Origin of the sequence: Glycomyces xiaoerkulensis (genome assembly GCF_002798405.1) — a bacterium.
GTDB classification, from domain to species: Bacteria; Actinomycetota; Actinomycetes; order Mycobacteriales; family Micromonosporaceae; genus Glycomyces; species Glycomyces xiaoerkulensis.
Window position 1 is genome coordinate 56,662 of sequence record NZ_PGGV01000027.1, and the last position, 56,574, is coordinate 113,235.

A 56,574-nucleotide genomic window follows, 5' to 3' on the forward strand; every position below is an offset into this window, starting at 1 on the left:
GAATCGATCCGGGATACTTGCCGTAAAGGAGGGACTACAAAATTGAGCAACGCATCCTTCATCGTCGTAGCCAACCGCCTCCCCGTCGACGCCGTCGTCGACGACGAGGGAAACACAACCTGGCGCCGATCCCCAGGCGGCCTCGTCACCGCCCTCGAACCAGTCCTCCAGGCGAACCAGGGCACGTGGATCGGCTGGGCCGGCAGGCCCGGCGAGGCCCCCGATTCGTTCGAGGCCGACGGCATCAAGCTGCTGCCGGTCGAGCTAAGCGCCGACGAGATCAAGCGGTACTACGAGGGGTTCTCCAACGCCTCGCTGTGGCCGCTCTACCACGACGCGGTCGAACCGCGGGTATTCCGCCGCTCGTGGTGGAAGTCGTATTACGAGGTCAACGCCCGGTTCGCCGAGGTGTGCGCGGCCGAGGCCGCGCCCGGCGCGGTGGTGTGGATCCAGGACTACCAGCTCCAGCTCGTCCCGGCCATGCTCCGCGAGCGGCGCCCCGACCTGCGCATCGGCTTCTTCCTGCACATTCCGTTCCCGCCGGTCGAGCTGTTCATGCAGCTTCCCCAGCGCATGGAGATCCTCAAGGGGCTGCTCGGGGCCGACCTGGTCGGATTCCAGCGCCCGCTGGCGGCGCAGAACTTTCTCTCGCTCACCCGCCACCTGCTCGGCCACCGGCCCCGCGGCCACTACGTCACCGTCGACGACCGCCTGGTCAGGGCCGACGCCTTCGCCATCTCGATCGACACCTCCTTCAACGAGGAGGTCGCGGGCACCGACCGCGCCCGCCAGCGCGCCAAGGAGCTCCGCGCCGAGCTGGGCGATCCGGACACGGTGATCCTGGGCGTGGACCGGCTCGACTACACCAAGGGCATCGAGCAGCGGCTCAAGGCGTTCCGCGAGCTGCTCGAGGACGGCCGCTTCGAGGTGCCGAAGACGGTCATGGTGCAGGTGGCGACCCCGAGCCGGGAGCGGGTCGAGCAGTACAAGGTCCTGCGTGAGCGAGTCGAACGTGAGGTCGGTCGCATCAACGGCGAGTTCGGCCAGGTCGGCCTTCCGGCCGTCCACTACCTCCACCAATCGTTCGACAAGCACGAGCTTGCGGCGCTGTACCAGGCGGCCGACGTCATGGCGGTCACGCCGATGCGGGACGGCATGAACCTGGTCGCCAAGGAGTACGTCGCGAGCCAGATCGAGAACAACGGTGCGTTGGTTCTGAGCGAGTTCGCCGGTGCCGCAGGCGATCTGCGGCAGGCATACCTCGTGAACCCGCACGATTTGACCGATTTGAAAGACGGATTTGTGACAGCGGCGGAGTCGTCGCCGGAGGATAAGATGAAGAGGATGCGCGCGATGAGGCGCTATCTGCGCAAGCACGACGTCAATCGCTGGGCCCGCAGCTTCCTCACGGCGCTAGGAGTTCCGGAGCGCAGCGCGGCGTACAATCCGGGCAGCTCGACCGCCGTCGATGCGGCGGAAGGCTAGAGAGGCATCAGCCCGCATTCCGAAACTGACCGGTGTTGGAGATACGCCAGATGACCGCACCACGCCCAGAGGGACTCGGTCCCGATAGACTGAGCTCCTCGGACGAGCTTCGCTCGGCCCTCACCCGACTTGCCCGCGTTCCGCAGTTGCTCGTCGCCTGCGACTACGACGGTACGCTCGCCCCCATCGTGACCGACCCCTCACAGGCCAAGCCGATCCCGGAATCGGTGACGGCGCTGCGCACGCTCGCGAATCTGCCGCAGACGAAGGTCGCGGTCATCTCCGGTCGCGCGCTGCGCGACCTGGCGGCCCTCTCCCGGCTGCCGTCCGAGATACATCTGGTCGGCTCGCACGGTTCGGAATTCGACGTCGGTTTCACCCGGGCGCTCTCGAGCGAGGATCAGCGGCGGCGCGACAAGCTCGTGGCCGAGCTGACCGCGATCGCCGAACGCTACGAGGGCACCCGGGTGGAGCCCAAGCCCGCCGGCGCGGCCCTGCACACGCGGGAGGCCGTGGAGGCCGACGGCAGAGCCGCCATCGACGCGGTCCTCGACGGGCCCTCCACCTGGGAGGGCATTCAGACCACCGAGGGCAAGGCGGTCGTCGACCTGTCGGTGGTGGCCACCCACAAGGGCGACGCCCTCGACAAGCTCCGGCACCAACTGGGGGTGTCGGCGGTGCTGTTCATCGGCGACGACGTCACCGACGAGAACGCGTTCGCGCACCTCCACGGGCCCGACATCGGCGTGCGGGTCGGCTCCGGCCCCACCCAGGCCAACGAGCGCATCGGCGACCCCGAGGAGGTCGCCAAGCTCCTGGCGCGCCTGGTCGACACGCGCCGAAGCTGGCTCCAGGGCGAATCGACGCAACTGATCGAGCGGCACACGATGCTCGGCGACGGCGCCAACCACGCCCTGCTGACTCCCGACGCCCGGCTGACCTGGATGTGCCACCCCAGGCCCGACTCCGGCTCGATCTTCGCCCACCTGCTGGGCGGCGAGCACGCCGGGCACTTCACCGTGCAGCCGGTCAACGCCGGCATTCCCTTGGGACAGCGCTATGTGGCCGGCACCCTGACCGTCGAGACCCGCTGGCCGGGCCTGACGGTCACCGACTGGATGGACTCGACCCCGCGGCGGCGCGGCGATCTCAACTCCACCGTGCTGGTCCGCCAGATCACCGGCGAGGTCCCGGTCGAGATCACCTTCGCGCCCCGCCCGGAGTTCGGGCAGCTCCCGGTGCAACTGCAGCCGATCGAGGACGACGGCCTGAAGGTCCTGGGCGCGAACGAGCCGATCAGCCTGCGCTCGCCCGGTGTGGAGTGGCGCATCGACCAGGACGGACACCACTCGCTGGCGCACGCCGAAGTGAACCTGAACCAGGTCGGCGGCTCCCTGACGCTGGAGCTGCGGGCCGGCGTGGAGGACCTCAGCGAGTGGAAGCCGCCGGTCAAGGTCCGCCGCCGCACCACCGAGGCCGGATGGCGCAACTGGTCCGAGTCCCTAAAGGTCCCCTCCATCGAACCCGAGTCGGTCTCGCGGTCGGCGCTGACGCTGCGGGCGCTGTGCTACCAGCCGACCGGCGCGATCCTGGCGGCCGGCACCACCTCGCTGCCCGAGGAGCTCGGCGGGGTCCGGAACTGGGACTACCGGTTCTGCTGGATCCGCGACGCGGCCATGACCGCCCAAGCGCTTGTCGACCTCGGCTCGCTCCAGGAGGCCGAGTCGTACTTCGAATACGTCGCCGGGATCATCGAGCGGACCGTGGGCCATCCCGAGCGGCTGGCCCCCCTGTACGACATCGAGGGGCAGCCGCCCTCGACGGAGGCGATCATCGACACCCTGCCCGGCTACGCGGGCTCGCGGCCGGTGCGCATCAACAACGCCGCCTCCAGCCAGGTGCAGCTCGACGTGTTCGGTCCGGTCGCGATGCTCATCGAAGCGGTCGCCCAGCGGCGAGGCCACCTGACCGACTTCGAGCAGAAGGTCATGACCAGCATGGTCGAGGCGGTCGAGAAGCGCTGGCACGAACCCGACCACGGCATCTGGGAGGCACGCCAGGCGCCCAGGCACCACGTGTACTCCAAGGTCATGTGCTGGACGACGGTCGACCGGGCGCTCAAGGTCGCCGAGCAGTTCGGCATGGAGTACGGGCCGACCTGGCCCGAGCTGCGCGACTCGATCGCGAAGAACGTGCTGGAGCTGGGCTGGAACGAGGAGGTCGGCGCCTACACCGCGGCCTACGGGCACGACGACCTCGACGCGGCGTCGCTGTGGGTGGGCCTGTCGGGGCTGCTGGCCCCGGACGACCCGCGCTACCTCAAGACGGTGCTGAAGATCGAGGCCGGGCTGCGCAGCGGCCCGACCGTCTACCGCTACCACCGCGACGACGGCCTGCCGGGCACCGAGGGCGGGTTCATCCTGTGCGCGGCCTGGATGGCCGAGGCGTACATGCAGGTGGGCCGCCGCACCGACGCCGAGGAGCTGTTCGATCAGATCCTCGCCTGCGCCGGGCCGACCGGGCTGCTGCCCGAGCAGTGGGACCCGATCGCCGAGCGCGGTCTCGGCAACCACCCGCAGGCGTATTCGCACCTGGGTCTGATCCGGGTGGCGAACCTGCTCAACGGCCAGAACGGACACGCGTAACTCAGCGGCTAATCTGTTGGGGACGTCCACAGCCGTCCCCGACAGAAAGCCACCCGCCTTGAACTCCCCCACCCCGGCCATTCCCGGCTACCGCGACTTCGAGATGGTCGCGCACGGGTCGACCGCGTTCGTCTACCGCGCCGTGCAGGAGCGCCTGGACCGGACCGTGGCCGTGAAGGTCCTGCTGGTCGACGACGACATGACCACCGCCGACTCGATCGGCAAGGAGCTCGAGGCGACGGTGGCGGTGTCGAACCACCCGCACATCGTCTCCATCATCGACACCGGGTCCACCGAGGACGGACGGCCGTACATCGTGATGGAGTACTGCGACGGCGGTTCCTACTCGGCGATCCTCAAATCGGAGGGCCCGCTGGGCGTCGAGGACGTCCTCGACGTCGGCATCAAGATCGGCCAGGCCCTCCAGGCTGCGCACAACGCGAACATCCTCCACCGGGACGTGAAGCCGCAGAACATCCTGCGGGCCCAGTACGGCCCGTCGCTGGCCGACTTCGGCATCGCGCGGGCGCCGGCGTCGCTGGCGGCGACCGAGGCCATCGACAAGCTCACCCCGCTGCACGCCTCGCCGGAGGCGCTGCTGCGGCAGGCGCAGACGGCGTCCTCGGACCTGTTCAGCCTGGCCTCGTCGATGTGGCAGATGCTGGCGGGGTTCGCGCCGTTCGCCAATCGGGAGGGCGGCACCGATCCGGACGAGCACCGGGCGCGGGTGACATCGGACGAGCCGCCGCCGAAGATCCCGCGCGAGGACGTCCCCGAGTGGCTGGAGGACCTGCTGGTGCGCGCGCTGTCGCGCGACCCCGGCCGGCGACCGGAGTCGTGCGCGGCGCTCGCCGAGGAGCTCCAGCGCGGCATGTACGGCTCCAGCGGCGGGGTCGCGAAGGTCCGGGGGCCGGACAAGATCGGCGACATCAGCGATGAGGAGACGGTCTACCGGCCCGAGCTGGCCTCTCGCGGCACGCGCCGGACACCGCTCGATCCGTTCGCGCCCACCGGGCCGGTCGGTCCGCCCCAGCCTCCGGAATCGGCGTACACGGTCGGCCGGGGCGTCACCGCTGGGAACACCGGCGACTCCTATGGGACGCAGCTCGGGCAGGCGGTCGATCCGCACTATGCGAACCAGCTCGGCGGCTCGGCGCCGCCGGGCACCGCGCCGCAGGCGCCGGGACGGTTCGGCTCCGCGGGCGCCGCCCCTGCGTCGACGCCGGTGTCGTCCGCGCCGAACTCGGCGCCGCCGCAGGCGCCGGTGAGCATGCAGCCGCCGGCGCCCTGGGCGCAGCAGCGGGCCGAGCCGCAGGCGCCGCAGGGACCGGCGTTCGCGCCGCCGGTCATCGGCCGCGACAACGAGAAACGAAAACCGAAGGCGCCCAAGGCACCTCCGTCGACGAAGCCGGGAGGCGGCCTCAAACCGTACGTGGTCCTCGGGCTGGTGGTCACCGCCGTGCTGGCGGTGGTCGTCGTCGGGTGGCTGTGGCTGTTCACGCCCGACGATCCCGGCGACCTCGACCAGGCCCGGACCGACGGCGAGGGGGCGCCGGAGAACGTGCGGATCGTGTCCTGGCTCGACGGCGAGATCACACTCGAGTGGGACCCGCCGGCCGACGTCGACGAGTCGTCGTCGCAGTTGCAGTACTTCGTGATGTCGCAGCGCGTCGGCGACGACCAGGCGAGCATGCTCGGGTCGGAGACCACCGACACGGAGTTCTCGGCGTCCGGGCTCATTCCCGCCGAGGATTACTGCTTCCAGGTCGCCGCGCTGTGGGAGGCGAGCCGGACGCCGATGTCGGAACCGGTGTGCACCGACGACGAGAACTGAACCGCGCCGTTCCGGGGCGAAGAGAAAGGCCCCGCTCCCGCGGATGCGGGGCGGAGCCTCCGGGTCTCGGGCTCAGGCGGCGGCCTCGGCGGTCTCGCCGAAGGCGTCCGCCTCTTCGAGCGCCTTCAGCGTCTCCTCCCAGCCGTGCTCGGCGGGGAGCTCGGACGCGAAGCCCTGGAGCTCGGCCCTGATCTTCTCGCCGTGGCCGGAATCGGTCAGGTGCTTGACGGCGGCGGTGAACTCCTCCGAGCCGGTGGCCAGGTGGAGCGTCCGCCCGTTGGTGATGTCGCGCAGGTAGACGTGCTTGCCCCGGTTGAGCGGGATCAGGTACTTGAACTCACCGAGGACGTTGAGCCCTCCCCCGGCGCCCTTCTGTCCGGCCTTGACGGAAGCGCGTGCGGTTTTCGAAGTGTTTGCTGCCACGCCGGTCTCCTCACGATGTCGTGTCAGTCGGTTCGTCGGCCAGACGCAGGGGGCGTCCCCGGATGCGGGCGCCGAACCTGGGTTGGACCACAAAAGAAAAACCGACACTGTGCCGGTCCAACGTCAGTGTATCTCAGCGGCGCCGAATGACTCCTGGCGCATAGAGCGGATGTGACGCATTGAATCACGGAAAAAATGAGCGCCCGGGCCCGTTTAAGCCTAGCGCGATGTGTTCAGAGCTGTCAGTATGTATGTGAGCGGAAAAGCGTGCCGGATTCGAGTTCATCCCCCACTTGATCCGGCCGACACCCGTTGGGCGACTTCATCTCGCCTCCACCTGACCACAAGGAGTGAGCCACTACCGAGATACGCCGATCCCCGAGGAGGTGCGCGATGCAGACACGCGGCGTGATCTACATCCACTCCAGCCCGCCGGCGGTGTGCCCGCACGTCGAGTGGGCGATCGGGCGTGTCCTCGGCAGTGCCTCCCGCGGCGCGACGGTCAAGCTCGGGTGGGCCCCGCAGGAGGCCGAGCGCGGCACCATGCGCGCCGAGCGGCCCTGGACCGGTGAGCCGGGCCTGGCCGCCGAGTTCGCGCAGGCGCTCATGCAGTGGCCCATGCTGCGGTTCGAGGTCAGCGAGGACCCCAGCGTCGGGGTCGACGGCGAGCGGATCATGCACGTCCCCGGGCGTGGCGTCTTCCGCGCGGCGATGAGCGCCGCCGGCGGGATCATGGTCGCCGAGGACCGCATCCGCGCCCTGCTGGCGACCACGACCAGCGCCGAGGCCCTGCGCGGCGGCCTCGACCAGCTTCTGGGCCTCGAGTGGGACCGCGATCTCGAGCCCTACCGGCACGCGGGCGGCCAGGCCGAGCAGTCCTGGCTCTCCCAGGTCAGCTAACCGCAGAGACAACAGCAGCCCGGCCCCGCCGGAATGCGGGGCCGGGCTCACGTCGCCTCGATGCGGCCGGTCAATCGGCGTTCGGATTGCCGAAGTCCGGTCCTTTGGTCCGGGTCCGTTTGAGTTCGTAGAAACCGGGAGTGGTCATCACCGCGTAGACGCCGTCCCACAATTTCGCGGCCGCCTCGCCTTCCGGGGCCGGAGTCACCACGGGCCCGAACAGGCCCACCCGCTCTCCGCCGTCGTTCTCCACCGCCAGCACCGGGGTGCCCACCTCCATGCCGACCAGGCCGATCCCGCGCTCGTGCGAGGCGCGCAGCTCCGGGTCGTACTCCTCGGTCTTCCCCGCCTCGGCCAGCTCGACGGGCAGGCCGACCCGCTCCAGCGCGGCCGGGATGAACATCTCGGAGTCCTTCACCTGCTCCAGATGGATGCGGTTGCCCAGGGCCGTGTAGAACTCGCCGAGGGTCCGGTTGTCGTACCGCCGCGCCACGGCCGTCGCCACGCGCACCGCCGGCAGCGTTCCCGGCATCGAGGCGGCGTAGTCGGCCGGGAGTTCGTCGAGCCGCGGCTCGTTGAGCACGTAGAGGCTCATCACGTTCCATCGGATGTGGAGGTCGCGCAGCTTCGACGCCTCGATGATCCAGCGTGAGGTCATCCACGCCCAGGGGCACGCCGGGTCGAACCAGAAATCCACGGTCTTGCCTTCTGCCATGGGCGCAAGGCTACGACGGGCATCCGGCCCCGTCCTGAGAGAAAGAACACGGAACCGAAACTTCGCCTTAGCGGATAAAATGGACGTCGATGCTGGTACGAACTCGATACGACGACACTCCGGCACGCTCGTTCAACGCCGCGGAGGCGCTGCCCTCCGGCGTCGAGGTGCTCCCGCTTGCCCTACTGCGCGAACGGGTCGCCGCCGGCGACCTGGCCCGGCCCGCGCGGACCGAACTGCACCAACTGGTCACCCTCACCTCCGGGGCGCTCCGCCACTGCGTGGACTTCACCGAGTACGCCATGGGGCCCGGGTCCTGGCTGTGGGCGCGCCCCGGCCAGATGCTGCGGTGGGGCGATCTCGAAGGCGCCGAGGGGACCCTGGTCCGGTTCGAGGGCGGTTTCCTCGATCCGGACACGGCCATCGGCGTGTGCGCCGACGATCCGCACGCGCCGGTGCTGCGGGAACCGGGCCCCGAAGACCGCACGCTGCTGCGGGTTGCCGCGAGCCAGCTCCAATGGGAGTTCACCGGGGCCGACCGGCTGCCGCTGGATCTGCGCCTCCAGGTGCTCCGGCACCTGCTGGGGGTCCTGGTGCTGCGGGTGGCCTCCCTGCCGGCGCCCGGCGGCACCGGAAGCGAGCCGAGCGAGGTGTATCTGGCCTTCCGCGACGCGGTGGAGCGCGACTTCGCAGGCACCCGGCGGCTGGCCGACTACGCCGCGGTGCTGGACTGCTCCCCCAGGACCCTTTCGCGGGCGACGCTCGCGCACGCGGGCGTCCCGGCCAAGGAGTTCATCGACCGCAGGGTGGTGCTGGAGGCCAAGCGGCTGCTGGCCTGCTCGGCGCTGCCGGCGGCGAAGATCGGGGCGCGCCTGGGGTTCTCGAGCGCGACCAACTTCAACAAGTACTTCCACCAGCGCACCGGGAGGACCCCGATCGCCTTCCGCGACGCGGCGCTGACCTAGGCGGCGGCGAAGACGGTCTCGGGCCTGGCCCGGTCGCCCTGCTCGGTCAGGATCGCCAGCAGCTCGCCGTCCGCGCCGAGCACCGCGTAGCGCCCGGCGATGCCGGCGGCGCGAATGGGCTTGCCGTGGGAGAGGTCCCCGGCTTCGGCTTCGGTGGCGGTCCGGACCGGCAGGAGGCCGGCCGCTGCCCGGCCCAGCGTCATCGCCCCGAGCGGGCGGCCGTGCTCCGACCGCTCGGCCAGGGCCTCCAGGGTCGCGGCCGACTCCAGGTCGAACCGGCCGACTCTGGTGCGGCGCAGTGCGGTCAGGTGGCCTCCGACGCCGAGCGCCGCGCCGAGGTCGCGGGCGACGGCACGGACGTAGGTGCCCGAGGAGCACGCCACCGCGACGTCCACGTCGGTGAATCCGCCCTCGCGCCGGATCGCGCCGACCTCTATCGACTCGATCCGCACCCGCCGCGGGCGCAGCTCCACGTCCTCGCCTTCGCGCACCCGCTTGTAGGCGCGCTCGCCGTTGATCTTCACGGCGCTGACCGCGCTGGGGACCTGGTCGATCTCGCCGACCATCGCGGCCAGGGCGTCGCCGATCGCGTCCCGGGGCACCGCCGAGGCGTCGGTCTCGGCGGTCGCTTCGCCTTCGGCGTCGTCGGTGACGGTGGTCCGGCCGAGCCGGATGGTGGCGCCGTAGGCCTTGTCGAGGCCGGAGACGTAGGTGAGCAGTTTGGTGCCCTTGCCGATCGCGATGACGAGCACGCCGGTGGCCATGGGGTCGAGCGTCCCGCCGTGGCCGACCTTGCGGGTGCCGCAGATGCGCCGCATCCGGGCCACCACCCCGTGGGAGGTGATGCCCTGCGGTTTGTCGACGACGATGATGCCCGGCTGTGGTGTGGTCACAGCCGTAGAGGCTAACGGGGAGCCTGGCGCCGGGCTCCTACTGGTGGCGGTCGAGCGATTCCTGCAACGCGCGGATCGCCTCGGCCCGCTCATCGTCCCACTTCTCGGGAACGTCGGCCTGCTCGCGGAAGCTGACGGTAACGGTCATCATCCTCGAAACCTTAACGGGCGTTCAAGGACTTGGCAGCACGAAATCCATATGATGGGACGGTGAATTCTCAGGCGCGCCCGGAACCGCCGCCGATCCGGACGCCCGATCGCGGGCGCCGCGGGGCCGGCGGGTTCACTCCGCGCCCTCGGACCTCTCGGGCTCGCGATACGGGTTCGGGTCGCCGGCGTAGGCGGCGTCCCGGGCGATCTGGTTGACCTGCTCGTCGGCCCTGGCTGCCTCGGCCAGCAGCTCCTCGATGCGGTGGGCGTGCTCGGGGACCGTGTCGGCCACGAAGGTCAGCGACGGCGTGTGCCGCATGCCGAGGGCGCGGCCGACCGTGGTGCGCAGGTGCCCGGTGGCGCGGTCGAGCGCCGCCGCCGAGGCCCCGGCCTGCTCGTCGCTGCCGAGCACCGTGTAGAAGATCGTCGCCTCGCGCAGGTCCGGTGTCATGCGGGCGTCGGTGATGGTGACCATGCCGATGCGCGGGTCCTTGAGCTTCCGGACCGCCTGTGCGGTCAGCTCCATGACCCGCTTGGCCACCTGGGCCTGCTTCGCCGCGTCTGCCATTTGGATTCCTGCCTTCTGCCTACTCGTCCTCGGGTCCGAACACGCGTCGGCGGACGCTGATGAGCTCCACCTCGGGGCGCCCCGCCATGTGCTGCTCGCACGCGTTGAGGACCTCCTGCACGTGCGGGTTGTCGCCGGCCACCGCGGCGGCCCCCACCGTGGCCCGGCCGTAGAGCTCCTGGTCGCCGACCTCGGCCGCCGCGACCTCGAACCTCCGCAGCGAGGCCACGATCGGGCGCACATAGGATCGCTTGGCCTTCAGCGACCGGGAGTCTTCCGGGAGGAGGACATCGAATTCAACGCATCCGGTGAACACCGCTCTAGATTACGCGTCGGCGACCGGTTTCCCAAGCGCGATTCTCCCGCCCGAAATCACCCGTTTGGCGGTTTGGATCACGTATGACTGGGAACATGGCCGAAGAGAGGCGAAACGAGGGGGCAGCCATGTCGGCACCGCAAAACGGTTGGAGCCAGCAGTACGGAGACGAGACGCGCCGCTACCCGGCGGAGACGCCGTCGGGATCACAGCAGGGACCGGCAGTGGAGGGCGGCAAACTGTGGGCCGGCGGTTTCGGGACCGCCATCGTGGCGGCCCTGGTAGCGCTGGTCGGCATTCTGCTGGTGCGCGGAGTGCTGGGCATCCACATCCTGTCGCCGTCGGAGGCCGGAGCCTACGGCGACGCCTCCACCACGACCTACGCGTTCGGCGCGTTCGCCGTCGGCGTGCTCGCCACCGGCCTGCTGCATCTGATGCTGCTGCTGATGCCGCGGCCGACGAGCTTCTTCACCTGGATCCTGGTGCTGGCCACAGCGGTGGCGGTCCTGATCCCGTTCACCGTGGTCGCCGAGCTGGAGTCGCAGATCGCGACCGGGGCGATCAACCTGGTCATCGGGATCTCGATCCTCAGCCTGCTGAACTCGGTGGCCTCCATCGCGACGGCGCCGCCGCAGTCCGGACCGCCGATCGCGGGCGTCCGCTGACAGTGGGGTTGTCCTTACCCTGGAAAGACCCGCTCGCGGGCTCGATGCGTCCGGTCCCTCGCTTTAGATTGGACGCATGCTGAAGACACTCCGGCAACTGGGCATCGACACCGGCTACAACCTGTCGTCCTTCGCCATCGCCTTGGCCGCGTTCGTCGTCACCGTCACAGGACTGTCGGCCGGCAGCGGCACGGTGGCGATCTGGGTCGGCATCCCGGTGCTGGCCGCGACGATGTTCGCGATGCGCGGCCTGGCGGCCGCCGGACGGGCGCAACTGCCGCTGGTGCTGCGCCGCAAGATCGCGAAGCCGCGTTACCGGCGGGCTCCCGAGGGCAGCAGCGGACTCCGGAGGTTCCTGACCATCCTGATCGACGGGCAGGCGTGGCTGAACCTGCTGTGGGCGGTGGCGGTCTTCCCGGTCGCGGTGGCCTCGTTCGCGATCACCATCGCGTGGTGGAGCACGACCCTGGCCACCCTGCTGTATCCGCTGTACGGGTGGATCATCTGGATGGCGGTCGGCCGCGAGGACCAGGGGATCGTCTACGCGACCGAGTGGCTCGGATGGGGCGACTCCTACCTGGCCGCCTCGGTCCTCGCGGTGCTCGGCGGCCTGGTGTTCGCCGCGACGCTGTACCCGGTCGTGCGGGGCCTGGCGCTGGCCCAGGCCCACATCGGGCGCGGCCTGCTGACCACGGTCGGCGGCCTGCACCAGCGCATCGACGTGCTCGAGGAGTCCCGCGACGCGGCCACCTCCGCCGAGGCCGACGCGCTGCGCCGCATCGAACGCGACATCCACGACGGTCCGCAGCAGCGGCTGGTCGGCCTCGGCATGGAGCTGGCCCGCGTGCGGCGGCAGATGGAAGCCAACCCCGAAGCCGCCCAAAAGACCTTGGAGTCGGCGATCAGCCAGACCCGGGACACGATCGACGAGCTGCGGGCGCTCTCCCGCGGCATCGCCCCGCCGATCCTGACCGACCGCGGCCTGGAGGCCGCACTGGCGGCGCTGACGGCACGCTCGAACGTGCCGGTCGACCTCGAGACCAACCTCGACCGGCGGTATCGGGCCAATGTGGAGAGCACGGTCTACTTCGTGGTCGCCGAGGCGCTCACGAACACCGCCAAGCACGCCGATGCCACCCAGGCTTCGGTGACCGTGGACGACTGGGGCGATAGGCTGGTGGTCTCGATCGGCGACAACGGCGTCGGGGGCGCGCACGTCGCCAAGGGGCACGGGCTCTCGGGTCTGGCCGATCGCATCAAAGCCACCGAGGGCGGTTGGACGCTCGACTCCCCCGAAGGCGGGCCGACGGTGATCGTCGCGGAGGTGCCGTGCGAGTAGACGGCGTTCGCTCCAGTCTGCCGAGTGGCGGGAGCGGCGAGTCGATGGGACGGAGTGACGGGTGCGGATAGTGGTGGCCGACGACGCGGTCTTGATCCGCTCGGGGCTGGTGAAGCTGCTGGAGGAGTTCGACTGCGAGATCGTCGCCGCGGCCGGCGACGGGGACGCGCTCGTCGACGCGGTCGTGGCGCACCGGCCCGACGTGTCGGTGGTGGACGTGCGGATGCCGCCCTCCTTCACCGACGAGGGGCTGCAGGCCGCCACGCGGGCCCGGGAGCGCGTCCCGGGCGCGCCGATGCTCATCCTCTCCCAGTACGTCGAGGTGTCCTACGCCGACGACCTCCTCGCGGACGCGCGCGGCGCGGTGGGCTATCTGCTCAAAGACCGGGTGATCGACGTCGACGACTTCATGGACTCGCTGCGCCGCGTGGCGGGCGGCGGGACGGTCTTCGACCCCGAGGTGGTGTCGCAGCTCATGGTGCGCAAGCGAAGCGACGACCCGATGGCGTCGCTGACGCCCCGCGAACGCGACGTGCTGGAGCTGATGGCCGAGGGGCACTCGAACCGCTCGATCGGCAGGCGGCTGTTCATCTCCGACGGCGCGGTGGAGAAGCACATCCGCAACATCTTCACCAAGCTGGACCTGAGCTCCGAGGACGGCGACCACCACCGCCGCGTCAAGGCGGTCCTCACCTACCTGCGCTCGTAGCACCCGCGGGTCCCGGGCCGCGAACGGCCGCGGCGCGGCCCGGCCGGAACCCGGTCTTCGCCGGGACCCGCCGAGCCGCGCCGCGGCTTCGTCGCCGAGTTACTCGCGCGGCTTCTCGCGCATCTCGAAGGCGTCGATGGAGTCGCCCTCTTCGATGTTGTTGTAGTTCTTCAAGGTGATACCGCACTCGTAGCCCTCGCGGACCTCGGTGGCGTCGTCCTTGTACCGGCGCAGCGAGTCGATCGTGGTCTCGGTGACGACGCTGCCGTCCCGGACCAGGCGCACCTTCGCGCCGCGCTTGACCGAGCCCTTGGTGACCATGCAACCGGCGATGTTGCCGAACTTCGAGGAGCGGAACACCTCGCGGATCTCGGCCGAGCCGAGCTCCACCTCCTCGTACTCGGGCTTGAGCATCCCCTTGAGCGCGGTCTCGATCTCCTCGATCGCCTTGTAGATGACCGTGTAGTAGCGGATGTCGACGCCCTCGCGGTCGGACATGTCCTTCACCCGGCCCTCGGCGCGGACGTTGAAGGCGATGATCGTCGCCGGCTCCTCGTCGCCCGCCGCGGCCAGGTTGACGTCGTTCTCGGTGACCGGACCGACGCCGCGGTGGATGACCCGGAGCTGCACCTCTTCGGGAACATCGAGTGCGACCAGGGCCTCTTCCAGGGCCTCGACCGAGCCGGCGCCGTCGCCCTTGATGATGAGGGAGAGCGTGGTGCGCTCGCCCTCGGCGATGCGGTCCATCAGGTTCTCGAGCGTGGTGCGCGAGGCGCGGGCCGCCTGCTGCGCCGCGCGGCGGCGGGCCTGCCGCTGCTCGGCGATCTGGCGGACCGTGCGGTCGTCGTCCGCGGCCAGGAACACGTCCCCGGCCATCGGAACCGAGGCCAGGCCCTGCACCTGCACCGGGAACGACGGCGTCGACTCCTTGACGCGCCTGGCGTCGGCGTCGAGCATCGCCCGCACGCGCCCGTAGGCGCCGCCGGCCACGATCGAGTCGCCGACCCGCAGCGTGCCCTTCTGGACCAGGACGCTCGCGACCGGGCCGCGGCCCTTGTCCAGGTGCGCCTCGATCGCGACGCCCTGGGCGTTGCCCTTGACCGGGGCCCGGAGTTCCAGGGCCGCGTCGGCGGTCAGCAGGACCGCCTCGAGCAGGTTGGGGATGCCGATGCGCGGCTTGGCGGCCACGTCCACGAACATCGTCTCGCCGCCGTACTCCTCGGCGACCAGCCCGTACTCGGTCAACTGCTGGCGGACCTTGTCCGGGTTGGCGCCGGGCAGGTCGGTCTTGTTGACCGCCACCACGACGGGGGCCTCGGCGGCCCTGGCGTGGTTGAGCGCCTCGACCGTCTGCGGCATGACGCCGTCGTCGGCCGCGACCACCAGCACCACGATGTCGGTGACGTTCGCACCGCGGGCACGCATGGCGGTGAACGCCTCGTGGCCCGGGGTGTCGATGAAGGTGATCGCGCGGTCCTCGTTCTCGTGCTCGACCTTCACCTGATAAGCGCCGATGTGCTGCGTGATGCCGCCGGCCTCGCCATCGACCACATTGGAGTGCCGGATCGCGTCCAGCAGCTTCGTCTTGCCGTGGTCGACGTGGCCCATGACGGTCACGACCGGCGGGCGCGCCAGCGCCTCCTCCTGGTTGTCCTTGTCGAGGTCGATGCCGAACTGCGCGAGCAGCTCCTTGTCCTCTTCCTCGGGACTGACGATCTTGACGTCCCACTCCAGGTGCGTACCGAGCAGCTCGAGCGTCTCGTCGGGGACCGACTGGGTCGCGGTGACCATCTCCCCCAAACCGAACAGCTCCTGGACGAGCGTGCCCGGCAGGGTGCCGATCTTGTCGGCGAAGTCCGACAGGGTGGCGCCGCGCGGCAGGCGGATGGACTCGCCGTTGCCTCGGGGCGCGCCCGCCTGGGCCTTCGGCGCCGAGAGGTTGTCGAACTCGCGCCGACGCTGCCGACGCGACTTGCGGCTCTTGCCGCGCGGTCCGCCGCGGCCGAACGCGCCGGCCGCACCGCCGCCGCGGGCCTTGCCGCCGCCGCGGCCGCCGCCGCCCCGGTACGGGGCCGGCGCCGCCTGCGGGCCGGCGCCGCCGCCACCGAAGTTGCCGCGGTAGTTGCCGCCACCGCCGCCGCCGCGGCTCGGGCGTCCGCCGCCACCGCGTCCGCGGCCGCCGCGGCCTCCGCCGCCGTCGCGGCCGCCGCCGGCGGGACGCGAGGGCATCATGCCCGGGTTCGGGCGCGGCGGCATGTTCCGCGGACTGGGGCGCGGACCGCCGGAACGTTCGCCGCCCTCGGCCGGACGCGACTTGGAGCCGGTCCCGGCGCTGGAGACGCCGAACGGGTTCTTGGGGGTGGCCTTCGGACCGGGCTTCGGCGCGGACGGTTTCGGGCCGGGTTTGGGCGGCGCGGGCTGGGCCGCGCGCTTGGCGGCCTCCTGCTGCTGCTCCTGCTGCCGCTTCAGCAGTTCCTCGGCGCGCTTCTGCTCGGCGGCCACCTCGATGTCGCGGGCGCTGGCCGGACGCGGCTCCTCGACCTGGGACTGGGCCGGGGCCTTCGGCCCGGGCTTCGGACCGGGCTTGGGGGCGGTCGACTTCTGCGACGTCCGCTTCTTCGCAGGCGCCTTCTTCGCGGCCTTGACGTCGGTCTTGGCTTTGGCGATCTTGGCGGGGCTGGGCGCCGCCGGGCGCGGCTTGGAGGCCGCCGCCTTCGCCGTTTCCTTGGCCGGTGCGGCCTCCTCGGCCGCCGGCGACGCCTGAGCACCCTTCTGCGAGTCGGCGTACTGCTGCCGCAGCCGACGCGCCACCGGCGCCTCGACCGTGCTCGACGCTGACTTCACGAACTCGCCCATGTCACTGAGTTTGGCGAGCACTTCCTTGCTCGTCGTTCCCAGTTCCTTCGCAAGCTCATGTACGCGGGGCTTTGCTGCCACTGCACTCCTCACTTCGAGGTCGTGCGGGCAGCGCCCGCCGACCTCATCTCTCCACTAGCAACCAGTTCATCGGACGAACTTCATCGCGTGGTCTTCATTCGGTCTCTACCTGCTTCGTGTGCGGGAGCCGATCTCTCGACCGACTCCGACTCGACAAGGGCTCGCACCGCAGCAACGTCAACCGGCCCCTCCACCTTGAGGGACCTTGTGAACGCACGCCTACGAACTGCCTGGTCAAGGCAGTTCAAATCGTGGTGCACATGGGCTCCTCGGCCGCTGAGGCGGCGCTGGGGGTCCGGTACCAGCCGAGGTACCGACCCTTCGGAGCGATGAACGACGACGCGGAGCAGCTCTGCAGCCGCGTCGCGTCTTCGGCATCCCACACAGGTGCGGACTACCGCTGCGTTGCGTTGCGATCCGATATTAAGTCTACCTCCCAGACTAGCGACCGCCACCGGCCGGGCCGGTGCCTTCGATCGCCCCGCCGGCGACGTGAGCATCGGACTTGATGTCTATACGCCACCCGGTCAGGCGCGCGGCGAGGCGCGCGTTCTGGCCCTCGCGGCCGATCGCGAGCGAGAGCTGGTAGTCGGGGACGACCACCTCGGTGGAGCGAGTCGTCTCGTCGACCACCCGAACCGTCAGCGTCTTCGCAGGTGAAAGGGCATTCGCGACGAACTTGCCGGGGTCGAGGTCCCAGTCGACGATGTCGATCTTCTCGCCGCCGAGCTCGCTCATGACCGCCCGGACCCGGGAGCCCATCGGGCCGATGCAGGCGCCCTTGGCGTTCACTTCCTTCGATGTGGCGCGCACCGCGATCTTCGAACGGTGACCGGCCTCACGGGCGATGGCGGGGATCTCCACCGTGCCCTCTTCGATCTCCGGGACCTCGAAGGCGAACAGCTTCTTGACCAGTCCGGGGTGCGTGCGCGAGAGGGTCACCTGCGGTCCGCGGGCGGTGCGGTTCACCTGGATCACGATGGCCCTGATCCGTTTGCCGTGGTCGTAGGACTCGCCGGGCACCTGCTCGTTCAGCGGCAGCGTGGCCTCGATCTTGCCCAGGTCGACGGTGATGATGCCGCGGTCGTTGCGGTCCCCGTGCGCCTGCACGACGCCGGTGACGATGTCCCCCTCCTTGCCGGAGTACTCGCCGTAGTTCACCTCGTCGGCGGCCTCGCGGAGCCGCTGCAGGATGACCTGCTTGGCGGTCTGGGCCGCGATGCGGCCGAAGCCTTCGGGGGTGTCGTCCCGCTCGGAGACGACCCCGTCCTCGTCGTCCAGCACCGGCACCCAGACGGTCGCGACGCCCGAAGTCCGGTCCACCGCCACTCGCGCGCGGTCGTCGGCTCCCGGGGTGTGTTTATAGGCCGTCAGCAGCGCCGATTCGATAGCGCCGAGGATTGTCTCGAAAGGGATGTCACGCTCGCGTTCCAATGAGCGCAGCGCAGCCAGGTCGATATGCACCCGTTCTCCTTAAAGTCTTGAGTTGTCCTCGCCGGGGCCGTCCGGCGCGCGAGCCGCCATCGACCGATGCCTACTTCAGCTCGATCTGCACCTTGCCGGACCCCAGCTCGGCATAGTTAGCCGAACGGCGTGAGCCGTCGACTTCTAGTTCAATCCCCCGCTCGTTGGCGGCCACGACTCGCCCGGTGACGGGCTCCTCCCCGATGTGCACGGCCACCAAGCGCCCAATATTACGCCGCCAGTGCCGAGGCTCGGTCAGCGGACGGTCTATGCCTGGAGAGGACACTTCCAGGGTATAGGCAGCCTCGGCGAAGGGACCACCAATGCCGTCGGCCTCGTCCAGGGCCTTGGACACGGCCTTGGAGACCTCCGCGACGTCGTCGAGATTCACCCCGTCGTCGGAATCGATCAGCAGGCGCACCAACAACTTCCGCCCCGCCTTGGTGACGGTCAGCCCCTCCAGGTCGAATCCGGTGCGCGCGACCGCGGGACCGACGATCGCCTCCACTTCGGTTTGCTGCTTCGATGTCATGTGACCCCTTCTTAGTCCGCCTCCGTTCCGCCGAGATTAGCCGCCCCCCGGGACAAACGAAAGCGAGCCTGGGAAACTTGGGGAGTGTTCACGACCCGACGCGGACTCCTCATGTTCGGAGCCGCCGCATTGACCGCGGCAGGTTGCACGCCGACGAAAGCCACGCTCATCGCCTCCGACCCCGACCTGATCGCAGCCCTCCGCACCGCCAGGGACCTGGCCCAGGCTTCGGAGGCGCTCGGATACGACGACTTCGCCGCCGACCACCATGCCCACATCGAGACCCTTGAGCGCCTGCTGAGGCCCTCGGGGATCTCCGAGCAAGCGGCCCCCGACATCGCCGACGCCGCCGCGCTCGTCGAGGCGGAGGCCGCCGGCAGCCGGGAGGCCGCCGACGCCTGCCTGGCCACCGACGGCGACTACACGGTGGTGTTCGGCGAGATCGCGGCCTGCCGCGCGGCCCACGCGGCGGTGCTCGCATGAGCGTCGTCGACACCGGATTGGCCGGCGAGTACGCGGCCATCTACGCCTACGGCGCCGCCACCGTTCACCTCGGCGGCGCCGCCCGGGACCTGGCCGAGGCGGTCGAGGCCGAGCACCGCGATCGGCGCGACGCGCTGCTCGACTACTACGACGCCCACGGCTGGGAGGCGTTCGCCGCCGAACCCGGCTACGACCTCGACCCGATCGAGGACGCCGAGGGGGCCCGGGAGCTGCTGCTCGGCATCGAGGAGCGGCTGGCCACCGCCTGGAGGGCCGGGATCGCCTCGGACGAGCCGGCCGAGCGCGAGATCTGCCTGAACATGTTCACCGACGGCGCGAAGGTGCTGGCCCGCTGGAGGACCGTGCTCGGCGAGACCGCGGCCGATCCCTGGCCCGGCCGCCCCGCTTGAGCCGGTCGGCACCGACCGCGGGACCGGGCTCGCCCGTCGGCAGCATACCGAATATGGCATACTCAGTATCTCCCTGAGGTATGCGAGGTTGCACATGAGTGTCAAACACAGCCTGCTGGCGCTGCTCGAACGCGGGCCCGCCTACGGCTACCAGCTCCGGATCGCCTTCGAGAGCACCACCGGCGCCACCTGGCCGCTCAACATCGGCCAGGTCTACACCACCCTGGCCCGGCTCGAGCGCGACCGCATGGTCGAGGCCCTCCCCGAGAACGAGTCCGGCCAGCGCCCCTACCGGATCACCGAAGCCGGCCGGCGGCACCTCTCCGGCTGGTTCGCCTCCCCCGTCCGCGCCGCCGACCGCCCCCGCGACGAACTCACCATCAAACTCGCCCTGGCGGTCACCACGCCCGGGGTCGACGTCGCCGACGTCATCCAGCGCCAGCGCACCTCCACCCTGCGGACCCTCCAGGAGTACACCCGCCTCAAGGCCGACGACGCCGAGACCGACCTGGCCTGGAAGCTGGTGCTGGAATCGATGATCTTCCGCGCCGAGGCCGAGATCCGCTGGCTCGACCACACCGAGGCGGTCGTGTCCCGCGCCGAACTCCCGGCCCCGCGTCCGATCGGCGACTACGAATCCACCGGAACCCCCGAGACCACCGAGGAGAAGCGGTAGCCCCATGCCCGTCCTGCACCTGCGGGGCGTCAGCCGTGTCCACGGCGACGGCGAGAACGCCGTCCACGCCCTCGTCGAAACCGAACTGACCGTCGAGTCCGGAGAGATGGTGGCCATCATGGGCCCCTCCGGCTCCGGCAAGTCCACCCTGCTCAACCTCGCCGGCGGGCTCGACCTGCCGACCGAGGGCGAGGTCGAAGTGGAGGGCACCTCGCTGTCCTCGCTCTCGCGCAAGCGGCTCGCGGCCCTGCGCCGCCGCGGCATCGGCTACGTCTTCCAGGATTTCAACCTGGTGCCGAGCCTGACCGCGGCCGAGAACACCGCCCTGCCGCTCGAACTGGACGGCCGGGGCGCCTCGGCGGCCCGCCGGGCGGCCCTGGCCGCGCTCGAGGAGGTCGGCCTCGACGCCCGGATCGCCGACCGGTTCCCCGACGAGATCTCCGGCGGCCAGGCCCAGCGCACCGCCATCGCCCGGGCCCTGATCGGCGAGCGGCGCCTGGTGCTGGCCGACGAGCCCACCGGAGCCCTCGACTCGGTCACCGGCGAGGACGTCCTCAGACTGCTGCGCAAGCGCTGCGACGCCGGCGCGGCCGGCCTCCTGGTCACGCACGACGCCCGCCACGCCGGCTGGGCCGACCGAGTGGTGTTCCTGCGCGACGGCCGCATCGTCGACTCCTCGGCACCGCTGAGCGAGCCCGAGTCCCTCCTCGGGGAGGCCAGCCGATGAGCGGCGGCCTCAGACCGGCCCTGCGCATCGCCCGCCGAGAGGCCATGCGCCACAAGGGCCGGTCGATCCTCTCGATCACGCTGCTAGGACTGCCGCTGCTGGGCACCTCCCTGGCCGCCAGCGCCTTCGACAGCACCGAACTCACCCCCTACGAGGAGGTCGAGCAGCTCACCGGCGACGCCGACGCCTACGTCGAGGCCAACTCGGACGGGCCGGTGACCCAGCGGACCTGGACCGGCCGCTACCCCCAGGCCGAACGGTACGGAGCGGGCGACGACTCGGGTCCGGCGACCGCCGGCGAGCTGCTCGAGGCGCTCCCCGAGGGCGCCCGCGCCGTCCCCTTCAACGAGCAGTTGCCCGGACGGTCCATGATGATCGCGACCCCGGACGGCATCGGCGCTGCGGAGTTCCTCGACTACGACCTGTCCAACCCGCTCTACGAGACGGGGAATCTGCTCACCGTCGAGGGCCGCGCCCCCGGCTCCGGCGAGGTCGCCCTCAGCGTGGATCTGGCCCGGAACCTCGACGCGGGCACGGGCGACCGGCTCGCGGTCCGCGAGGACGAGGAATGGGTCGACTACGAGGTGGTCGGCCTCGTCGAGCGCCCCAGCAGGCTGCGGGCCGACTTCGCCGTCAGCCCCGACCTGGGCTCGAGCGACGGCCTCGCGTCCTGGCTGGTGTCGGTGCCCGGGGAGCTGACCGCCGAGGACGCGCGGGCGCTCAACGACCTCGGGCTGGTCGTCTGGTCGAGCGAGATGGCGCGGAACCCGCCCACTTCGCCCCCGCCGCAGGAGACGGGCGGACCGGACGCCGACGCGGTCGCCATCGCCGCGCTGCTGGTCACCCTGGTCGTCCTGGAGGTGGTGCTGCTGGCCGGCCCGGCCTTCGCCATCAGCGTCAAGCAGCGCGCCCGGGAGTTCGCGATCATGAGCGCCGCCGGCGCGAGCCCGGCGCATCTGCGGCGCACCGTGCTGGCCGGCGGCCTGCTGTTCGGTGTCGTCGCCGCCGTGATCGGGATCGGGCTCGGCCTCCTCATCGCCCGGGCGGCGCTGCCGCTGTTCGAGCTGGCGGTCGGCCACCGCGCCGCCTCGTTCGGAGTATGGCCGGCGCTGCAGGCGGCCGTCGCCGCCTTCGCGGTCGTCACCGGCCTGCTGTCGGCGCTGGCGGCCGCGATCTCCGCCTCCCGGGTGAACGTGGTGGCCGCGCTGGCCGGGCGTCGGCCGCGGCCGCGGGCGAGGAAGCGGTGGGTGTTCCTCGGCCTCGGCCTGGTGGCGCTCGGTGCGGCCGCCGGGGCAGCCGGAGTGCTCGCCCGGTCCACGATCGGCATGGTCGTGGGGCTGGCGGCGCTGCAACTGGGGCTGGTGTGCTGCACCCCGGGGCTGGTGGCGGCGGTCTCCCGGCTGGGGCGGCGGCTGGCCCTGGCCCCGCGGATCGCGCTGCGCGAGACCGGACGCAATCGCAGTGCCGCCGCACCGGCGGTCGCCGCGATCATGGCCGTGGTGGCCGGAGGCATCGCGATCACCATGTGGACGGTCAGCGACGCGCAGCGCTACGACGGCGGTACTTCGCTGACCAGCCCGCCCACCGGCGGGATGAGTCTCTCGGTCTCCGCCGCCCGGGACGGGGACGGCGGCTTCCGGGCCACTCCCGAGCAGGTCGAGGCGGCCGCCGGGGAGGTGCGCGCGATCGTTGAGGGGCAACTGGACGGAGCCGAACTGCACGAGTTCGGCAGGATCACCGACTGCGGCCGGGTCGGGTTCCGCTGCCGGATCGAGGTGCCGCGGCCCGCCGACCTGGTGTGCCCCTACGATGACCGCGCTGCGCAGCGTCAACTGAACGAGTCCGAGCAGCGCGAGGCGGTCGCCGACGACCGCTGCACCCTGACCGCCGGCGATCCGCACCGGAGTACGTTCGGTTCCCTGGTGTCCGACGACCCGGACGTGATCGGCGCGTACCTCGGCCTCGACGGCGAAGCCTTGGACGCGGCCGTGGCGCACTTGGAGGCGGGCGGCGTCATAGTCGGCGATCCGTTGCTGGTGCGCGAGGACGGCACCGCGACCGTGGAGCGGACGCTGACGCCCGTGGAAGGCGAGGGCGAGGCGGAGACCGCCGAGTTCCCGTTCCCGGCGACGGCGTCGCAGTCGCCTCGGCTCGGCCGCTTCGAGGTGGTGTTCGGGACCGCCGCAGCCGCCGAGCTGGGCGAAGTCCCGGGCGAGCGGCTGGACCGGGACTTCCTGGTGCTGGCCGATTCGGAGGTCACCGGCGCCGACATCGAGTCGATGCATGCCTCGTTCCTGGGGGCCGGGTACAACGACCCCTCCAGCGACGTGCACGCCAGTGCCTACCGGCCCCTGGAGGGATTGTCGGTCGAGGTCGTCACGTCGTGGGTGACCGCGGCGATCACCGGCGTGGTCGCGCTCGGCGCGACCGCGGTCGCGACCGGGCTGGTGATCACCGAGACGCGCCGCGACCTGGCCACGCTCGGCGCGGTGGGGGCGACCCCCGGGCTGCGGCGGCGGCTGTCGATGTGGCAGGCGGCGGTGATCTCGCTGCTGGGTGCGACCCTGGGCACCGCCGTGGGCCTGGCGAGCTACGGCGGGATCGCGGCGGCGATGAACCAGGGGCTGCGGTGGCAGTATCCGCTGGAGAACCTGCACGGATTCGACCTGCCGTGGCCGAACCTGGCGCTCACGCTGCTGGCGGTGCCGGCGATCGCGATGGCCGGGGCGGCCCTGTTCACCCGGTCCCGTCTACCGGCGGAGCGGCGGATCACCTGAGCACCGGTGGTCGGCGCCGACCCAACCCTCGTTCAGGCTCCGGCCGGGGTGCCGGCGGCCGGCACGCCGCCGCCGGGCATGGTGAGGATCTCGGCGCCGTCCTCGGTGACCAGCAGCGTGTGCTCGAACTGGGCCGACCATCTGCGGTCGCGGGTCACCGCCGTCCAGCCGTCGTCCCACATCTCCGGGTCGGCGGTCCCGAGGTTGATCATCGGCTCGATGGTGAAGGTCATGCCCGTCTCGATAACCGTCTCCAGGCGAGGGTCGTCGTAGTGCGGCACGTAGAGCCCCGAGTGGAAGGCGGTGCCGATGCCGTGGCCGGTGAACTGGCGGACCACGCCGTAGCCGAACCGGGAGGCGTAGGCCTCGATGACGCGGCCGACGGCGTTGAGCGGACGGCCCGGCTTGACGGCCTTGATCGCGCGCATGGTCGCCCGCCAGGTGCGCTCCACCAGCAGCCGCGCCTCTTCGGAGACGTCGCCGGCCAGGAACGTGGCGTTGCAGTCGCCGTGGACCCCGCCGATGAAGCCGGTGATGTCGATGTTGACGATGTCCCCGTCGGCGACCACCGTGGAGTCGGGGATGCCGTGGCAGATGACCTCGTTGATCGAGGTGCAGCACGACTTCGGGAAGCCCTTGTACCCCAGGGTGGACGGATAGGCGCCGTGGTCGCACAGGTACTCGTGGACGATCCGGTCGAGCTCGTCGGTGGTCACACCCGGGGCGACGGCCTTGCCGACCTCGACCAGCGCGTCGGCGGCGAGCCGGCCGGCGACGCGCATCCGCTCGATGGTCTCGGCGTCCTTGACCTCGGAACCCCGGTACGGGCGCGGAGCCGGTCGGTCGACGTATTCGGGCCGCTCGATCGACTCGGGCACCGCCCGGCGCGGGCTCTGCTTTCCTGGACGCAAAAGGGGACGATCGCTCATCGCTCCAGCCTAACGTCCGGCTTTGTCCGGTCCCGGCGAGTGCAACACCGTTGCCGAACCGAGGCCGGAAAAACTCTTGCGCTGCGCGCCCGTTCGCAGGATGCTGAGGGTTGCCGGTACCGGATCCTCCGACGTCTCCTGACCGAGTCGGCGCGGGGCGCGGCTCCCGTGGCGGTTCCGCGGCCTCCGGGCCGCGGAGTACGACACCTCCCGCGGTCGAGCGCCCCGCCCGTCCAACCCGGGCGCAAGCGGCAGTCGCCCCGCGCCGGCTCACAGCCGCGACCGAGCCTCGCGCCCGCTCAGGCGGTCTCGAGCGTTTTGGTCTCGTCGTCGTCGCCCGGCGCCGGTTCGGGCCGCTCGGTGACGGCGTCCTGGGACATCCGCTCCCAGAGCATGCCGCCGGAGTGCGCCAGGGCGCCGAGCAGGCTGGGCAGGAACGGCAGGATCCAGTCGGCCAGGAAGCCCTGGTGCGGCATGTTGAGCACGAAGATCGCCGAGCCGGCGCACAGCAGCCCCTGGAGGGTGCCGCGCCAGGCGGCGCGGGTGCCGTCGGCGACGGCGGCGCGGCGCTCGGCGGTCGGGTCGTGGAACTTCGTCAGCCCCGCGGTGTCGCGGCGCCCCAGGTAGCCGCCGACGACGATCTGGACGGCGCTGCCGGAGACGACGGCGGCGACGAGGCTGTTCTTGGTGACCACGTAGAGCAGGGCGAACAGGAGGCCACCGCCGAGGACGGTGAGGGCGGCCCTGATCCAGTCGGTCTTGTCTCCGGGATACCAGTAGTACTTGGTGACCCCTTCGGATACCTGTCGGACGATCTTCCCCATGGCGGTGGCTCCCCCTTCGCGGGCGACTGGGACGGAACTCATTATCAGGTGTCGGGGCCGGGCGGCACACCGATTCCCCGGAGTCGATTTTATGCCATCTGGTGCTGAAAGTTCCGAGTGTCGGTTTTTCGCGGACGATGTGTCCCCGCTACCTGCGCTCGCGTACCAGCGTAATAACGGACGGTATCGTCGTAAGTCGTGCATCCGACAGTCCGACCGGAGGTCAGTGGACCTCGACGACGGGCCCGGCGAGCTCCCGGAGCTCCTCGGGAAGGTCGGCGCCCATCTCCTCGGCCACCCGGACGGCCTCCTCGATGAGGGTCTCGACGATCTGCGACTCGGGGACGGTGCGGATGACCTCGCCCTTGACGAAGATCTGGCCCTTGCCGTTGCCGCTGGCGACACCGAGGTCGGCCTCGCGGGCCTCGCCGGGGCCGTTGACGACGCAGCCCATGACCGCGACCCGGAGCGGCACCGGCAGCCCCTCCAGGCCGGCGGTGACCTCCTCGGCGAGCTTGTAGACGTCGACCTGGGCGCGTCCGCACGAGGGGCAGGAGACGATCTCCAGGCCCCGCTCCCTCAGGCCGAGCGACTCCAGGATCTGGTTGCCGACCTTGACCTCCTCGACCGGCGGGGCCGACAGGGAGACGCGGATGGTGTCGCCGATGCCGTCGGCCAGCAGCGCCCCGAAGGCGGTGGCCGACTTGATGGTGCCCTGGAAGGCCGGTCCGGCCTCGGTGACGCCGAGGTGGAGCGGGTAGTCGCACCGCTCGGACAGCAGCTTGTAGGCCTTGATCATCACCACCGGGTCGTTGTGCTTGACCGAGATCTTGATGTCGCGGAAGTCGTGCTCCTCGAACAGCGAGGCCTCCCAGAGGGCCGATTCGACCATCGCCTCGGGGGTGGCCTTGCCGTACTTCTCCAGCAGCCGCTTGTCGAGCGACCCGGCGTTGACGCCGATGCGGATCGGGGTCCCGGCCGCCTTGGCGGCCGAGGCGATCTCGCCGACCCGGTCGTCGAACTTCCGGATGTTGCCGGGGTTGACCCGCACCGCCGCGCACCCGGCGTCGATGGCGGCGAAGACGTACTTGGGCTGGAAGTGGATGTCGGCGACGACCGGGATCTGGGACTTCGAGGCGATGACCGGCAGCGCGTCGGCGTCCTCCTGCGTCGGGCACGCGACGCGCACGATCTGGCAGCCCGAGGCGGTCAGCTCGGCGATCTGCTGCAGGGTCGGGCCGATGTCGGCGGTGCGCGTGGTGGTCATCGACTGGACGCTGACCGGCGCGCCGCCGCCGACCAGGACGCCGCCGACGTTGAGCTGGCGCGTCCGGCGGCGTTCGGCGAGCGGTTCGGGCTCGTCGCGCTTGGTGGGAATGCCGAGGTTCACAGCGGTCATGGGCCTGGTCTCCCCCTCCTCGAGGCGGGCTAGTTGAAGATGGTGATGGGATTGACGATGTCAGCGGTGATCGTCAACAGCATGAAGCCGCCCAACAGGATGATCACAGCGTAAGTCAACGGCATGAGCTTCAGGTAGTCGACACGGCCGGGGTCGGGCCTGCCGCGCTTCGCGGCCAGCCACGACCGGACCCGCTCGAACCAGGCGATGGCGAGGTGCCCGCCGTCCATCGGCAGCAGCGGCAGCAGGTTGAACACCCCGATGAAGTAGTTCAGGACCACCAGCAGCATGAAGAACATGGCCCACTGGTCGTACTGGACCATCTCGCCGCCGAGCCGGGAGGCGCCGACGACGCTGACCGGGGTGTCGTCGGCGCGCTCGGCACCCATGATCGAATCCCACAGCGGCGGGATCTTCGACGGCAGCTTGCCGAGCGCGATGAAGGTCTCACGGAACATGTCGCCGGTGTAGACGAGGGTGTCGCCGACGCCCTGGACCGGCCCGGAGACCATGACCGGGTCGATGCTCGGGTCGAGGTAGGGGGTGACGCCGATGCGGGCGACGGTCTCGGTGGTGCCGTCGGCCAGCTCCTGCTCGGCGGAGTAGGGTTCGATCTCGAACTCGTGGGTCCGCTCGCCGCGCTCGACGGCGACCTCGACCGGCTCGCCGGGGGTGAGGTCCGAGACCCGTTCGACCAGGGAATCCCAGTCGGTGACGGCCGAACCGCCCACGCCGACGATCTCGTCGCCGTTCTGCATCCCGGCCTCGGAGGCCGGGCCCGGCCGGTCGGAGGCCGAGCAGGTGAAGTCCGCGTCGGCGTCCTCGGGTGGGATGCATTCGGCGACGTCGACGGTGGCGGTCTCCTGGGAGTGCTGGTAAGAGTCGGCCCAGGCGGGGTTGGTGACCCCGACGAAGGACACCAGGACCCACAGCACCGCGAACGCCAGGATGAAGTGGGTCACCGAGCCGGCGGCGAGGACGATCGTGCGCTGCCACAGCGGCTTGCGCCAGAAGACCCGCTTCTGGTCCTTCTGGTCGAGATCCTCCTCCTCTTCCTCCAGCGGGGTCATGCCGACGATCTTCACGAATCCGCCCAGCGGGATGCCCTTGAGGCCGTATTCGGTCTCGCCGCGGCGGAACGACCACAGCGTGGGGCCGAAGCCCACGAAGTACCGCGTGACCTTCATCCGGAACGCCTTGGCGGTGAGCATGTGGCCGAATTCGTGCAGGCTCACTGAGATGAGGATCGCCAGCGCGAACAGGATGATCCCGGTGGTGTAGGCCAGCAAGGCGTGACTCCTTCTATCGCTCCGACGCGTCCAACACTATCTGGCGGGCGCTCGAGCGCGCCCAGTTCTCGGCTTCCAGTACGTCTGCGACGCTTCCGGGCGGGCCGAATTCGGGGGCGGCCTCGAGGACGGCCGCCACGGTGTCGACGATGCCGAGGAAGGGCAGCCGCGCCCCGCGGAAGGCGGCGACGGCCTCCTCGTTGGCGGCGTTGTAGACCGCCGGGAGTACGCCGCCGGCCCTGCCGGCCGCCTTGGCGAGCTCGACGGCGGGGAAGGCGGTGTGGTCGAGCGGTTCGAAGTGCCAGTCGCACGCCCGGGTCCAGTCGACCGGTGCGGCCGCTCCGGGGACGCGGTCGGGCCAGGCGAGCGCGTGGGAGATGGGCAGGCGCATGTCGGGCGGGGAGGCCTGGGCGATGGTGGAGCCGTCGGTGAACTCGACCATGGAGTGGACCACCGACTGGGGGTGGACGACGACCTCGAGTCGGTCGTAGTCGACGCCGAACAGCTCGTGGGCCTCGATGATCTCCAGGGACTTGTTCACCATGGTGGCGGAGTTGATGGTGACGACCGGTCCCATGTCCCAGGTGGGGTGGGCGAGCGCGTCGTCGAGCGTGACGTCCGCGAGGCGGTCGCGGGTCCGGCCGCGGAACGGGCCGCCGGAGGCGGTCAGCACGAGTTTGGCGACCCGGTCGCCGGCGCCCGAGCGCAGGCACTGGGCGAGCGCGGAGTGCTCGGAGTCGACCGGGGTGATCTGTCCGGGTTCGGCGATTTCGCGGACCAGTGGGCCGCCCGCCACCAGCGACTCCTTGTTGGCGAGGGCGACCCGGCGGCCGGCCTTCAGGGCGGCGAGGGTGGGTTCGAGGCCGATGGAGCCGTCCATGGCGTTCAGGACCGTGTCGGCCGGCCAGGCGGCGAGTTCGGTCATGGCCGAGCGTCCGCCGATGATCTTCGGGATCCGGGTGTCGCCGGTGGACCAGCCCCGTTTGGTGGCGGCGGCGAACAGGCGCAGTTGGACGTCCTCCACGGCGGTGGCGTCGGCTACGGCGACGGCCTCGACTTCCAGTTCGACCGCCTGCTCGGCGAGGAGGGCGGGCCGGGAGCCGCCGGCGCCGAGGGCGGCGACGCGGAACCGGTCGGGGTCGGCGCGGACGATGTCGATGGCCTGGGTGCCGATGGAGCCGGTGGAGCCCAGCAGCACGATCTCGCGTTGGTCTGTCACGGGGTCATTGTCCAGCACGGGGTGCTATCGGAAAACCACCGTCTTGGTGCCGTTGAGGAGTATGCGTTGGTCCAGGTGGGCGGCCAGGCCGCGGGCGAGGCAGGTCGATTCCAGGTCGCGGCCGGCGGCGACCAGGTCCTGGGGGCTCATCGAGTGGTCGACGCGGGCGACCTCCTGGTCGATGATGGGGCCTTCGTCGAGGTCGGCGGTCACGTAGTGGCAGGTGGCGCCGATGAGTTTGACGCCGCGCTCGTGGGCCTGGTGGTAGGGTCTGGCGCCCTTGAAGCTGGGCAGGAACGAGTGGTGGATGTTGAGGATGCGGCCGGGCAGCTTGGCGCAGAATTCGCGCGAGAGGATCTGCATGTAGCGGGCCAGGACGACCACGTCGATGCGTTCGGACTGGACGAGGTCGAGCAGCCGCTGCTCTTGGGAGGCCTTGCCTTCGGGGCCGACCGGCAGGTGGTGGAACGGCACGCCGGAGGAGGCGGCGAGATCGGCCCAGTCGGGGTGGTTGGAGACCACGGCGGCGGCCTCGCCGTGGAGGGCGCCGATGCGGAAGCGGTAGAGCAGGTCGTTGAGGCAGTGGCCCTGCTTGGAGGCCATCAGGAGCACCCGCGGCTTGACGGCGCGGTCGTGGAGGTGCCAGTCCATGTCGAATTCGCGGGCGACCTCGGCGAAGCCCACGGCCAGTTCGTTGTGCGTCGATTCGCTGACGAACGCCACCCGCATGAAGAACCGGCCCGAGCCGTGTTCGGAGAACTGCTGGGAGTCCTCGATGTTGGCGTTCCGGCGGGTCAGGAAGCCCGAGACGGCGTAGACGATGCCGAGGCGGTCGGGGCAGGAGAGCGTGAGTACGAACTGGCTGGACACCGCGCCAATGATACGGGGCGGTCAACCGGTCGACAAAGGGGCGGGGCCGGTCGGCCCCGCCCCTCAAGCGCTTGCATTTACTCGCCGATGGCGGCTTCGGCTTCGGTGACGAACTGCTCGGCGGCCTCGGCGGCGCCCAGCTCGCCTGCGAGCATCGTCTCGCCGATGCGCTTGGCGATGTCGGGGACGTCGGCGGCGCCGATCGGCGGGACCGGCGGGCCCTGCTCGAGATCGGGGGTGATCTCGGCGAGGAAGTCCGCCGACTGGGCGTCGGCGTCCTCGAGCATCGGCACGATCCGCTCGCGCTGCGTCAGGTTTGAGGGCATGCCGCGGTCGGTGAGCATCAGGTCGAGCGACTCTTCGCTGTTGAGCAGGAAGTCGACGAGCTTGCCGGAGGTCTCGGCGTTGGCGTTGGAGTCCTCGGCGGCGGCGGCCCAGAACATGGCCGGCTTGAGGTACATGCCCTTGTTGGAGAACTCGCTCTCGCCGGGGATGCGCAGGAGCCGCACTTCGCTGCCGAGCACCTCCGAGATGGCGGAGAGCTGGTTGGTCCAGTACATGGCCATGCCGGCGTCGCCGGTGGCGAAGGGGGCCTGGTCCTGGCCCGCCGACTCGAATTCGACGATCTCGGCGGCGGTGGCCGAGCCTCCGGAGCCCACGAGCCCGAGCAGGAAGTCGTAGTACTCGGCGAGCACCTCGGTGTCGAAACCGAGGCCCCCGTCGGGCGAGTACAGACTCTGGCCGTGCTGGCGGGCGAAGATGTTGAACACCGCCTCGTTGTTGACGAAGACCGACTGGGTGCCGAACTTCCCGGTGGCGTCGTTGATCTCCACGGCGATGTCGACGAAGTCCTGCCAGGTCCAGGTGGTGTCGTCGGGCAGGGGCACGCCGGCCTCGTCGAACACGGCGGGGTTGGCCATGACGGTCATGGCGTTGACGCCGGTGGCCACCCCGTAGGTCTTGCCGTCGATCTGGCCGCCGCTGAGGGCGCCTTCGTCGATCTCGGAGAGGTCGACGCCGATGTCCTCCATGGCGGCCAGCGCGCCCTGGCTGGCGTAGTAGCGCAGGTAGCGCTCCTCTTGCTGCATGACGTCGGGCGAGTTGCCGCCGGAGACGGCCACCGAGAGGTTGTCCCAGTAGCTGCTCCATTCGCCGGGGTTCGGCTTGACGCTGACGCCGTCGTTGGCCGCCTCGAAGGCGTCGATGATCTGCTGGGTGTATTCGTGGCGCGGGTCCGAGCCCCACCACATGAACTCGATCTCACTGGAGTCCCCACCGCCGCCGTCGTCGCCGCCGCCGCAGGCTGCGAGCGGGGCCGCGCCGGCCCCGAGCAGGCCCGCCTTGGCGAGCGTTCGGCGGCTGAGCCCTTGTGAGGGGTTGAAAGACTTCATAAGCCCGATCCTTTCGATTCGTTGCATTCGTGCGATTCGTTTCCGGTTATTTGATGCCGGTCGTGGCGATGCCTCTGACGAGGTACTTCTGGCCGGCCAGGAAGAACCCGAAGATGGGTCCGATCGCCACGATCGACATGGCGAACAGGGCGCCCCAGTTCGTCTGGCCCTGCGAGTCCATGAACCATCGCAGCGCCAGTGGAACGGTGCGCATCTCGAGGCTGTTGAGGTAGATCAACTGGGAGTAGAAGTCGTTCCACGTCCAGATGAAGGTGAAGATGGAGGTGGTGGCGAGCGCGGGCATGCACAGCGGCATCACCACCCGTAGGTAGGTCCCCCAGTAGCTGCAGCCGTCGATCTGGCTGGCCTCGTCGAGTTCCCGCGGCAGTCCGCGGATGAACTGGACCATCAGGAAGATGAAGAAGGCGTCCACGGCCAGGAACTTGGGCACGATGAGCGGCCAGAACGTGTCCACCCAGCCCAGGTTGTTGAACAGGATGTACTGCGGGATGATCACCACGTGGATGGGCAGCATGATCGTCGCCAGCATCACCCCGAACAGCGGCCCCCGCAGCGGGAACTTCAGCCGGGCGAAAGCGTATGCGGCCATCGAGCAGGAGAGGAGGTTCCCCACGACCGCTCCGGCGACGATCACCATCGAGTTGAAGATGTAGCGGTGGAACGGGTGGGGCGTGCTCGTCCAGCCGTCGGCGTAGTTGCCCCAGTCCCAGTCGGTGGGGATGAGGCTCGAGTTCGCGAACACCTCGGTGATCGGTTTGAACGAGGCCGAGAGCATCCACAGCAGCGGGTAGATCATGATCAGCGCGAACGTGATCAGCCCGAGGTGGATGATCAGGCCGCGCACGCCGCTCCAGCCGGAGCCGGGTTCGCGGCGTCGGGAAACCTGGGTAGCGGGCTCGGGGGCCGCGGTCTTAGTCGCCATAGAAGACCCAATACTTGGACATGAGGAAGTTCAGGGTGGTGAACAGCGCGATGATGACCAGCAGGAGCCATGCCAGCGCAGAGGCGTAGCCCATGTCGAACGAGGTGAACGCCCGCTGGTAGAGGTACAGCGTGTACACCATGGTCGAGTCGGCCGGTGCTCCGTCGCCGCCGGAGACGATGAACGCCTGGGTGAACGACTGGAAGGCGTTGATGATCTGCAGCACGAGGTTGAAGAAGATGATCGGCGTCAGCAGCGGCACGGTGACGTTCAGGAACCGGCGGACCGGTCCGGCGCCGTCGACCTTGGCGGCCTCGTAGTACATCTGGGGGATCTGCCGCAGGCCGGCCAGGAAGATGACCATGGGCGAGCCGAAGGTCCAGACGTTGAGGATGATGAGGGTGCCCAGGGCGGTCTCGGGGTCGGAGGTCCATCCGCGGCCCTCGATGGAGAACAGGCCGAGCGCGTCGTTGACCAGGCCCTCGGTGCCGAAGATCTGGCGCCACATGATGGCGATCGCGACCGAGGAGCCGACGAGGCTGGGCAGGTAGAACACCGAGCGGTAGATCGGCAGGCCGCGCACGCCCCGGTCGAGGACCATCGCCAGGGCCAGGGCCAGCGCGAGCTGGAGGGGCACGGAGATGAAGACGTAGCGGACGGTCACCCAGAACGAGTTGTGCAGCCGGGAGTCGTCGAGCATCCGCTCGTAGTTCTCCAGGCCGACCCAGTTGGCGTCGCCGATCAGTCCGTAGTCGGTGAACGACAGGTACAGCGAGGCGATCATCGGGCCGACGGTGATCGCGACCATCCCGATCAGCCACGGCGCGAGGAAGCTGAGTGCGGCCCAGCGTTCGCGGCTGCGCTTCGACCGTCCGAACCCGCGGTGGACTCGTCTGCCGGACGGGGAGGCGGGGGTCTCCGCCGGTCCCGTCGGCTCGCCGGAGTCGCGCTCGGTCGGCGGCGCGACGGCGACTTCTTTGTCGGTCATTGCGTAATGAGGCCTTTCAAGGGGGCTGGCTCCAGGTCAACCCAGGCTATGCAACCGCTTGCCTCCTGTCAACAGCTCGACTTGAATTCCTCTATATCTTTTTCATCAAGGACCCAACAATCCCTCGGAACGCCGCGTTACGTGCGCGAACGCCCCGGACACGACCGCGGCCCGCCCCGGGGAGGCCGGGGCGGGCCGGGAGCCGGGTCGGGTCAGACGCTCGCGGGGACCTTCGGCTCGGGCGCCGGCGCCTCCTCGTCGGTCTCCTTGATGCCGTATTTCGAGTACAGTCGGCCCAGCGGGCCGGGGACCCACCAGTTGGCGCGCCCCAGCAGCCGCATCGTGGCCGGCACCAGCATCATCCTGACCACGGTCGCGTCCAGGAGGATCGCCACGGCCATGCCGACGCCGAGCATCTTCATGAAGGTGATGCCGCCGGTGGCGAAGGCGCCCACCACCACGATGAGGATCGCCGCGGCGGCGGTGATGATCGAGCCGGTCGCCTGCATCCCGCGCAGGACCGCGGTGCGGTTGTCGGCCCCGTTGTCCCACTCCTCGCGGACCCGCGACAGCAGGAACACCTCGTAGTCGGTGGACAGGGCGAACAGCAGCACCACCATCAGCAGCAGGTTCGCGGGACTCAGGTACCCCGAGGGCGTGAAGTCCAGGAATCCCGAGAGGTTCCCCTCCTGGAAGATCCACACCACGACGCCGACCGCCGCCGCCAGGGACACCAGGTTCATGAGCACCGCCTTGACCGGCAGGACGATCGAACCGAAGGCCAGGAAGAGCACGATCATGGTGACCGCCACGATGTAGCCCACCATCGCCGGGATGCCGCCGAGGATGGCGTCGAACATGTCGACCAGCTCGGCCGGACCGCCGGTGACGCGCACGTCCGCGCCGCCCAGGTCCAATTCGCGGATGTCCTCGACGAGGCCGCGGGCCTCGGCGCTGAACGGGTCGGCGTCGTAGGCGACCTCCAGGAGCGAGGCCTCGCCGTCCTGGCCCAGCGGGACGACCGACTCCACGGTCTCGAGCCGTTCCAGCGTTCGCACGGCCTCGGCCAGCGCGGCTCCTCCCCCGCCGTCGACCATGATCTCGAAGCTCTCGACCTCCCCGCCGGGGAAGTCCGCGGCGAGGGTCTCGGTGACCACGCGGGATTCGGCGTCGGCGGGCATCATCCGCTCGTCGGTGCCGCCGAAGGCCGCTCCGAAGACCGGGGAGGCCAGCAGCGCCATGAACGCCACGACCGGCAGCAGGACCAGGACCGGGCGGCGCATGACGCCGGCGGCGAGGCCGTGCCAGAAGCCGGAGTCGGCCTGGACTCCCTTGCCGCGCCTCCAGGGCAGGCGCCCGTTGTCCACGCGGTGTCCCAGCAGGAACAGGATCGCCGGCAGGGCCACCAGCGCGGTGACCATCGCGACGCCGACCGCGGACATCACACCGTAGGCGATGCCGTGCAGGAACGGCACGTCGACGAACAGCAGGCCGGCCATGGACAGCACGATGATCAGGCCGGAGACCATGACCGTCCGCCCGGCGGTGGCGATGGTGCCGAGCACGGCCTCGCGCTTGCCCCGGCCGGCGGCCAGCTCCTCGCGGAACCGCCGCAGGACGAACAGCGAGTAGTCGATGGACATGCCGAGTCCGATGATGGTGATGACGTTGGCCGCGAAGATCGACACGTCGGTGAACTGGGCGATCACCCGGGTGACGGTGAAGCCCCCGAGGATCGCCATGCCGCCCACCAGCAGCGGGAGCGAGGCGGCGACGAGGGCGCCGAAGACGATGATCATGATGACCAGCAGCAGCGGCATCGAGATCATCTCGGCCAGCTCGAGGTCCTCTTGGACCTGCTCGTTGATGTCGTGGTAGATCGCGGCGCCGCCGCCGAGCGACATGGCCAGCTCGCCGCCGGTGTCGACGTCGCGGGCCTGCTCCTCGAAGCCTTCGTAGGATTCGAGCAGTTCGGTGTCGCCGCTGCCGTTCAGGTTCACCACCGCGTAGGTGGCGGTGCCGTCCTCGGCCACGAGGTCCGGCAGCCCGGCGTCGTAGTAGGTGGTGACGCTCTCGACCTCGTCGATCGCGGCGACCTGTTCGAACGCGGCGGTGGCGGCCGAGGTGAACGCGGGGTCGTCGGCGGTGAGCGAGTCGGATTCGAGCAGGACCACGACGTCGGCGCCGACCGAGCCGAAGCGCTCCTCGATGGCCTCGGAGTCGGTGACCGACTCGGCGTCCTCGGAGACGAAGCCGCCGTCGGTGAAGTCGTCGAAGACGCCGACGCCCCAGGTCGAGCCGACGGCGAAGATCGCGACCACGCCGACGACGATGAACCATCGGGCCTTGATGACCGCGCGTCCTAGCAGGGAATACATTAGGGTGCTCCTGGAGGGTTCGAGCCCGCGGCCTCTGGTGGCGGGGACCGGTCGGGCGGTAAGATTGTGAGCAGTGAATATTAAGCTAACGCCGTTAACATTAATGAACGGCGATAGTAGAGTCAACGTCGTTCACGAGGATTTCTCCCTAGGAGTGCAGTGACTTCGAACACCGCAAGCGTTCCGAGCCGCCGCGAACGGATGCGCGCCGAGACCATGACCGAGATCAAGGCCAGCGCCCGCGGCCAGCTTCTGGAGCACGGCCCGAGCGGGATCTCCCTGCGCGCGGTCGCCAGAGACGTCGGCGTCTCCCCGGCCGCCCTCTACCGATACTTCGACAACCTGGACGCACTCCTGACCGACCTGTGCTGCGACTTCTACGACGAGCTGGTCGACGCCAGCCGGGCCGCCATGGAAGTCCACCCGGCCGAGGCCCACCCCGAGCGCATGAAGGCCTGGGTCTGGACGTTCCGGTCCTGGGTGGTCTCCCACCGGCGGGAGTTCGAGCTGATGCTCAACGTGCCCGAGTCCGAGAGCGCGCTGACCCCGTGCGTCAACATCGCGGACGTGCCCTTCGACGACCTCCCGGCCGTGACGCGCAAATCGATGGAGCACGCCCGGCTGTGCGGGCGCGAGCTGGCCGCCTACTACCGGCACACCGAAGGGCAGGGGTTCGACTTCTCCGCGATCGACATTCCCGAGATCTCGAAGGGCCTGAGCGACGAGCTGCTGGACCAGTGCGCGGACATGGTCATCGGCGAGCGGCTCCCGCTGCCGTGGATCTACGCCTTCGCCTCGGCGTGGGTCCGGGTCTTCGGACTGGTCACCATGGAGGCGTTCGGGAGCCTGCCGGTGCGCGACAACATCGAGGAGTTCTACAAGGTCCAGCTCATGTCGATGATGCGGGACTTCGGGATCGCCTGAGCCCGCCCGGTCGGGCGCCCGGGCTCAGGCATCCTCAGCGCGAGCGCTTCGACTCGGCTCACGCATCCTCAGCGCGAGCGCTTCGGATGTCGTGCCCGACGCTGGTCATGCACTTGCCCGAGCCGAGGTTCCACTTCCATCCGTGCATCTGGCAGGTCAGGACGCCGTCCTCGATCTTGCCGAACACCGACAGGTCGGCCTTCAGGTGCGGGCAGCGGCGCTGCATGGTCCATCCCTGCATCGTGATGTCCTCGTCGTCGGGGCGCTGCTCGGCGTACCAGCCTTCGGCGTACTGGATCCGCTCCTCGGACAGGCACTTGAAGAACGCGTAGACGTACTCGTTGTACTGGCCGATGCGGGCGGCGGTGAACCGGCACGACAGGAACAGCGAGTTGACCCAGTCGACCTCGCGCACGTGGAGCAGGTGCTCGATCAGGCGCCGCTCGGTGCGGAAGCGGTAGCGGACCTTGTCGCCCCGGTCGGGATAGATCCGCCGCTCCAGGAAGTCGAAGATGATCGACTCCACGACCTCCTCCGAGTCCGGGGCGGTCAGGTCGAAGCGGACCGGCCCGCCGACGCCGGTGGCGATGTGCTCGGCCTGGGCCATGATCGGCTCGAACCGCTCCCGCAGCGTGGCGAGGACGTCGATCTCCGGGTGCGCCCAGGTGGCCTTCTCGGCGGCGATGCGGCCCTTCTGGCGGTCGCGGAAGGCATCGAGGTGCTCCTTCTTGTCCGCGAACCACTCGCGCAGGTCCCCCACCGGATGGGTGGCCGAGGCCGAACCGTCGCCGCCGACCTCGGCGACCGAACCGGGCAGCAGCACGATGTTGTTCGTCCGCCCCTGCTCGGCGAGCCAGTCGGTGTAGGCCAACTGGTCGGGGAAGATGTTGCCCTCGTCGCCGAAGACGTCGTTGAACCGGTACAGCTCGTCGTCCAGGAAGCACGGGGGGCCGGCGATCGGGAAGACCCAGTCGGCGGCGACGTCGTCGATGTATCGCAGGGACCGGTCGAAGCCGCGTTCGCGCTTCTGCTTGCCGAAGGCGCGCTTGGCGTTGTCGGGCAGCTCGTAGACCATCGGGAACCAGATCGCCCCGGAGAACTGGAGCAGGTGGGCGTGGATCTTCCCGTGCTTGAGGAACACGCTCATGTCGGTGGGGCGGGCGTCGTTCTGGTTGAGCAGCCGGGTGCCGTCGGCGTCCTCCACCCACAGCGAGGAGTCCCCGATCGGGCCGTCGGTGGGGCTGGTCAGGGCCTGGATCATCACCCTGACGCCGCCGGGGAGCTCCACGACCTCCTCGGAGACGGTCTTGATGAACTTGTGGAAGCCGAGCGCGCGCAGTTCCGATTCCAGCTCCGAGGTGGGGTACTCCGGCAGCAGGACGGTGGTGTCCTTGCTGATGCGCTCGCGGAGGTTCTGCTCGTCGAAGTGGTCGCGGTGCAGGTGCGAGACGTACAGGTAGTCGGCCCGGCCGAGGGCGTCCCAGTCGAGCTGCGAATTGTCGGGGAAGGGGAACCAGGAGGCGAAGTACGCGGGGTTGACCCAAGGATCGCAGAGGATCGAACCTGCGGCCGTCTCGATGTACATGCTGGCGTGGCCAGTACCGGTGATGCGCACGGATACCCTTCCGAAACTCGGTCGACTGCGCCTCAACTTTACAGCTCACACCGAGGGCGGCCCGGGGCCAGCGGCCCCTGTGGCGTGACAGACTGTCGACGGTAACGAACCTTGCCGAAGGAGTCCAAATGGCAGCCGAAGAGCCGATTCTCTCGCCCGATCAGCGCAAGCCGACCAACCGGAAGGCCATGTACGCCGCGCTCGTCATCGGCGCCGTCATCAACCTGACGTTCCTGATCGGCAACCACACCGGCCGCATCGAGGACGTCTTCGTCGTGCTCGCCTCGGTGGTCCTGGTCGGCCTCGTCGCCGCCGACGTCTGGCTGCGCCGCGCCGGACTTCGCTGACCGCCCGGGTATACGAAAGCGGGGCCGCCGAAGGCGGCCCCGTCGCTTTCGCGTCCCGCGCTAGTGCATCATGCCGCGGCGGGCGAACAGCTCCCTGACCTCGCGCAGCGCCGAGTCCACCTCGGCCTCGAAGTAGCCGCCCTGCACCAGGGAGAACTGGCTGGTGTCGAGTTCGCGGTCCGCCAGGGGCACCGGGTTGCGTCCGGTCATCGCCGCCGAGACCGCGTCGAACATCTGGTCCACCTGGGCCGGGTCGTAGCCCGAGCCGAACCGGCGCGGCTGGAAGGCCCGGCGGAGCTGCTCGAGGCGCTGGATGTCGTCGGGCGTGAACGGCGAGTCCGACGCCCGCATCTCGGTGGTCATCTCCTCGCGCCCGTGGCGGCTGGGCGCCTCGAACGTGCTGCGCCCCTCGTAGGGGTTGCGGCGGCCGAAGTCCGGCGGCGCGGCCGCGCCGCGCTGCTGCGCGCCGGGGCCGGGCGGCGGCCCGAAGGCGCCGTTGTCGCCGGGGCCGGGCGGTGCCCCCGCAGGTGCGCCGAAGCCGCCGGCCGGCGGGGGCGGGCTCGGCGGGGCGGCGCGCCGCCCGAAGCCGGCGTCCTCGGGCCCGGGGGCCTCATGGGCGAAGCCCTCGTGCTGGCCCGGGGCGGGCTCGGCGGGGAAGGCGCCGTCGCGGCCGTAGGGCCGCCCGCGCGGCGCGCCGTAGGGCGGCGGTTCGGCCGGCGGCGGGTCCGGCCGCTGCGGCGGCACCGGCTGCGGAATCGGAGCGGTGTGCGGCGGACCGCCCGGCGGCTGCGGCGGCGGCCCCTGCGGCGGGGACTGGCGCTGCGGCTGCGGGATCGGCCCGGTGCTCGGGCCCGTCGGCTGCTGACCGGGCGGCGGCATGGGCGGCTGCGAGGACGGCCCCTGCGGCGGCATCGCCGGGCGGCCTCCGGTGTTGCTCGGGTCGTCGTCGTAGGCCGCGCCGAAGCCCGGCGCCGGCTCGGGGGCCGCGCGACGGCCCGGCGGCACCCCGCCCGCGCCCGGAGGCACCGGGGGCTCCTCGTTCGGCGGCCCGAAGCCGCGGCCGGGCTCGGCCGGAGGCGGGACGGCGCCGCGGCGCGGATCGGACTGCAGCGGCAACTGCTGGGTGGCCCCGTGCGGCGACGACCCGGCCTGGGGGCCGTCGTGCATCGGCGGCCCGGAGGGCTCGCGGTGCGGCGGCCCGAAGTCGCCGCCCCGGGGCGGACCGAACTCGCCGGCGGGGCCGGGGGGCTCGGGTGCGCCGCCGAAGTCGCGGTCGGCTCCGCTCGGCGGCTTCGCGAACGGATCCTCGTAGTCGTCGTCGGGAGGCCCGGCCAGGAAGCCGAAGCCCTCGCCGTCGTCGTCGCCGCGCAGATCGCTGAAGCCTTCCGGGTCGGGAGCGGCGGCCCGCGAGCCCCGTCCGGCCGCCTCGCGCACGGGCGGAGGCGGGGCGCCCTCGCGGGCGGCCATCATCTCGCCGGAAGGAATCACCTGCGTCGCCGGCGGTCCGGCCTCGCGGCGCGGGGCGGGGGCGGCCGGGACGGACCCGGTGGATTCGGGCTTGCCGAAGTCGGGGGCCGGGGCACTGCCGAGCACACCGCGATCCTCGAGCTCGGCGAGCTGGCGCGCCACCCGGTCGAGGTAGACGTCCACCTGCCATTCGTCATAGCCGCCGAACCGGACGCGGAAGACGACGTCGTCGACCTCGTCCGCCGTCACAGGGCTACCGACGGGCTCACCGGCGAGCGTGGCCTCGACGCGATCGAGGAACGCGTCCACCTCGTCGACCTTGTAGCCCCGGCTCAACGCCCGGCGCCGGAATCGATCCCCATGACTCGCCACTACCAAGCCACCCTTCTCCGCCTAACTCGCGGCACCGGCGGAAGCGGGCGCCTCGGAGGGACCGGCCGAGCCGGCCTCTCGCTCCGAAGCCGCCAGCTGCCCGCAGGCGCCGTCGATCTCTTGGCCGCGCGTGTCACGCACCGTCGTCGGTACGCCCGCTTCGCGCAGCCTCCGCACGAATTCCGCCTCCACCGGCTTGGGACTGGCGTCCCAGCGGCTCCCCGGCGTGGGGTTGAGCGGGATCAAGTTGACGTGTACCAACTTACCCGCAAGTAGCTTTCCTAGCAGATCCGCGCGCCAAGGCTGGTCGTTGACGTCGCGGATCATCGCGTACTCGATTGAAACGCGACGTTTCGTCACCGCAGCGTACTCCCAGGCCGCCTCCAGGACCTCGGCGACCTTCCAGCGGGTGTTGACCGGGACGAGCTCGTCGCGCAGCTCGTCGTCCGGGGCGTGCAGCGAGACCGCCAGGGTCACCGGCAGGCCCTCGTCGGCGAGCTTCCGCATCGCCGGCACCAGGCCCACGGTGGACACCGTGACGTGGCGGGCCGACAGGCCGACGCCGTCGGGCACCGGATCGGTGATCCGGCGCAGGGCGGCCTTGAGTCTCGGCCAATTGGCGAGCGGCTCCCCCATGCCCATGAACACGATGTGCGACAGGCGCCCCAGGCCCCGTTCGGCGGCGATGCGGGCGCAGTTGACCACCTGGTCGACGATCTCGGCGGTGGTGAGGTTGCGGGTGAGGCCGGCCTGGCCGGTGGCGCAGAAGGGGCAGGCCATGCCGCAGCCGGCCTGCGAGGACACGCAGGCGGTCACCCGGTCCGGATAGGCCATGATGACGCTCTCCACCAGCGCGCCGTCGTGCAGACGCCAGACGGCCTTGACCGTTTCGCCGGCGTCGCAGTCGTCCAAACGCACCGGTTCGAGCAGGCGCGGCAGGAGCGCCTCGCCGATCGCCTCGCGGGCGGCGGCGGGCAGGTCGGTCATGAGCGTCGCGTCGCCGACATAACGCCCGAAATACTGGTTGCGCAGTTGCTTCGCCCGAAAGGCCGGCTGTCCGATGTCGGTGAGAACGGACCGGCACTCCGCCGGATCGAGCTCGGCGAGGTGTCTCGGCGCCGCCCTGCGCGGGCGCGGTTCGGTCAACGTGAGTGCTACAGACATGTCACGACCTAGTCTCGCATGAGTCGCGTCGGACCCGCCAACCGCAGACCGCGGTTTTCACCCCTGGCGCTCCTTCCACTCTCATCCCGCTCAGGACAATCACCCGAGCAGGTAGCGAAACCACACATAGGCCACCGGCGCGACCATGAGGATGGAGTCAAGCCGGTCCATCACCCCGCCGTGGCCCGGAATGAGGTTGCTCATGTCCTTGATGCCGAGGTCGCGCTTCAACAGCGAGACGGACAGATCTCCCAACGTAGCCGCCAAGGCGGCGCACACGCCGAACGCCACGCCCAACCCGAAGGGGACGCCGAAGAAGAACCAGAGCGCGGTCCCGGCGCCGAGCGCGGCGGCCGCGACCGAGCCGGCCAGGCCCTCCCAGGACTTCTTGGGGCTGATGCTCGGCGTCATCTGGTGCCGTCCGAACAGGACGCCGGCGGTGTAGCCCCCGGTGTCGGACAGCACCACGGTGAACAGCATGATGAGCACCTGGGCCGCCCCGGTCCCGATGAACCTGGCCTCGCCGTCGTCGGAGGTCGCCAGCAGCATCACGAAGCCGGCCAGGAACGGCACCTGGACCAGTACGAGCGAGGCGGCCGGTACGTCGGCGCGGTAACCGGTGGCGCCTTCGGCCAGGCGCCACACGAACAGAGCGGCCACTCCCACGGCGGTGCCCAGCAGCAGGCCCGTGGCGCCCCCGAACCACGCCAGCACCACGATGAGGGCGCCGGCGGCCGCCAGCGGGATCACCGGGACGTTCCTGCCGCCCTTCCGCATCGCGCCCCCGGTCTCCCAGCAGGCCACGGCGACGGCGATCGCGGCCAGAACGAGGAATGCGACGGGGCGGATCAGCAGGGAGGCCAGCACCAGCGCCGCCAGGGCGAGCCCGACGCCGATCGCGACCGGGAGGTTGCGGCCGGCCGAAGCGCGGCGGCCGCCCTCCGGTTCGTCGGAGTCGGCCGCGGCGGTCTCGGGGCGCCGCCGGTCCCCGCCCTGCGGCCGACTGGGGCGACGGCCCGGTGGGCCGTCGGGGAGTGCGCTCATCAGAACTCGAGCAGTTCGGCTTCTTTGGAACTCATCAGCTCGTCGACCATGCCGGTGAAGCGGCCGGTGAGGTCCTCCAGATCCTTCTCGGCGCCGTGGCCCGCGTCCTCGGAGGCCTCGCCCTCCTTGACGGCCTTGCCGATCTCCTCTTTGGCGCGGCGGCGGATGTTGCGGACGGCGATCTTGGCGTCCTCGCCCTTGGTGCGGGCGACCTTGACCATCTCGCGGCGCCGCTCCTCGGTCATCGGCGGCAGGTTGAGACGCAGTTGGTTGCCCTCATTGGACGGGTTGACGCCGAGATCGGAGTTGCGGATGGCATCCTCGATCTCCTTGGTCTGCGACTGGTCGAAGGGCTTGACCAGCACCATGCGCGGCTCGGGGATGGCGATCGAGGCCACCTGCGGCAGAGGCGTCGGCGCGCCGTAGTAGTCGACGGTGATCCGGTTGAACATGGCCGAGGAGGCGCGGCCGGTGCGGATGACCGCGAACTCCTCCTTGGCGTGCGCGATCGCGCGCTCCATCTTCTCCTCGGCTTCGAGGAGGCTCTCGTCAATCACGGCATTACTCACATTCTCTTGCGGCAGGGCGGCACTTCCGACCGTACCGTCCCGCTACTCGTCGTCAGCGGCGTGGATGAGGGTCCCGAGCTGCTCGCCGACGATGGCGCGGCGAAGGTTGCCGTCGCCGTCGACGCCGAACACACGCATCGGCAGGCTGTTGTCCTTGCACAGGCTGAACGCGGTCTGGTCGACGACCATGAGCTCGCGCTTGAGGGCCTCGTCGAAGGTGAGGTCCTCCAGGCGCTGGGCCGACGGGTCGGTGCGGGGGTCGGCGGTGTAGACCGCGTCGACGCCGTTCTTGCTGACCAGGACCACCTCGGCCCCGGTCTCGAGGGCGCGCTGCGCGGCGACGGTGTCGGTGGAGAAGTAAGGCATCCCGGCACCGGCGCCGAAGATGACCACGCGGCCCTTCTCGAGGTGCCGGATCGCGCGCCGGGGGATGTAGGCCTCGGCGACCTGCGCCATGGAGATGGCCGACTGGACCCGCGTGTCGACCCCCTCGTGCTCGAGGAAGTCCTGGAGCGCCAGGCAGTTCATGACGGTGCCGAGCATGCCCATGTAGTCGGCTCGGGCGCGGTCCATGCCGCGGCGCTGGAGCTCGGCACCGCGGAAGAAGTTGCCACCGCCGACCACCACGGCGACCTGCACGCCCTCGGAGGCGCCCGCCGCGATCTGCCCGGCGACGCCCTGCACGATGTCGGGGTCGACGCCGACGGCACCGCCGCCGAAGGCCTCTCCGGACAGTTTCAGCACGACCCGGCGCTGCGTGGCTTCACTCATGACGCTCCCCTGAAAGTCTCGGCGCTCGCTGCGCGAGCGATGAACCCTGCCGGCGGCTCGGACATGGAACGAGGCGGCGGCATGATCGCCGCCGCCTCCTCCCTCTGCTTTGCGGCTGGAGCCAGTGTAGTCGGCGGTCTCTGACCGGAGACTACTCCTGACCGACCTCGATGCGGACGAATGCCGTCACTTCGGTGCCCGCCTCCTCGAGGACCTGCCGGACGGTCTTCTTGCTCTCGATGACCGAAGGCTGCTCGAGCAGGCAGAAGTCGCGGAAGTAGGCCCCGACCTTGCCCTCGACGATCTTGTCCCAGGCGCGCTCGGGCTTGCCGTCGGACTTGGCCGCCTCGAGCGCCACGCGCTTCTCGGCCTCGATGATCTCGTCGGGGACCTGGTCGCGTTCGAGGAACTTCGGGCGCATCGCGGCGGCCTGCATGCCGGCCTGGCGGGCCGCCTCGGCGTCGCCGGTGTGGGCGACCAGGATGCCCACGGCCGGGGGCAGGTCGGCGGACTTGCGGTGCATGTACACCGCGACGTCGCCGTCGAGCGAGGCGATGCGGCCGACGACGATCTTCTCGCCGAGCTTGGCCGACTCCTCGGCGACCAGCTCGGCGACGGTCTTGTCGCCCAGCTTGGCGTCGGCGAAGACGGTGGCGTCGACCGGGCGGACCTCGTCGGCGAGCTCGACCAGCGACTGGGCGAGCTCGATGAAGGAGCCGCTCTTGGCGACGAAGTCGGTCTCGCACAGCAGCTCCAGCAGCGTGCCGCCGGACTGGGCCACCAGGCCCTGGGCGGTGGTGCGCTCGGCGCGCTTGCCGACGTCCTTGGCGCCCTTGATGCGGAGGGCCTCGAGGGCCTCCTCGTAGTCGCCGTCAGCTTCCGCGAGGGCATTCTTGACGTCCATCATCCCGGAGCCGGTGGCCTCCCGGAGTTTCTTGACGTCAGCCATCGTGAAGTTGGCCATTGCTCCCCTTCTTACTTCTTGTCGGCTTCTTGGGCGACCGTCTCGCCCGAGGGCTCGACGACCTTCTCGGAATCCTGGGTCTTCTCGGACTCCAGGAGGTCCTTCTCCCACTCGGCCAGCGGCTCGCCCTCGGCCTTGCCGGCCTCGGCCTCGACGCCGCCGGAGCGGGCCAGCAGGCCCTCGGCGGCACCGTCGGCGATGATCTTGGTCAGCAGGGCGACCGAGCGGATCGCGTCGTCGTTGCCGGGGACCGGGTGGTCCACCTCGTCGGGGTCGCAGTTGGTGTCGAGGATCGCGACGACGGGGATGCCGAGCTTGCGGGCCTCGTCGACGGCGATGTGCTCCTTCTTGGTGTCGACGATCCAGATCGCCTGCGGAATGCGCTCCATGTCGCGCAGGCCGCCGAGCGTGCGCTCGAGCTTCTCCTTCTCGCGCATGAGCTGGAGCATTTCCTTCTTGGTGCGGTTGGCCGCACCGTTGGCCTCGAGGATCTCCAGCTCCTTGAGGCGCATCAGGCGCTTCTGGATGGTCTGGAAGTTGGTGAGCATGCCGCCGAGCCAGCGGTGGTTGACGTACGGCATGCCGACGCGGGTGGCCTGCTCGGACACGGCCTCCTGGGCCTGCTTCTTGGTGCCGACGAACAGGATCTCCCCGCCCTCGGCGACGACGTTCTTGACGAAGTCGTGGGCCTTCTCGGCGTAGTCGACCGTCTGGCGCAGGTCGACCACGTAGATGCCGTTGCGGTCGGTGAGGATGTACCGCTTCATCTTCGGGTTCCAGCGACGGGTCTGGTGCCCGAAGTGCACGCCGCTTTCCAGCAGCTGCCTCATGGTGACAACCGACACGATTGTGTTCCTTTCTCTCCCTGGTTGCTAGCGGGATGCGCCCGAAGTCCGGACGCTCCGCTCCTGGCGCTCGCCCTAGCGGCCATGCAACCGGATGACCCGGACCTGGGAGACCGCGACGGCCAGACCTCACCCATAGCGAAAGGCGATGAATTGGTTCGACCGCGGCGAGCGCGCGAAGTCGGCACGCGCGCGACGGAGCCGGCGCGGGCCGCTCAGATCAGTGTACGCGGGTCGGACACCGCCCATCCACGGGGCGAGACCGGAGTTATCCACAGGCCGCAAGTTTTTCTTGCCGCCCCCGCCGAACCGCCCGATCCTTGAGTAATGGACAGAATGCACAGAGTAATAGTCATTGTTCTCATAACCGGATCCCTGCTGGCCGCCGCCGCGATCCTCCAGCCGACCCTCGCCGCCGCCGAGCCCGCCCGCTGGCGGCCGCCGGTCGGCTCGGCCGACCCGGCCACCCGCTTCGACCCGCCGCCGCTGCCCTGGCTTCCGGGCCACCGCGGGGCGGACTTCGCCGCCGGTCCCGGCGGTGAGGTCCGCTCGGCCGGGGCCGGCACGGTCGTCTTCGCCGACGACCTCGCCGGGCGCGGCGTGGTCAGCGTCGACCACCCGAACGGCCTGCGCACCACCTACGAACCGGTCGAGCCCTCCGTCGAGCCCGGCCAAACCGTCGCCGCCGGTCAGGCGATCGGCGGCCTCGCGCCGGGCCACGCCTCGTGCCCGGCCGAGGCCTGCCTGCACCTGGGCCTCAAACGCGGCCCGGTCTACCTCGATCCGATGCTCCTGTTCGGCGCGGGGCGGGCCCGGCTGCTCCCCAGACCGTGAACCTCCGGGAGGTGGGCCCGCGCGAGCTCGGCCGCATCGGCGAGCGGATCGCGGCGGCGCACCTGCGACGCGACCGCATGCAGTTGCTCGCCCGCAACTGGCGGCACCGCCTCGGCGAGCTCGACCTGATCGCCCGGCGCGGCGACACCGTCGTCGTCGGCGAGGTCAAGACCCGCCGCTCGCAGCGCTACGGCGGTCCGCTCGAGGCCGTCGACGCCGAGAAGCTCGAGCGCATCGAGCGGCTCGCACGGGCCTGGCTGGGCGAACGCTGCCGGGCCGACCAGCCGTGGCGGATCGACCGGATCGCCCTGACCGTCACCGACGCCCGCCGAATCCAGCTCGAACACCGTTGGGGGGACGAACGCCATGGGTTACAGCCGCACCAGCACCGTCTGCATGATCGGCACCACCGGGGTGGTCGTGACTCTGGAGGCCTCGGTCTACAGGTCAACGGCCAAGGGCGCCGATGCGGTCCGCATGTCGGGCCTGCCCGACAGCGTCGTGAACCAGGCCCAGACGAGAGTCCGCTCGGCGATGGCGAACTCGGGCCTGCGCTTTCCCGACAAGTCCATAAGCGTCAACTTCGGACCGGCCTCGATCCCGACCACCGGTTCGGCGGCCGACCTCGCGCTGGCGGTCACCATCCTGTGCGCCGACGAGGCGGTCCCGGGCCACCGCCTGGACGGCGCCGTGCTGCTGGCCGAGCTCGGCCTGGACGGAAGCCTGCGCCCGGTCCCGGGGACGCTGCCGGCCCTGACCGCGGCCCGCCGGGACGGTCTGCGGACCGCGATCGTGGCGCCGGGCAACGCCGCCGAGGCCTCCCTGGTCGACGGGATCACGGTCCTGGCCCCGCGCCACCTGTCGGCGCTGGTGGCGTGGCTGCACGGCCAGACCGATCTCGAACCGGAACGAGCGGGGGATCCGGCGCCGCCGGCACCGCTGCCTGATCTGGCCGACCTGCGCGGCCAGCCGACGGCCCGGCGCGCCCTGGAGATCGCCGCCGCGGGGGGCCACCACATGTTCATGGTGGGGCCGCCGGGGGCGGGCAAGACCATGCTGGCCGAGCGGCTGCCCTCGATCCTCCCGCCGCTGACCGGCGACGAGGCGATCGAGGTGACCTCCCTGCACTCGCTGCGGGGCCGCTGCGACGGGGGCGCATCGGCGCTGATCCGCCACGCTCCCTTCGAGGCCCCGCACCACTCCATGACGATTCAGTCGCTCATCGGCGGCGGACGCCATCCCGGGCCCGGCTCGCTGGCGCTGGCCCACCGCGGGATCCTGTTCGTCGACGAGGCCCCCGAGTGGCGGCGAGAGGTCCTGGACGCGCTGCGGCAGCCGCTGGAGGCCGGCGAGGTCCTGGTGCGGCGCGCCGAGAGCACCGTCCGCTACCCGGCGCGGATACTGCTGGTCCTGGCCGCCAATCCCTGCCCGTGCGCGCCGGACCGGCCGGTGGACTGCCGGTGCCCGCCCGGCGACCGCCGACGCTATTTCGGGCGCATCTCCCGGCCCCTGCGCGACCGCATCGATCTGCGGATCGAAGTCGCGGCGCCTCCGCCGTCGGCGATCCTCTCCGACCAGGTCGAGGCCGAGCCGTCCGAGCCGGTCGCCGCGCGGGTCGCGGCCGCGCGCCGGGTGGCCGCCGAACGGTGGGGCGAGGCCGGCGAGGCCTGGAGGCTCAACAGCGAGGTGCCCGGCCCAGCCCTGCGATCGCCGCGCTGGAGGCTGCCGCCGGCGGTGACCGGGACCGCCGACGACCTGCTGCGCAAGGAGCGGATCACCGCCCGCGGCTACGACCGGATCCTCAAGCTCGCCTGGACCGTCGCCGACCTGCGCGAGCACGACCGGCCCGACGCCGGCGACATCGACTCGGCCGCCGAGCTGCGGCTCGGATACACGATCACATGAGGAGGAAACGTGCCGCCACTACCCGATGATCCGCGCCTCGCGCTGATGCTGCTGTCGTCGATCGTCGAACCGGGGGACGCCGAGCTCGACGAGCTGCTCGGGGAGGTCGGGCCCGTCGAGGCGGTCGGTCGCATCTGGGCGGGCGAGGTGCCCGAACGGCTGCACCGCATCACCGGAGCGGCCGTGGCCTGCACCCCCGATCCGCGCCGGCGGGCCGAGTCGCTCGTGTCCGCCACCGAGGAGTGCGGCGCGCGGGTACTGGTCCCGGGCGACCCCGATTGGCCCGAGCAGTTGCGCGACCTGATGCTCGTATGCGACGTCGACGAACCGCACCTGCGGCCGCCCCGCTGCCTGTGGGTGCGCGGCACCGGTGGGCTCGCCGATTCGTGCCGTCGATCGGTGGCCGTCGTGGGCGCCCGCGCCGCGAGCGAATACGGTCTGCATCTGGCCGATGACCTGGCCGCCGACCTGGCCGAGGCCGGGTGGACGATCGTCTCCGGGGGCGCCTGCGGCATCGACCGGGCGGCGCATCTGGGATCGCTGGCGCGCGGCGGTCCGACCGTGGCGGTCCTGGCCTCGGGGGTGGAGCGTCCTTACCCGCGGGCCAACTGCGCGATGTTCGAGGTGGTTCTCCAAAGGGGATTGCTGATCAGCGAATGGCCGCCCGGTTCCTCGCCGATGCGGCACCGGTTCCTGACCCGGAACCGGGTCATCGCGGCGTTGGCGGCCGGGACGGTGGTGGTCGAGGCGGGGGTGCGTTCGGGGGCCGGGAACACCGCCCGGCACACCGCCGAGCTGGGACGGGTCCTCATGTTCACCCCCGGGCCGGTGACCTCGTCGCGCTCGGTGGGCGTGCACCAGTTGGCGCGGGGGCCTTGGGAGGCGCGCCTGGTGACCCGGGCCGAAGAGGTCATCGAGGACGTGACCGGGATCGGCGGCCCGATGGCGCCGCCCCTGCCGAAGCCGCGGAGGGCGTTCGACCGGCTCACCGAGACCGAGTCGCGGCTGGTGGAGGCGCTGCCCCGCGGCTATGTGGTGGAGGACGACCGGTTGGCGGCAGCGGCGGGCGTGCCGGTGGCGACCGCCGTCGAGACCCTCGAGCGGTTGGCGCTCGACGGCTGGGTCGAGGCGCTCGAAGGGAGGTGGCGGCTCGCCCGCGGGCCCGCCCGGTGAGGTCAGTCGGCCCGGCCGCCGGCGGGGTAGTCGACGGTGACGGTCCGGGGGTCCGCCAGTTCGGCCCTCGGGGCCCAGCATTCGTAGACCCCGCGCTCCACGCAGGTCGCACCGGTCGACATCGCCGACTCCACGTCCGGCTGGGCGAGTCGGAGCCGGACCCAGTCCTCGTTGCGCCCCAGCACCAGCACCGGTACGTCGCGCCAGCGCGCGGTGGTGAAGAAGCGCCGCGGGCGGGTCACCGGGCTCCTGCTGCGCGCTCCGCGCGCATAGGTGTGGAAGCCGTGGCCGGGGTCGGCGGTCACCGGGACGCGCTCGCCGTCCTGCTCGCCCAGCAGGCCGGCGTGGACGGCCGGGTCCACTCGGAACAGCGCCCGGCCCTGTTCCAGGCCGGGGACGAGGCTGATCAGGTCGCGGTGCCGGGCGCCTGCCACGCGGTCCCAGACGTTCGTCTGCGGCTGGTACTGGAACAGCGAGACCTCGTAGCCGTCCTGTGTGTAGGCCAGGATCTCGGCCTGCGCCGTCAGCGGCAGGTCGGCCAGGTGCGCCGAGGCGAACTCCGGGATCAGTTGGTCGCCGCTGGGCAGGAAGCCGGTGCCCAGGACCATCGGTCCGCGGCGTTCGCGGCTGGGCATCGAGAACAGTCCGGGGAAGTGCCGCGCCTCGGTGCTGACGTAGTCGCGGGGGCCGATCGCCCTCCACCGCAGGGCGAAGGCCACGTCGTTCACCTGGTCGGGGTCGCCGGCCAGGACCTTCCGGTCGGCCGGGGTCCGCAGGTGGGCCACGTCGAACTCGCGGAAGCAGACGCCGCTCACCAGCGGCGGGCTGGTGAGCTGCCGGGCTACCTGCTGGCGGTTCAGCGGCTTGACCATGCGGGTGCCCACCGAGACGAACGCGGTGGCGCGCACCGCTGCGACGAGCGCTCGTTCGGCGGACTCGATTCGCGGGTTCTGGCTGCAGCGCTGGACGGTGCCGAAGTCGGCCCCGGGCATGAGCGGGACCGAGACGGGCGCCACCCCGGTGCGGAGCATCTCGGCTCCGGCGCTGGCCACTTCGGAGGCGTGGACGTAGCGGTGGAAGGTGCGCCCGGTCGGCCGGAAGCCGTTCTCGTGGGTGTCCGAATAGATCTCGAACGCCGCTCCTCCGGCGATGGGGCGCGCGGTGTAGCGCCTGTCGTGCCAGACGATCTCGGTGGTTGAGGTCGTGGATGCCGGGGCCTGCATGCTGCGAAGATTACCGAAGTCGGGCAACCGGGAGGTGAACCGAGCGTGAACATGCGCTCCCGGCGCCACGGAACGTGCTCAGGTGGTTTCGGTGATCTTCTTGAGTCCGCGTGGCGCGTCCGGGTTCTCACCGCGCTCGATCGCCAGGTGCAGCGCGAGTTGCTGCAGCGGAAGGATGTCGAGGATGGCGGCCAGCCGTTCGTCGACCGCCGGGGTCCGCAGGCGGGCGGTCTGCCCGGGCAGGTCGGCCGCGCCGACCACGACCACGTCGGCGCGCTGGTGCTCGAGTTGGGTTAGGACGTTCCACATCGCGTGGCCGCCGGGGCCGGCGCCGACGACGGCGAGCACCGGCACGCCCGGGTCGGTCATCGCCAGCGGCCCGTGCAGGAGATCGGCCCCCGAGAACGCCAGCGCCGGCAGGTAGGAGGTCTCCATGAGTTTGAGCGCGGTCTCCCGGGCGGTCGGGTAGGCGTAGCCGCGGCCGGTGGTCACGAACCGGTCGGCGAACCGGTAGCGGCCGGCCAGCTCGCCGGCGCCGGAGTCGTCGAGCACGTCGTGGGCCAGTTCGGGCAGCTTCTCCAGCCCGGCCGCCTCGGCCGGGTCGGGGTGCCCGTTGCCGGTGCGGACGCCTTCGACCAGCAGCAGGAGGGTGAGCAGCTCGGCGGTGTAGGTCTTGGTGGCGGCGACGGCCCGCTCGTGGCCGGCGCGGACGCTCAGGTGGAGTTCGGCCTCGGCCGCCAGCGGTGAGGCGGGGTCGTTGGTCACCGCGAGGGTCAGTGCGCCGGAGGCTCGGGCGGCGGCCACCACCTGGGCCAGGTCGGGTGAGCCGCCGGACTGGCTGACGGCGACCACGAGGCTGCCCGACCAGTCCGGGCGGGAGTCGTAGACGGTGACCACCGACGGGCTGGCCAGGCTCGCGGGCAGTCCGAGGCGGATCTCGGTGAGGTAGGCGGCGTACAGGGCGGCGTGGTCGGAGGTGCCCCGGGCGGTGAACACGACCGAGCGGGGGCGGTACTCGGCGATGCGGGCGGCCACGGCGGCGATGTCGCCGGCGCGGTCGTCGAGGAGGCCGGCCAGGACGTCGGGCTGCTCGGCGATGTCGGCGGCCATGCCGCTGCCGCGGCGGGGCTCGCGCGGCGCCGACGGGCTCGAGCCGGGCCGGTCGTCGGGGGCGGGCTCCTCGGCTGCGCCGATGCGGGGCTGGGTCACGTGACGCTCCTTGTACGCGTACTGCCAAATATTAAATAAACCTTCATAATGAGCCTAGACGACCCTCGGGCGCCGCGTCCACCGCCGCCTGTTGACCTACGCTAGCCCTCGGTTCCCGCTTACGGCTTCAGAGTGATCGCGGCGTTGCCGGTATGGTGGAGCCCTGCGAACACCGACCAAGGAGGAGCGATGGCCAAAGACGCCCGTAAGCGCAAGGCGCGCAAGAAGAAGTCCGCCAACCACGGGAAGCGCCCGAACAGCTAGCGCGCAGCGGGGCGGGCGCTCTCGCCCCGCCGTCGCCTGGCAGCAGCGGGTAACGATCGAAACCTTGCCCAGATGACCGAAGCGCCGCGCGAATCGCGCGACAAGAGCCGGCCCAGCACCCGCGAGCGCATCCAGCAGACCGCGATCGCGCTGTTCACCGAGCTGGGGTACGAACGCACGTCCCTCCGGGAGATCGCCGAGCAACTCGGCGTCACCAAGGCCGCCCTGTACTACCACTTCAAGACCAAGGAAGACATCGCGGCGAGCTTCTTCGACTCGTACGCCGAGGACGTCGACCGCATCTGCGAGTGGGGCGAGGCCCGGCCCCGGAACCTCGAGACCCGGACCGAGCTGCTCCGCCGCTACGCCGAGGTGATCCGCTCGCACGTCCCGGTGCTGCGGTTCATGCAGAACAACCAGGCAGCGCTCACCCGGCTCGACCGACGCTCGGTCTTCCGGCGGCGCCAGCGGCGGCTCCACGCGCTCCTGGTCGACGAGGACGACGAGCTGATCCACCGCCTCCGCGCCTGGGACGCCATCACGACCCTCTACAGCAACTGGATCACCTTCCCCCGCACCACCGATTCGGACCAGGAGCTGCGGGCGGCGTCGCTGACGATCTCGATCCGGCTGCTGGAGGCCAACGCGCGGGAGCAGGCCGAACAGGCCGCCGCCCGGAACGGGGAAGCGGGAGGCTCCTAGCGCTTCCGCTCGGCGGTGGTCTCGGTGAAGGCGCCCCCGACCTGCTCGATGGCGTTGAGTTTCGCCCGCAGGCGGTCCTTGACCTCGTCGGGGGCCCGCTCCTGGCTGCAGCACCGGCGGACGATCGTGCGGACCTCCTCCTCGATGCCGTATTCGGCCAGGCAGGGCGAGCACTCGTCGAGATGCGCCCGGATCACCGAGCGCCGGACGTCGGAGCACTCGCCGTCGATGTAGAGGTAGACCTCTTCGAGGACCTCGCGACAGTCGAGGTCGGGCTGCTCCGGTTCGCGGCTGGTCACCGTTGTCCCTCCCGTGCGGTCGACAGGCCGTGCTCCTCGGCGTAGGCGCTCAGCATCTGGCGGAGCTGGCGCCGGCCCCGGTGGAGCCGCGACATGACCGTGCCGATCGGAGTGCCCATGATCTCGGCGATCTCCTTGTACGAGAAGCCTTCGACGTCGGCCAGGTAGACCGTGAGCCGGAAGTCCTCGCCGAGGCTCTGCAGGGCCTCCTTGACGTCGGAGTCCGGCAGGTGGTCGAGCGCCTCGGCCTCGGCCGAGCGCAGACCGGTGGGGCTGTGCGACTCGGCGTCGGCCAACTGCCAGTCGGTGATCTCCTCGGTCGGAGAGGTCTGCGGCTGGCGCTTCCTCTTCCGGTAGGAGTTGATGTAGGTGTTGGTGAGGATGCGGTACAGCCACGCCTTGAGGTTGGTGCCCTCGCGGAACTGGTGGAACTTCGAGTAGGCCTTCAGGTAGGTCTCCTGGACCAGGTCCTCGGCGTCGGCCGGGTTGCGCGTCATGCGCAGCGCGGCGCCGTAGAGCTGGTCGAGCAGGGGCATCGCGTCGCGCTCGAAGCGCTCGCGCCGCTCCCCGCTGGTCTCGCCGCCTGACTCGGTCACCGTCTCCCTCTCGTCGAGAATCGCCTCCGAGCCTACGGCAGCGGCGCGGGACTCGACGGGGGAAATACGGGTGCCGGTGACGTGGTCGTCCTCGATGTCGGGGGTCCACTCGGGTCCGCGCAGCAACGCGGCCACGCGCTGGTCATCGCGGGTCTGCCGGACGGTCATCATCATGCGGGTTACGCACCTCACCTTGCCGATAGCGGGCTCGCGCGCTCGTCGTCCGCCGAGCCTCGAACCGCACAACGCCGACCGCCCCCGGTTCATTCCCCGGGACCGGCCCCGGCGGCCGTCGCCTTCGCCACACCGCCCGGATACGTCCGTTATGGGGCGAATCCGTAACTTCGCCGGTCCTGGCTCGTTATCGTGTGTGGGTCCGCGAGGGCCCTGAGCGCGGCGAGAGATCGGCGCGCGAACTCCCAGTACCTGCCCCGGGTCGGCGGAGCTGACACCGCCGCCGGCCCGGGGAGGTTCACCGCACCGTCCGGGGACGCGAAACCGCGACGCCCCGCAGCGGGCATCGCGGCCGCATCCGGTTCCTTCCGTGTTCAGGCCCCCACCGCGAGGGGGTTGACGTCCTTCCAGGCCTCGATCATCGCCCGGCGCTCGCGGGGGGCGGTCGCCCCCCACACGCCGTGGCGGTCGCGGGCCTCGAGTGCCCGCACCAGGCACGGAGTCCTGACCGGGCAGGAAGCGCAGATCTCGAGCGCCTCGTCCACCGGCTCACGGGGCTCGGGGAACATCACGTCGGGATCGGCGTCGGCGCAGTTGCCCTGGCGCAGCCAGTCGTCCGCGCTCATCCGGTATTCGTTTCTGATCGCACTGCGGTACTCGGCGGCGCTGAGCAACCGGGGGTCTCTCCGGGCCTGCGCTACCTCTTCGGGGCGGATTCGCCGCATCTGTTCCTCCCTTAGCCGTCCGCCGCCGACTGCCTTCGCGGAGGGGTACGAGACTCCGGAGGAAGCTGCTCCTCACCGTCGACGGCGGCTTTAACACGAAAGACGGGCGTCGTGGGGTACAGATACCGATCGGGCATGGTGATAGACCTCACACCCCAGGCAGGGCGTTCGGACCTTCCCCGGCATCAACCGGACGAACCAATTCGGGCCCCTCGTTGCCGGTCCGGCCCACCGCGCGGCCGACCCTGCGGACCTCCAGGTGCTCCGGCAGCGCCGGATCCGGGCCCGCCAGCAGCTCGCCCTCGTCGGCGTCCTCCTCCCCCAGCCACGCTGAGAACCGTTCGGGCGGAAGCACATAGGGCATCCGGTCGTGGACGGCCTCCAGCGCCTCACCCATCGCCGGGCAGGTGAGGACCGTGAAACTTAGCAGGCGCGCCTCGCCCCGGTTCCAGCTCTCCCACAGCCCTGCGAAGACGACTCCACCCGGTCGGGTGAAAAAATACGGCTGCTTGCCGCCTCCGGGGAGCTTCCGCCACTCGTACCAGCCGTCGGCCGGAACCAGCGCCCGCCGCGCGGCGAACGGCCGGCGATAGGCCTTCGAGGTGGCCACGGTCTCGATGCGGGCGTTGAACATCCGCACCCCGATCCCCGGATCCGAGGCCCACGGCGGCACCAGCCCCCAGCGCGCCTCCTCCACCACGCGGGCGGCGCGGCTCTCGGAGCGCCGCACCACCGGGGCGGCCGAGGTCGGCGCGATGTTCCACTTCGGCGCCCACGCCCCGGCGACGAGGTCGTCGGCGTCGAACAGAGCGGCCATGTCGCCGCCGGACTTGCTGTTGGCGTACCTTCCGCACATGACCTCAAACTAGCCTCCGGCACCGACAAGCGGGCCCGGAGCGGCGGGACGACTAGAATGGCGGCGTGACAGGAACCGCCGCACCCAAGCAACGCCGATGGACTCCGCCCTACGCCGAGTCCGCGCTCGACGCCGTCGTCCGCGTGCCGGGCTCGAAGTCGATGACCGCCCGCGCGCTGGTCCTCGCGAGCATCGCCACCGGCCCCTCCACCATCAGGCGGCCCCTGCGTTCCCGCGACACGCTGCTGATGGTCGACGCCCTCCGCTCGCTCGGCATCGGGATCGACACCACCGACGCCGAGGCGTGGACGGTGACCCCCGGACCGCTGCGCGGCGGCGCCGCGGTCGACTGCGGCCTGGCCGGCACCGTCATGCGCTTCCTGCCGCCGGTCGCGGCCCTCGCCGACGGCACGGTGGCCTTCGACGGCGACCCGCACGCCCGCAAGCGCCCCAACGACGGCGTCATCAAGGCCCTGCGCGACCTCGGCGTCGGCATCGACGACGGCGGCCGCGCCGCACTGCCGTTCACCGTCCGCGGCGGCGGCGCGATCGAGGGCGGCGAACTGGCGATCGACGCCTCCAAGACCTCTCAGCTCGTCAGCGCCCTGCTGATGGCCGCTCCCCGCTTCGAGCGCGGGCTCGACCTGCGCCACGTCGGCGACAAGCCCGTGCCGAGCCGGCCCTACCTG

At 70.7% G+C, this 56,574-nt stretch carries 53 protein-coding genes and 2 pseudogenes (2 of these 55 cut by a window edge); 22 read left to right on the top strand and 33 right to left on the bottom strand.

The window, feature by feature from the left end:
• The 3 genes in view from CUT39_RS08960 to CUT39_RS08970 are tightly spaced (at most 58 nt apart) and all read left to right on the top strand, a layout consistent with a single transcriptional unit that may run on beyond the window.
• On the top strand, positions 1-1,485 hold the 3' portion of the coding sequence (locus CUT39_RS08960) for an alpha,alpha-trehalose-phosphate synthase (UDP-forming) (RefSeq protein WP_408611127.1). It extends 165 nt beyond the left edge of the window; 1,485 of the gene's 1,650 nt are visible here — the last part of the coding sequence; the start codon falls outside the window, past its left edge; it ends in the stop codon at positions 1,483-1,485.
• A 50-nt stretch (positions 1,486-1,535) separates the two neighbouring features.
• Positions 1,536-4,130: a trehalose-phosphatase gene (gene otsB, locus CUT39_RS08965; RefSeq protein WP_100445705.1), complete on the top strand. Its 2,595-nt coding sequence runs from the start codon at positions 1,536-1,538 to the stop codon at positions 4,128-4,130.
• A gap of 58 nt (positions 4,131-4,188) precedes the next feature.
• Positions 4,189-5,964, top strand: coding sequence for a protein kinase domain-containing protein (locus CUT39_RS08970; protein ID WP_100445707.1), 1,776 nt, complete (start codon positions 4,189-4,191; stop codon positions 5,962-5,964).
• Positions 5,965-6,036: 72 nt separating this feature from the next.
• Here the strand turns inward: CUT39_RS08970 and CUT39_RS08975 are convergent, their stop codons facing one another.
• Positions 6,037-6,387: a hypothetical protein gene (locus tag CUT39_RS08975; RefSeq protein WP_100445709.1), complete on the bottom strand. Its 351-nt coding sequence runs from the start codon at positions 6,385-6,387 to the stop codon at positions 6,037-6,039.
• A gap of 393 nt (positions 6,388-6,780) precedes the next feature.
• Between CUT39_RS08975 and CUT39_RS08980 the strand changes: the two genes are divergently transcribed.
• Complete coding sequence (locus tag CUT39_RS08980; protein ID WP_100445711.1) at positions 6,781-7,287, top strand: DUF3145 domain-containing protein; 507 nt, start codon at positions 6,781-6,783, stop codon at positions 7,285-7,287.
• A gap of 70 nt (positions 7,288-7,357) precedes the next feature.
• On the opposite strand, the gene CUT39_RS08985 is transcribed toward CUT39_RS08980, so the two are convergent.
• Positions 7,358-8,002, bottom strand: coding sequence for a mycothiol-dependent nitroreductase Rv2466c family protein (locus tag CUT39_RS08985; protein WP_100445713.1), 645 nt, complete (start codon positions 8,000-8,002; stop codon positions 7,358-7,360).
• Between the two features lie 89 nt (positions 8,003-8,091).
• On the opposite strand from CUT39_RS08985, the gene CUT39_RS08990 reads away from it, so the two are divergent.
• Complete coding sequence (locus CUT39_RS08990; RefSeq protein ID WP_100445715.1) at positions 8,092-8,967, top strand: AraC family transcriptional regulator; 876 nt, start codon at positions 8,092-8,094, stop codon at positions 8,965-8,967.
• On the opposite strand, the gene truB is transcribed toward CUT39_RS08990, so the two are convergent.
• From truB to CUT39_RS09005, 3 genes are all read right to left on the bottom strand, one after another.
• Positions 8,964-9,860 (bottom strand): tRNA pseudouridine(55) synthase TruB, encoded by an 897-nt coding sequence (gene truB / locus CUT39_RS08995; protein WP_232805677.1) that lies wholly within the window; start codon positions 9,858-9,860, stop codon positions 8,964-8,966. The two genes, CUT39_RS08990 and truB, sit on opposite strands and share 4 nt — an antisense overlap.
• Positions 9,861-10,143: 283 nt before the next feature.
• The gene (gene rbfA, locus CUT39_RS09000; RefSeq protein ID WP_100445719.1) at positions 10,144-10,578 is read right to left on the bottom strand and encodes a 30S ribosome-binding factor RbfA; all 435 of its coding nucleotides are present in this window, start codon (positions 10,576-10,578) and stop codon (positions 10,144-10,146) included.
• 19 nt (positions 10,579-10,597) lie between these two features.
• Positions 10,598-10,894, bottom strand: coding sequence for a DUF503 domain-containing protein (locus CUT39_RS09005; RefSeq protein WP_100445721.1), 297 nt, complete (start codon positions 10,892-10,894; stop codon positions 10,598-10,600).
• Positions 10,895-11,022: 128 nt separating this feature from the next.
• Here CUT39_RS09005 and CUT39_RS09010 point away from each other — a divergent pair, with 128 nt between their 5' ends.
• From CUT39_RS09010 to CUT39_RS09020, 3 genes are all read left to right on the top strand, one after another.
• Positions 11,023-11,559, top strand: a complete 537-nt coding sequence (locus CUT39_RS09010) for a DUF6069 family protein (RefSeq protein ID WP_157930569.1) — start codon at positions 11,023-11,025, stop codon at positions 11,557-11,559.
• Positions 11,560-11,635: 76 nt separating this feature from the next.
• On the top strand, positions 11,636-12,898 hold the full coding sequence (locus CUT39_RS09015) for a sensor histidine kinase (RefSeq protein WP_100445725.1): 1,263 nt from the start codon (positions 11,636-11,638) through the stop codon (positions 12,896-12,898).
• A 61-nt stretch (positions 12,899-12,959) separates the two neighbouring features.
• Complete coding sequence (locus CUT39_RS09020) at positions 12,960-13,607, top strand: LuxR C-terminal-related transcriptional regulator (RefSeq protein ID WP_100445727.1); 648 nt, start codon at positions 12,960-12,962, stop codon at positions 13,605-13,607.
• A gap of 99 nt (positions 13,608-13,706) precedes the next feature.
• Here the strand turns inward: CUT39_RS09020 and infB are convergent, their stop codons facing one another.
• The 4 genes from infB to rimP all read right to left on the bottom strand — a co-directional run bounded on the left by infB (position 13,707) and on the right by rimP (position 18,540).
• Positions 13,707-16,544: a translation initiation factor IF-2 gene (gene infB, locus CUT39_RS09025; RefSeq protein ID WP_100445729.1), complete on the bottom strand. Its 2,838-nt coding sequence runs from the start codon at positions 16,542-16,544 to the stop codon at positions 13,707-13,709.
• 80 nt (positions 16,545-16,624) lie between these two features.
• The gene (locus CUT39_RS21745; protein WP_100445731.1) at positions 16,625-17,044 is read right to left on the bottom strand and encodes a YlxR family protein; all 420 of its coding nucleotides are present in this window, start codon (positions 17,042-17,044) and stop codon (positions 16,625-16,627) included.
• Positions 16,986-18,008 carry a transcription termination factor NusA gene (nusA, locus tag CUT39_RS09035; protein WP_100445733.1) on the bottom strand — a complete coding sequence of 341 codons (1,023 nt, stop codon included), beginning with the start codon at positions 18,006-18,008 and terminating at the stop codon, positions 16,986-16,988. The genes CUT39_RS21745 and nusA overlap by 59 nt, the downstream gene beginning before the upstream one ends.
• Positions 18,009-18,078: 70 nt before the next feature.
• Entirely contained in the window at positions 18,079-18,540 is a 462-nt protein-coding gene (gene rimP, locus CUT39_RS09040; protein ID WP_100445735.1) for a ribosome maturation factor RimP, read from the bottom strand.
• A gap of 84 nt (positions 18,541-18,624) precedes the next feature.
• Here rimP and CUT39_RS09045 point away from each other — a divergent pair, with 84 nt between their 5' ends.
• The 5 genes from CUT39_RS09045 to CUT39_RS09065 all read left to right on the top strand — a co-directional run bounded on the left by CUT39_RS09045 (position 18,625) and on the right by CUT39_RS09065 (position 23,613).
• Positions 18,625-19,023 carry a hypothetical protein gene (locus CUT39_RS09045; protein ID WP_100445737.1) on the top strand — a complete coding sequence of 133 codons (399 nt, stop codon included), beginning with the start codon at positions 18,625-18,627 and terminating at the stop codon, positions 19,021-19,023.
• Positions 19,020-19,433, top strand: a complete 414-nt coding sequence (locus CUT39_RS09050; RefSeq protein WP_100445739.1) for a DUF4439 domain-containing protein — start codon at positions 19,020-19,022, stop codon at positions 19,431-19,433. Before CUT39_RS09045 ends, CUT39_RS09050 begins: the two co-directional genes overlap by 4 nt.
• Positions 19,434-19,527: 94 nt before the next feature.
• Complete coding sequence (locus CUT39_RS09055; RefSeq protein WP_100445741.1) at positions 19,528-20,109, top strand: PadR family transcriptional regulator; 582 nt, start codon at positions 19,528-19,530, stop codon at positions 20,107-20,109.
• A gap of 4 nt (positions 20,110-20,113) precedes the next feature.
• Entirely contained in the window at positions 20,114-20,836 is a 723-nt protein-coding gene (locus tag CUT39_RS09060; RefSeq protein WP_100445743.1) for an ABC transporter ATP-binding protein, read from the top strand.
• Positions 20,833-23,613 carry an ABC transporter permease gene (locus tag CUT39_RS09065; RefSeq protein WP_100445745.1) on the top strand — a complete coding sequence of 927 codons (2,781 nt, stop codon included), beginning with the start codon at positions 20,833-20,835 and terminating at the stop codon, positions 23,611-23,613. Before CUT39_RS09060 ends, CUT39_RS09065 begins: the two co-directional genes overlap by 4 nt.
• Positions 23,614-23,645: 32 nt before the next feature.
• On the opposite strand, the gene map is transcribed toward CUT39_RS09065, so the two are convergent.
• From map to CUT39_RS09115, 10 genes are all read right to left on the bottom strand, one after another.
• The gene (map, locus tag CUT39_RS09070; RefSeq protein WP_100445747.1) at positions 23,646-24,542 is read right to left on the bottom strand and encodes a type I methionyl aminopeptidase; all 897 of its coding nucleotides are present in this window, start codon (positions 24,540-24,542) and stop codon (positions 23,646-23,648) included.
• A gap of 299 nt (positions 24,543-24,841) precedes the next feature.
• The gene (locus CUT39_RS09075; RefSeq protein ID WP_100445749.1) at positions 24,842-25,366 is read right to left on the bottom strand and encodes a hypothetical protein; all 525 of its coding nucleotides are present in this window, start codon (positions 25,364-25,366) and stop codon (positions 24,842-24,844) included.
• 223 nt (positions 25,367-25,589) lie between these two features.
• Positions 25,590-26,765, bottom strand: a complete 1,176-nt coding sequence (gene ispG, locus CUT39_RS09080; RefSeq protein WP_100445751.1) for a flavodoxin-dependent (E)-4-hydroxy-3-methylbut-2-enyl-diphosphate synthase — start codon at positions 26,763-26,765, stop codon at positions 25,590-25,592.
• 29 nt (positions 26,766-26,794) lie between these two features.
• Positions 26,795-28,051, bottom strand: a complete 1,257-nt coding sequence (locus CUT39_RS09085) for a M50 family metallopeptidase (protein WP_100446117.1) — start codon at positions 28,049-28,051, stop codon at positions 26,795-26,797.
• A 16-nt stretch (positions 28,052-28,067) separates the two neighbouring features.
• A complete protein-coding gene (gene dxr, locus CUT39_RS09090) occupies positions 28,068-29,273 on the bottom strand; it encodes a 1-deoxy-D-xylulose-5-phosphate reductoisomerase (protein WP_100446119.1) in 1,206 nt (401 codons plus the stop codon).
• Between the two features lie 24 nt (positions 29,274-29,297).
• The gene (gene purU, locus CUT39_RS09095) at positions 29,298-30,143 is read right to left on the bottom strand and encodes a formyltetrahydrofolate deformylase (protein ID WP_100445753.1); all 846 of its coding nucleotides are present in this window, start codon (positions 30,141-30,143) and stop codon (positions 29,298-29,300) included.
• A 77-nt stretch (positions 30,144-30,220) separates the two neighbouring features.
• Positions 30,221-31,534 carry an ABC transporter substrate-binding protein gene (locus CUT39_RS09100; protein WP_157930570.1) on the bottom strand — a complete coding sequence of 438 codons (1,314 nt, stop codon included), beginning with the start codon at positions 31,532-31,534 and terminating at the stop codon, positions 30,221-30,223.
• A gap of 46 nt (positions 31,535-31,580) precedes the next feature.
• The gene (locus CUT39_RS09105; RefSeq protein ID WP_100445757.1) at positions 31,581-32,477 is read right to left on the bottom strand and encodes a carbohydrate ABC transporter permease; all 897 of its coding nucleotides are present in this window, start codon (positions 32,475-32,477) and stop codon (positions 31,581-31,583) included.
• The gene (locus CUT39_RS09110; RefSeq protein WP_100445759.1) at positions 32,467-33,465 is read right to left on the bottom strand and encodes a carbohydrate ABC transporter permease; all 999 of its coding nucleotides are present in this window, start codon (positions 33,463-33,465) and stop codon (positions 32,467-32,469) included. Before CUT39_RS09110 ends, CUT39_RS09105 begins: the two co-directional genes overlap by 11 nt.
• A gap of 212 nt (positions 33,466-33,677) precedes the next feature.
• Complete coding sequence (locus CUT39_RS09115; RefSeq protein ID WP_100445761.1) at positions 33,678-35,843, bottom strand: MMPL family transporter; 2,166 nt, start codon at positions 35,841-35,843, stop codon at positions 33,678-33,680.
• 159 nt (positions 35,844-36,002) lie between these two features.
• Here CUT39_RS09115 and CUT39_RS09120 point away from each other — a divergent pair, with 159 nt between their 5' ends.
• Positions 36,003-36,767 carry a TetR/AcrR family transcriptional regulator gene (locus CUT39_RS09120; protein ID WP_157930571.1) on the top strand — a complete coding sequence of 255 codons (765 nt, stop codon included), beginning with the start codon at positions 36,003-36,005 and terminating at the stop codon, positions 36,765-36,767.
• A gap of 58 nt (positions 36,768-36,825) precedes the next feature.
• Here the strand turns inward: CUT39_RS09120 and CUT39_RS09125 are convergent, their stop codons facing one another.
• Positions 36,826-38,382, bottom strand: coding sequence for a Rieske 2Fe-2S domain-containing protein (locus CUT39_RS09125; RefSeq protein WP_100445765.1), 1,557 nt, complete (start codon positions 38,380-38,382; stop codon positions 36,826-36,828).
• Positions 38,383-38,510: 128 nt separating this feature from the next.
• Here CUT39_RS09125 and CUT39_RS09130 point away from each other — a divergent pair, with 128 nt between their 5' ends.
• Positions 38,511-38,729 (top strand): DUF2631 domain-containing protein, encoded by a 219-nt coding sequence (locus CUT39_RS09130; protein WP_100445766.1) that lies wholly within the window; start codon positions 38,511-38,513, stop codon positions 38,727-38,729.
• 1,592 nt (positions 38,730-40,321) lie between these two features.
• Here the strand turns inward: CUT39_RS09130 and CUT39_RS21750 are convergent.
• From CUT39_RS21750 to rpsB, 7 genes and pseudogenes are all read right to left on the bottom strand, one after another.
• Positions 40,322-40,568, bottom strand: a pseudogene (locus CUT39_RS21750) (DivIVA domain-containing protein); the annotation flags it as partial.
• Between the two features lie 21 nt (positions 40,569-40,589).
• Positions 40,590-41,732, bottom strand: a complete 1,143-nt coding sequence (gene rlmN, locus CUT39_RS09140) for a 23S rRNA (adenine(2503)-C(2))-methyltransferase RlmN (protein WP_100445768.1) — start codon at positions 41,730-41,732, stop codon at positions 40,590-40,592.
• Between the two features lie 99 nt (positions 41,733-41,831).
• On the bottom strand, positions 41,832-42,776 hold the full coding sequence (locus tag CUT39_RS09145; RefSeq protein ID WP_100445769.1) for a phosphatidate cytidylyltransferase: 945 nt from the start codon (positions 42,774-42,776) through the stop codon (positions 41,832-41,834).
• Positions 42,776-43,333, bottom strand: a complete 558-nt coding sequence (gene frr, locus CUT39_RS09150) for a ribosome recycling factor (RefSeq protein WP_100445771.1) — start codon at positions 43,331-43,333, stop codon at positions 42,776-42,778. The genes CUT39_RS09145 and frr overlap by 1 nt, the downstream gene beginning before the upstream one ends.
• Positions 43,334-43,387: 54 nt before the next feature.
• On the bottom strand, positions 43,388-44,116 hold the full coding sequence (pyrH, locus tag CUT39_RS09155) for a UMP kinase (protein ID WP_100445773.1): 729 nt from the start codon (positions 44,114-44,116) through the stop codon (positions 43,388-43,390).
• A gap of 151 nt (positions 44,117-44,267) precedes the next feature.
• Positions 44,268-45,080 (bottom strand): translation elongation factor Ts, encoded by an 813-nt coding sequence (tsf, locus tag CUT39_RS09160; protein ID WP_100445775.1) that lies wholly within the window; start codon positions 45,078-45,080, stop codon positions 44,268-44,270.
• 11 nt (positions 45,081-45,091) lie between these two features.
• Complete coding sequence (rpsB, locus tag CUT39_RS09165; protein WP_100445777.1) at positions 45,092-45,925, bottom strand: 30S ribosomal protein S2; 834 nt, start codon at positions 45,923-45,925, stop codon at positions 45,092-45,094.
• A gap of 327 nt (positions 45,926-46,252) precedes the next feature.
• On the opposite strand from rpsB, the gene CUT39_RS09170 reads away from it, so the two are divergent.
• From CUT39_RS09170 to dprA, 4 genes and pseudogenes are all read left to right on the top strand, one after another.
• On the top strand, positions 46,253-46,759 hold the full coding sequence (locus CUT39_RS09170; protein ID WP_100445779.1) for a murein hydrolase activator EnvC family protein: 507 nt from the start codon (positions 46,253-46,255) through the stop codon (positions 46,757-46,759).
• Between the two features lie 77 nt (positions 46,760-46,836).
• Positions 46,837-47,049, top strand: a pseudogene (locus CUT39_RS21755) (YraN family protein); the annotation flags it as partial.
• 76 nt (positions 47,050-47,125) lie between these two features.
• A complete protein-coding gene (locus tag CUT39_RS09180) occupies positions 47,126-48,664 on the top strand; it encodes a YifB family Mg chelatase-like AAA ATPase (protein ID WP_100445781.1) in 1,539 nt (512 codons plus the stop codon).
• A 9-nt stretch (positions 48,665-48,673) separates the two neighbouring features.
• Positions 48,674-49,837, top strand: coding sequence for a DNA-processing protein DprA (gene dprA / locus CUT39_RS09185; protein WP_157930572.1), 1,164 nt, complete (start codon positions 48,674-48,676; stop codon positions 49,835-49,837).
• A gap of 2 nt (positions 49,838-49,839) precedes the next feature.
• On the opposite strand, the gene CUT39_RS09190 is transcribed toward dprA, so the two are convergent.
• Together CUT39_RS09190 and CUT39_RS09195 are read right to left on the bottom strand one after the other, a co-directional pair.
• On the bottom strand, positions 49,840-51,060 hold the full coding sequence (locus CUT39_RS09190; protein WP_100445785.1) for a hypothetical protein: 1,221 nt from the start codon (positions 51,058-51,060) through the stop codon (positions 49,840-49,842).
• A 78-nt stretch (positions 51,061-51,138) separates the two neighbouring features.
• On the bottom strand, positions 51,139-52,170 hold the full coding sequence (locus tag CUT39_RS09195) for an SIS domain-containing protein (RefSeq protein ID WP_100446121.1): 1,032 nt from the start codon (positions 52,168-52,170) through the stop codon (positions 51,139-51,141).
• A 288-nt stretch (positions 52,171-52,458) separates the two neighbouring features.
• Between CUT39_RS09195 and CUT39_RS21760 the strand changes: the two genes are divergently transcribed.
• Both CUT39_RS21760 and CUT39_RS21470 read left to right on the top strand, forming a co-directional pair.
• Positions 52,459-52,533 carry a 50S ribosomal protein bL37 gene (locus CUT39_RS21760; RefSeq protein WP_408611130.1) on the top strand — a complete coding sequence of 25 codons (75 nt, stop codon included), beginning with the start codon at positions 52,459-52,461 and terminating at the stop codon, positions 52,531-52,533.
• A gap of 72 nt (positions 52,534-52,605) precedes the next feature.
• Positions 52,606-53,235 (top strand): TetR/AcrR family transcriptional regulator, encoded by a 630-nt coding sequence (locus tag CUT39_RS21470; RefSeq protein WP_100445787.1) that lies wholly within the window; start codon positions 52,606-52,608, stop codon positions 53,233-53,235.
• Here the strand turns inward: CUT39_RS21470 and rsrA are convergent.
• The 4 genes from rsrA to CUT39_RS09220 form a co-directional block, all read right to left on the bottom strand.
• Complete coding sequence (rsrA, locus tag CUT39_RS09205) at positions 53,232-53,534, bottom strand: mycothiol system anti-sigma-R factor (RefSeq protein WP_100445789.1); 303 nt, start codon at positions 53,532-53,534, stop codon at positions 53,232-53,234. The two genes, CUT39_RS21470 and rsrA, sit on opposite strands and share 4 nt — an antisense overlap.
• Positions 53,531-54,304, bottom strand: coding sequence for a sigma-70 family RNA polymerase sigma factor (locus tag CUT39_RS09210; RefSeq protein ID WP_100445791.1), 774 nt, complete (start codon positions 54,302-54,304; stop codon positions 53,531-53,533). Before CUT39_RS09210 ends, rsrA begins: the two co-directional genes overlap by 4 nt.
• A 374-nt stretch (positions 54,305-54,678) precedes the next feature.
• Entirely contained in the window at positions 54,679-55,029 is a 351-nt protein-coding gene (locus CUT39_RS09215) for a WhiB family transcriptional regulator (protein ID WP_100445793.1), read from the bottom strand.
• Between the two features lie 148 nt (positions 55,030-55,177).
• Positions 55,178-55,885 carry an SOS response-associated peptidase gene (locus CUT39_RS09220; protein ID WP_100445795.1) on the bottom strand — a complete coding sequence of 236 codons (708 nt, stop codon included), beginning with the start codon at positions 55,883-55,885 and terminating at the stop codon, positions 55,178-55,180.
• 65 nt (positions 55,886-55,950) lie between these two features.
• Between CUT39_RS09220 and aroA the strand changes: the two genes are divergently transcribed.
• Positions 55,951-56,574, top strand: the beginning of a protein-coding gene (gene aroA / locus CUT39_RS20720) for a 3-phosphoshikimate 1-carboxyvinyltransferase (protein WP_198587000.1). It continues 699 nt past the right edge of the window; the window shows 624 of its 1,323 coding nt (coding positions 1-624); the start codon lies at positions 55,951-55,953; its stop codon lies beyond the right edge, outside the window.

Bases quoted from the DNA above. Each gene is read 5' to 3' on its own strand.
- otsB (WP_100445705.1), top strand. From the start codon at position 1,536: ATGACCGCACCACGCCCAGAGGGACTCGGTCCCGATAGACTGAGCTCC.
- CUT39_RS08980 (WP_100445711.1), top strand. From the start codon at position 6,781: ATGCAGACACGCGGCGTGATCTACATCCACTCCAGCCCGCCGGCGGTG.
- CUT39_RS08985 (WP_100445713.1), bottom strand. From the start codon at position 8,002: ATGGCAGAAGGCAAGACCGTGGATTTCTGGTTCGACCCGGCGTGCCCC.
- CUT39_RS08990 (WP_100445715.1), top strand. From the start codon at position 8,092: ATGCTGGTACGAACTCGATACGACGACACTCCGGCACGCTCGTTCAAC.
- rbfA (WP_100445719.1), bottom strand. From the start codon at position 10,578: ATGGCAGACGCGGCGAAGCAGGCCCAGGTGGCCAAGCGGGTCATGGAG.
- CUT39_RS09010 (WP_157930569.1), top strand. From the start codon at position 11,023: ATGTCGGCACCGCAAAACGGTTGGAGCCAGCAGTACGGAGACGAGACG.
- CUT39_RS09015 (WP_100445725.1), top strand. From the start codon at position 11,636: ATGCTGAAGACACTCCGGCAACTGGGCATCGACACCGGCTACAACCTG.
- CUT39_RS21745 (WP_100445731.1), bottom strand. From the start codon at position 17,044: ATGCTCACGTCGCCGGCGGGGCGATCGAAGGCACCGGCCCGGCCGGTG.
- rimP (WP_100445735.1), bottom strand. From the start codon at position 18,540: ATGACATCGAAGCAGCAAACCGAAGTGGAGGCGATCGTCGGTCCCGCG.
- CUT39_RS09050 (WP_100445739.1), top strand. From the start codon at position 19,020: ATGAGCGTCGTCGACACCGGATTGGCCGGCGAGTACGCGGCCATCTAC.
- CUT39_RS09055 (WP_100445741.1), top strand. From the start codon at position 19,528: ATGAGTGTCAAACACAGCCTGCTGGCGCTGCTCGAACGCGGGCCCGCC.
- CUT39_RS09060 (WP_100445743.1), top strand. From the start codon at position 20,114: ATGCCCGTCCTGCACCTGCGGGGCGTCAGCCGTGTCCACGGCGACGGC.
- CUT39_RS09065 (WP_100445745.1), top strand. From the start codon at position 20,833: ATGAGCGGCGGCCTCAGACCGGCCCTGCGCATCGCCCGCCGAGAGGCC.
- map (WP_100445747.1), bottom strand. From the start codon at position 24,542: ATGAGCGATCGTCCCCTTTTGCGTCCAGGAAAGCAGAGCCCGCGCCGG.
- CUT39_RS09075 (WP_100445749.1), bottom strand. From the start codon at position 25,366: ATGGGGAAGATCGTCCGACAGGTATCCGAAGGGGTCACCAAGTACTAC.
- ispG (WP_100445751.1), bottom strand. From the start codon at position 26,765: ATGACCGCTGTGAACCTCGGCATTCCCACCAAGCGCGACGAGCCCGAA.
- CUT39_RS09100 (WP_157930570.1), bottom strand. From the start codon at position 31,534: ATGAAGTCTTTCAACCCCTCACAAGGGCTCAGCCGCCGAACGCTCGCC.
- CUT39_RS09105 (WP_100445757.1), bottom strand. From the start codon at position 32,477: ATGGCGACTAAGACCGCGGCCCCCGAGCCCGCTACCCAGGTTTCCCGA.
- CUT39_RS09110 (WP_100445759.1), bottom strand. From the start codon at position 33,465: ATGACCGACAAAGAAGTCGCCGTCGCGCCGCCGACCGAGCGCGACTCC.
- CUT39_RS09115 (WP_100445761.1), bottom strand. From the start codon at position 35,843: ATGTATTCCCTGCTAGGACGCGCGGTCATCAAGGCCCGATGGTTCATC.
- CUT39_RS09130 (WP_100445766.1), top strand. From the start codon at position 38,511: ATGGCAGCCGAAGAGCCGATTCTCTCGCCCGATCAGCGCAAGCCGACC.
- rlmN (WP_100445768.1), bottom strand. From the start codon at position 41,732: ATGTCTGTAGCACTCACGTTGACCGAACCGCGCCCGCGCAGGGCGGCG.
- CUT39_RS09145 (WP_100445769.1), bottom strand. From the start codon at position 42,776: ATGAGCGCACTCCCCGACGGCCCACCGGGCCGTCGCCCCAGTCGGCCG.
- pyrH (WP_100445773.1), bottom strand. From the start codon at position 44,116: ATGAGTGAAGCCACGCAGCGCCGGGTCGTGCTGAAACTGTCCGGAGAG.
- tsf (WP_100445775.1), bottom strand. From the start codon at position 45,080: ATGGCCAACTTCACGATGGCTGACGTCAAGAAACTCCGGGAGGCCACC.
- CUT39_RS09170 (WP_100445779.1), top strand. From the start codon at position 46,253: ATGGACAGAATGCACAGAGTAATAGTCATTGTTCTCATAACCGGATCC.
- CUT39_RS09180 (WP_100445781.1), top strand. From the start codon at position 47,126: ATGGGTTACAGCCGCACCAGCACCGTCTGCATGATCGGCACCACCGGG.
- CUT39_RS09190 (WP_100445785.1), bottom strand. From the start codon at position 51,060: ATGCAGGCCCCGGCATCCACGACCTCAACCACCGAGATCGTCTGGCAC.
- CUT39_RS09195 (WP_100446121.1), bottom strand. From the start codon at position 52,170: ATGGCCGCCGACATCGCCGAGCAGCCCGACGTCCTGGCCGGCCTCCTC.
- CUT39_RS21470 (WP_100445787.1), top strand. From the start codon at position 52,606: ATGACCGAAGCGCCGCGCGAATCGCGCGACAAGAGCCGGCCCAGCACC.
- CUT39_RS09210 (WP_100445791.1), bottom strand. From the start codon at position 54,304: ATGATGATGACCGTCCGGCAGACCCGCGATGACCAGCGCGTGGCCGCG.
- CUT39_RS09215 (WP_100445793.1), bottom strand. From the start codon at position 55,029: ATGCGGCGAATCCGCCCCGAAGAGGTAGCGCAGGCCCGGAGAGACCCC.
- CUT39_RS09220 (WP_100445795.1), bottom strand. From the start codon at position 55,885: ATGTGCGGAAGGTACGCCAACAGCAAGTCCGGCGGCGACATGGCCGCT.